This is a genomic window from Kitasatospora sp. NPDC127067, assembly GCF_042724755.1.
Lineage (GTDB): Bacteria > Actinomycetota > Actinomycetes > Streptomycetales > Streptomycetaceae > Kitasatospora > Kitasatospora lactacystinica.
On record NZ_JBHXEM010000053.1, the window covers coordinates 1 to 53898 of the forward strand.

The 53898-nt window shown below is 71.2% G+C and carries 62 protein-coding genes and 3 pseudogenes (1 of these 65 only partly in view); 17 read left to right on the forward strand and 48 right to left on the reverse strand.

The genetic code is table 11. The annotated features are described in order from the left end of the window. Positions 1–315 precede the first annotated feature (315 nt). The 19 genes from ACFWJ4_RS21560 to ACFWJ4_RS21650 all read right to left on the reverse strand — a co-directional run bounded on the left by ACFWJ4_RS21560 (position 316) and on the right by ACFWJ4_RS21650 (position 16051). Positions 316–468, reverse strand: coding sequence for a hypothetical protein (locus ACFWJ4_RS21560; protein ID WP_380546099.1), 153 nt, complete (start codon positions 466–468; stop codon positions 316–318). A gap of 102 nt (positions 469–570) precedes the next feature. Continuing rightward, positions 571–2637 (reverse strand): NB-ARC domain-containing protein, encoded by a 2067-nt coding sequence (locus tag ACFWJ4_RS21565; RefSeq protein ID WP_380546101.1) that lies wholly within the window; start codon positions 2635–2637, stop codon positions 571–573. A 115-nt stretch (positions 2638–2752) separates the two neighbouring features. Further along, entirely contained in the window at positions 2753–3463 is a 711-nt protein-coding gene (locus ACFWJ4_RS21570) for a glycosyltransferase (RefSeq protein WP_380546103.1), read from the reverse strand. Positions 3464–3509: 46 nt separating this feature from the next. Beyond that, entirely contained in the window at positions 3510–5384 is a 1875-nt protein-coding gene (locus ACFWJ4_RS21575; protein ID WP_380546105.1) for a glycoside hydrolase family 15 protein, read from the reverse strand. Further along, positions 5381–5902: a hypothetical protein gene (locus ACFWJ4_RS21580; RefSeq protein ID WP_380546107.1), complete on the reverse strand. Its 522-nt coding sequence runs from the start codon at positions 5900–5902 to the stop codon at positions 5381–5383. Before ACFWJ4_RS21580 ends, ACFWJ4_RS21575 begins: the two co-directional genes overlap by 4 nt. A 185-nt stretch (positions 5903–6087) precedes the next feature. Then, positions 6088–6684, reverse strand: coding sequence for a GTP cyclohydrolase I (gene folE, locus ACFWJ4_RS21585; RefSeq protein WP_380546109.1), 597 nt, complete (start codon positions 6682–6684; stop codon positions 6088–6090). 53 nt (positions 6685–6737) lie between these two features. Further along, the gene (locus tag ACFWJ4_RS21590; RefSeq protein WP_380546110.1) at positions 6738–7358 is read right to left on the reverse strand and encodes a PIG-L deacetylase family protein; all 621 of its coding nucleotides are present in this window, start codon (positions 7356–7358) and stop codon (positions 6738–6740) included. Further along, positions 7352–8185, reverse strand: a complete 834-nt coding sequence (locus ACFWJ4_RS21595) for a 5'-3' exonuclease H3TH domain-containing protein (protein ID WP_380546112.1) — start codon at positions 8183–8185, stop codon at positions 7352–7354. Before ACFWJ4_RS21595 ends, ACFWJ4_RS21590 begins: the two co-directional genes overlap by 7 nt. A 29-nt stretch (positions 8186–8214) precedes the next feature. Continuing rightward, positions 8215–9348, reverse strand: a complete 1134-nt coding sequence (locus tag ACFWJ4_RS21600) for a glycosyltransferase family 4 protein (RefSeq protein WP_380546113.1) — start codon at positions 9346–9348, stop codon at positions 8215–8217. Then, positions 9345–9902: a phosphoribosyltransferase gene (locus ACFWJ4_RS21605; RefSeq protein ID WP_380546115.1), complete on the reverse strand. Its 558-nt coding sequence runs from the start codon at positions 9900–9902 to the stop codon at positions 9345–9347. The genes ACFWJ4_RS21600 and ACFWJ4_RS21605 overlap by 4 nt, the downstream gene beginning before the upstream one ends. Further along, positions 9899–10846, reverse strand: a complete 948-nt coding sequence (locus ACFWJ4_RS21610; protein WP_380546117.1) for a radical SAM protein — start codon at positions 10844–10846, stop codon at positions 9899–9901. Before ACFWJ4_RS21610 ends, ACFWJ4_RS21605 begins: the two co-directional genes overlap by 4 nt. Further along, positions 10843–11880, reverse strand: coding sequence for a glycosyltransferase family 2 protein (locus ACFWJ4_RS21615; protein WP_380546212.1), 1038 nt, complete (start codon positions 11878–11880; stop codon positions 10843–10845). The genes ACFWJ4_RS21610 and ACFWJ4_RS21615 overlap by 4 nt, the downstream gene beginning before the upstream one ends. Continuing rightward, positions 11880–12323: a hypothetical protein gene (locus ACFWJ4_RS21620; protein ID WP_380546119.1), complete on the reverse strand. Its 444-nt coding sequence runs from the start codon at positions 12321–12323 to the stop codon at positions 11880–11882. The genes ACFWJ4_RS21615 and ACFWJ4_RS21620 overlap by 1 nt, the downstream gene beginning before the upstream one ends. Next, positions 12320–12883, reverse strand: coding sequence for a formylglycine-generating enzyme family protein (locus tag ACFWJ4_RS21625; protein WP_380546121.1), 564 nt, complete (start codon positions 12881–12883; stop codon positions 12320–12322). Before ACFWJ4_RS21625 ends, ACFWJ4_RS21620 begins: the two co-directional genes overlap by 4 nt. 11 nt (positions 12884–12894) lie before the next feature. Further along, positions 12895–13848, reverse strand: coding sequence for a reverse transcriptase domain-containing protein (locus ACFWJ4_RS21630; RefSeq protein WP_380546123.1), 954 nt, complete (start codon positions 13846–13848; stop codon positions 12895–12897). Next, entirely contained in the window at positions 13838–14545 is a 708-nt protein-coding gene (locus tag ACFWJ4_RS21635; protein WP_380546125.1) for a 7-carboxy-7-deazaguanine synthase QueE, read from the reverse strand. Before ACFWJ4_RS21635 ends, ACFWJ4_RS21630 begins: the two co-directional genes overlap by 11 nt. Positions 14546–14547: 2 nt before the next feature. Further along, positions 14548–14949 carry a 6-pyruvoyl tetrahydropterin synthase family protein gene (locus tag ACFWJ4_RS21640; RefSeq protein ID WP_380546127.1) on the reverse strand — a complete coding sequence of 134 codons (402 nt, stop codon included), beginning with the start codon at positions 14947–14949 and terminating at the stop codon, positions 14548–14550. Beyond that, positions 14946–15662 carry a 7-cyano-7-deazaguanine synthase QueC gene (gene queC, locus ACFWJ4_RS21645; protein ID WP_380546128.1) on the reverse strand — a complete coding sequence of 239 codons (717 nt, stop codon included), beginning with the start codon at positions 15660–15662 and terminating at the stop codon, positions 14946–14948. The genes ACFWJ4_RS21640 and queC overlap by 4 nt, the downstream gene beginning before the upstream one ends. Positions 15663–15913: 251 nt before the next feature. Beyond that, on the reverse strand, positions 15914–16051 hold the full coding sequence (locus ACFWJ4_RS21650) for a hypothetical protein (protein WP_380546130.1): 138 nt from the start codon (positions 16049–16051) through the stop codon (positions 15914–15916). Between the two features lie 531 nt (positions 16052–16582). Here ACFWJ4_RS21650 and ACFWJ4_RS21655 point away from each other — a divergent pair. Next, complete coding sequence (locus ACFWJ4_RS21655) at positions 16583–17893, forward strand: helix-turn-helix transcriptional regulator (protein ID WP_380546132.1); 1311 nt, start codon at positions 16583–16585, stop codon at positions 17891–17893. On the opposite strand, the gene ACFWJ4_RS21660 is transcribed toward ACFWJ4_RS21655, so the two are convergent. From ACFWJ4_RS21660 to ACFWJ4_RS21670, 3 genes are all read right to left on the reverse strand, one after another. Then, positions 17871–19661 (reverse strand): prolyl oligopeptidase family serine peptidase, encoded by a 1791-nt coding sequence (locus tag ACFWJ4_RS21660; protein ID WP_380546134.1) that lies wholly within the window; start codon positions 19659–19661, stop codon positions 17871–17873. The genes ACFWJ4_RS21655 and ACFWJ4_RS21660 overlap by 23 nt on opposite strands. A 177-nt stretch (positions 19662–19838) precedes the next feature. Beyond that, complete coding sequence (locus ACFWJ4_RS21665; protein WP_380546136.1) at positions 19839–20693, reverse strand: IclR family transcriptional regulator; 855 nt, start codon at positions 20691–20693, stop codon at positions 19839–19841. A gap of 109 nt (positions 20694–20802) precedes the next feature. Further along, positions 20803–21750 (reverse strand): zinc-binding alcohol dehydrogenase family protein, encoded by a 948-nt coding sequence (locus tag ACFWJ4_RS21670; RefSeq protein WP_380546138.1) that lies wholly within the window; start codon positions 21748–21750, stop codon positions 20803–20805. Between the two features lie 902 nt (positions 21751–22652). Here ACFWJ4_RS21670 and ACFWJ4_RS21675 point away from each other — a divergent pair. The 9 genes from ACFWJ4_RS21675 (at position 22653) to ACFWJ4_RS21715 (ending at position 29559) form a co-directional block, all read left to right on the forward strand. Continuing rightward, on the forward strand, positions 22653–22976 hold the full coding sequence (locus ACFWJ4_RS21675; protein WP_380546140.1) for a transcriptional regulator: 324 nt from the start codon (positions 22653–22655) through the stop codon (positions 22974–22976). A 1-nt stretch (position 22977) separates the two neighbouring features. Further along, positions 22978–24027: a hypothetical protein gene (locus ACFWJ4_RS21680; protein WP_380546142.1), complete on the forward strand. Its 1050-nt coding sequence runs from the start codon at positions 22978–22980 to the stop codon at positions 24025–24027. Continuing rightward, positions 24027–24734: an ATP-binding protein gene (locus ACFWJ4_RS21685; protein WP_380546144.1), complete on the forward strand. Its 708-nt coding sequence runs from the start codon at positions 24027–24029 to the stop codon at positions 24732–24734. Before ACFWJ4_RS21680 ends, ACFWJ4_RS21685 begins: the two co-directional genes overlap by 1 nt. A 116-nt stretch (positions 24735–24850) precedes the next feature. Continuing rightward, entirely contained in the window at positions 24851–25402 is a 552-nt protein-coding gene (locus ACFWJ4_RS21690; protein WP_380546146.1) for a WhiB family transcriptional regulator, read from the forward strand. After that, positions 25399–26394 (forward strand): DUF2637 domain-containing protein, encoded by a 996-nt coding sequence (locus ACFWJ4_RS21695; RefSeq protein WP_380546148.1) that lies wholly within the window; start codon positions 25399–25401, stop codon positions 26392–26394. The genes ACFWJ4_RS21690 and ACFWJ4_RS21695 overlap by 4 nt, the downstream gene beginning before the upstream one ends. A gap of 82 nt (positions 26395–26476) precedes the next feature. Next, complete coding sequence (locus ACFWJ4_RS21700) at positions 26477–26701, forward strand: hypothetical protein (RefSeq protein WP_380546150.1); 225 nt, start codon at positions 26477–26479, stop codon at positions 26699–26701. 254 nt (positions 26702–26955) lie between these two features. Continuing rightward, on the forward strand, positions 26956–27306 hold the full coding sequence (locus ACFWJ4_RS21705; RefSeq protein WP_380546152.1) for a MobC family plasmid mobilization relaxosome protein: 351 nt from the start codon (positions 26956–26958) through the stop codon (positions 27304–27306). Then, positions 27303–29051 (forward strand): relaxase/mobilization nuclease domain-containing protein, encoded by a 1749-nt coding sequence (locus tag ACFWJ4_RS21710; protein ID WP_380546154.1) that lies wholly within the window; start codon positions 27303–27305, stop codon positions 29049–29051. The genes ACFWJ4_RS21705 and ACFWJ4_RS21710 overlap by 4 nt, the downstream gene beginning before the upstream one ends. A gap of 118 nt (positions 29052–29169) precedes the next feature. After that, positions 29170–29559, forward strand: a complete 390-nt coding sequence (locus ACFWJ4_RS21715; protein WP_380546156.1) for a hypothetical protein — start codon at positions 29170–29172, stop codon at positions 29557–29559. Between the two features lie 103 nt (positions 29560–29662). Here ACFWJ4_RS21715 and ACFWJ4_RS21720 read toward each other — a convergent pair whose 3' ends face one another. Beyond that, positions 29663–30136, reverse strand: coding sequence for a transposase (locus ACFWJ4_RS21720; protein ID WP_380546158.1), 474 nt, complete (start codon positions 30134–30136; stop codon positions 29663–29665). Here ACFWJ4_RS21720 and ACFWJ4_RS21725 point away from each other — a divergent pair. Together ACFWJ4_RS21725 and ACFWJ4_RS21730 are read left to right on the forward strand one after the other, a co-directional pair. Beyond that, on the forward strand, positions 30088–31437 hold the full coding sequence (locus tag ACFWJ4_RS21725) for an IS30 family transposase (protein WP_380546160.1): 1350 nt from the start codon (positions 30088–30090) through the stop codon (positions 31435–31437). The genes ACFWJ4_RS21720 and ACFWJ4_RS21725 overlap by 49 nt on opposite strands. Then, a complete protein-coding gene (locus ACFWJ4_RS21730; RefSeq protein WP_380546162.1) occupies positions 31418–31774 on the forward strand; it encodes a transposase in 357 nt (118 codons plus the stop codon). The genes ACFWJ4_RS21725 and ACFWJ4_RS21730 overlap by 20 nt, the downstream gene beginning before the upstream one ends. Positions 31775–31804: 30 nt before the next feature. Here ACFWJ4_RS21730 and ACFWJ4_RS21735 read toward each other — a convergent pair. Together ACFWJ4_RS21735 and ACFWJ4_RS21740 are read right to left on the reverse strand one after the other, a co-directional pair. Further along, positions 31805–32659, reverse strand: a pseudogene (locus tag ACFWJ4_RS21735) (IS481 family transposase); the annotation flags it as partial. Between the two features lie 155 nt (positions 32660–32814). Next, a complete protein-coding gene (locus ACFWJ4_RS21740) occupies positions 32815–33264 on the reverse strand; it encodes a hypothetical protein (protein ID WP_380546164.1) in 450 nt (149 codons plus the stop codon). A gap of 261 nt (positions 33265–33525) precedes the next feature. Between ACFWJ4_RS21740 and ACFWJ4_RS21745 the strand changes: the two genes are divergently transcribed. Both ACFWJ4_RS21745 and ACFWJ4_RS21750 read left to right on the forward strand, forming a co-directional pair. Next, on the forward strand, positions 33526–35235 hold the full coding sequence (locus ACFWJ4_RS21745) for an endonuclease/exonuclease/phosphatase family protein (RefSeq protein WP_380546165.1): 1710 nt from the start codon (positions 33526–33528) through the stop codon (positions 35233–35235). 299 nt (positions 35236–35534) lie between these two features. Further along, entirely contained in the window at positions 35535–35873 is a 339-nt protein-coding gene (locus ACFWJ4_RS21750) for a hypothetical protein (protein ID WP_380546167.1), read from the forward strand. Between the two features lie 10 nt (positions 35874–35883). On the opposite strand, the gene ACFWJ4_RS21755 is transcribed toward ACFWJ4_RS21750, so the two are convergent. Next, a complete protein-coding gene (locus tag ACFWJ4_RS21755; RefSeq protein ID WP_380546214.1) occupies positions 35884–36615 on the reverse strand; it encodes a transposase in 732 nt (243 codons plus the stop codon). An 88-nt stretch (positions 36616–36703) separates the two neighbouring features. Between ACFWJ4_RS21755 and ACFWJ4_RS21760 the strand changes: the two genes are divergently transcribed. Further along, the gene (locus ACFWJ4_RS21760) at positions 36704–37903 is read left to right on the forward strand and encodes an IS110 family transposase (protein WP_380546169.1); all 1200 of its coding nucleotides are present in this window, start codon (positions 36704–36706) and stop codon (positions 37901–37903) included. A gap of 5 nt (positions 37904–37908) precedes the next feature. Here the strand turns inward: ACFWJ4_RS21760 and ACFWJ4_RS21765 are convergent, their stop codons facing one another. Further along, positions 37909–38328, reverse strand: a complete 420-nt coding sequence (locus ACFWJ4_RS21765; protein ID WP_380546171.1) for a transposase — start codon at positions 38326–38328, stop codon at positions 37909–37911. 149 nt (positions 38329–38477) lie between these two features. Here ACFWJ4_RS21765 and ACFWJ4_RS21770 point away from each other — a divergent pair. Further along, positions 38478–39987, forward strand: a pseudogene (locus ACFWJ4_RS21770) (ISL3 family transposase). A 153-nt stretch (positions 39988–40140) separates the two neighbouring features. Here the strand turns inward: ACFWJ4_RS21770 and ACFWJ4_RS21775 are convergent. The 6 genes from ACFWJ4_RS21775 to ACFWJ4_RS21800 form a co-directional block, all read right to left on the reverse strand. Beyond that, positions 40141–40470 carry an esterase gene (locus tag ACFWJ4_RS21775; protein ID WP_380546173.1) on the reverse strand — a complete coding sequence of 110 codons (330 nt, stop codon included), beginning with the start codon at positions 40468–40470 and terminating at the stop codon, positions 40141–40143. A gap of 88 nt (positions 40471–40558) precedes the next feature. Beyond that, the gene (locus tag ACFWJ4_RS21780) at positions 40559–40771 is read right to left on the reverse strand and encodes a hypothetical protein (RefSeq protein WP_380546175.1); all 213 of its coding nucleotides are present in this window, start codon (positions 40769–40771) and stop codon (positions 40559–40561) included. Between the two features lie 56 nt (positions 40772–40827). Beyond that, the gene (locus ACFWJ4_RS21785; RefSeq protein WP_380546177.1) at positions 40828–41259 is read right to left on the reverse strand and encodes a hypothetical protein; all 432 of its coding nucleotides are present in this window, start codon (positions 41257–41259) and stop codon (positions 40828–40830) included. Positions 41260–41265: 6 nt separating this feature from the next. Beyond that, positions 41266–41580 carry a hypothetical protein gene (locus ACFWJ4_RS21790; protein ID WP_380546178.1) on the reverse strand — a complete coding sequence of 105 codons (315 nt, stop codon included), beginning with the start codon at positions 41578–41580 and terminating at the stop codon, positions 41266–41268. A gap of 80 nt (positions 41581–41660) precedes the next feature. Then, positions 41661–42005 (reverse strand): hypothetical protein, encoded by a 345-nt coding sequence (locus ACFWJ4_RS21795; protein ID WP_380546180.1) that lies wholly within the window; start codon positions 42003–42005, stop codon positions 41661–41663. A 26-nt stretch (positions 42006–42031) separates the two neighbouring features. Continuing rightward, positions 42032–42379 (reverse strand): DUF317 domain-containing protein, encoded by a 348-nt coding sequence (locus tag ACFWJ4_RS21800; RefSeq protein WP_380546182.1) that lies wholly within the window; start codon positions 42377–42379, stop codon positions 42032–42034. A 221-nt stretch (positions 42380–42600) separates the two neighbouring features. On the opposite strand from ACFWJ4_RS21800, the gene ACFWJ4_RS21805 reads away from it, so the two are divergent. After that, positions 42601–42840, forward strand: a complete 240-nt coding sequence (locus ACFWJ4_RS21805) for a hypothetical protein (protein WP_380546184.1) — start codon at positions 42601–42603, stop codon at positions 42838–42840. Positions 42841–42847: 7 nt separating this feature from the next. Here the strand turns inward: ACFWJ4_RS21805 and ACFWJ4_RS21810 are convergent, their stop codons facing one another. The 15 genes and pseudogenes from ACFWJ4_RS21810 to ACFWJ4_RS21880 form a co-directional block, all read right to left on the reverse strand. Beyond that, positions 42848–43360, reverse strand: a complete 513-nt coding sequence (locus tag ACFWJ4_RS21810) for a hypothetical protein (RefSeq protein ID WP_380546186.1) — start codon at positions 43358–43360, stop codon at positions 42848–42850. Beyond that, a complete protein-coding gene (locus tag ACFWJ4_RS21815; RefSeq protein ID WP_380546188.1) occupies positions 43357–44208 on the reverse strand; it encodes a DUF317 domain-containing protein in 852 nt (283 codons plus the stop codon). The genes ACFWJ4_RS21810 and ACFWJ4_RS21815 overlap by 4 nt, the downstream gene beginning before the upstream one ends. Before the next feature lie 14 nt (positions 44209–44222). Continuing rightward, positions 44223–44993 carry a DUF317 domain-containing protein gene (locus ACFWJ4_RS21820; protein ID WP_380546190.1) on the reverse strand — a complete coding sequence of 257 codons (771 nt, stop codon included), beginning with the start codon at positions 44991–44993 and terminating at the stop codon, positions 44223–44225. Positions 44994–45120: 127 nt separating this feature from the next. Then, positions 45121–45933, reverse strand: coding sequence for a winged helix-turn-helix transcriptional regulator (locus tag ACFWJ4_RS21825; RefSeq protein WP_380546192.1), 813 nt, complete (start codon positions 45931–45933; stop codon positions 45121–45123). Between the two features lie 17 nt (positions 45934–45950). Beyond that, complete coding sequence (locus ACFWJ4_RS21830) at positions 45951–46769, reverse strand: hypothetical protein (protein ID WP_380546193.1); 819 nt, start codon at positions 46767–46769, stop codon at positions 45951–45953. Beyond that, the gene (locus tag ACFWJ4_RS21835; RefSeq protein ID WP_380546195.1) at positions 46766–47419 is read right to left on the reverse strand and encodes a hypothetical protein; all 654 of its coding nucleotides are present in this window, start codon (positions 47417–47419) and stop codon (positions 46766–46768) included. The genes ACFWJ4_RS21830 and ACFWJ4_RS21835 overlap by 4 nt, the downstream gene beginning before the upstream one ends. Beyond that, positions 47416–47907, reverse strand: coding sequence for a hypothetical protein (locus ACFWJ4_RS21840; protein WP_380546197.1), 492 nt, complete (start codon positions 47905–47907; stop codon positions 47416–47418). The genes ACFWJ4_RS21835 and ACFWJ4_RS21840 overlap by 4 nt, the downstream gene beginning before the upstream one ends. After that, entirely contained in the window at positions 47904–48656 is a 753-nt protein-coding gene (locus tag ACFWJ4_RS21845; RefSeq protein ID WP_380546198.1) for a glycosyl hydrolase, read from the reverse strand. The genes ACFWJ4_RS21840 and ACFWJ4_RS21845 overlap by 4 nt, the downstream gene beginning before the upstream one ends. Then, positions 48653–49237 carry a DUF4913 domain-containing protein gene (locus tag ACFWJ4_RS21850; protein WP_380546200.1) on the reverse strand — a complete coding sequence of 195 codons (585 nt, stop codon included), beginning with the start codon at positions 49235–49237 and terminating at the stop codon, positions 48653–48655. Before ACFWJ4_RS21850 ends, ACFWJ4_RS21845 begins: the two co-directional genes overlap by 4 nt. A gap of 137 nt (positions 49238–49374) precedes the next feature. Continuing rightward, entirely contained in the window at positions 49375–50088 is a 714-nt protein-coding gene (locus tag ACFWJ4_RS21855) for an HAD family hydrolase (protein WP_380546202.1), read from the reverse strand. 24 nt (positions 50089–50112) lie between these two features. Continuing rightward, entirely contained in the window at positions 50113–51321 is a 1209-nt protein-coding gene (locus ACFWJ4_RS21860) for an MFS transporter (RefSeq protein WP_380546204.1), read from the reverse strand. 157 nt (positions 51322–51478) lie between these two features. Next, on the reverse strand, positions 51479–52558 hold the full coding sequence (locus ACFWJ4_RS21865; RefSeq protein WP_380546216.1) for a DNA cytosine methyltransferase: 1080 nt from the start codon (positions 52556–52558) through the stop codon (positions 51479–51481). Continuing rightward, positions 52494–52682 (reverse strand): annotated as a pseudogene (locus tag ACFWJ4_RS21870) (DNA methyltransferase); the annotation flags it as partial. The gene ACFWJ4_RS21865 and the pseudogene ACFWJ4_RS21870, both read right to left, overlap by 65 nt. Further along, entirely contained in the window at positions 52682–53272 is a 591-nt protein-coding gene (locus tag ACFWJ4_RS21875; RefSeq protein ID WP_380546206.1) for a hypothetical protein, read from the reverse strand. The gene ACFWJ4_RS21875 and the pseudogene ACFWJ4_RS21870, both read right to left, overlap by 1 nt. 609 nt (positions 53273–53881) lie before the next feature. Then, a protein-coding gene (locus tag ACFWJ4_RS21880) for a DnaB-like helicase N-terminal domain-containing protein (RefSeq protein ID WP_380546208.1) crosses the window boundary here: on the reverse strand, positions 53882–53898 show its end. It continues 1147 nt past the right edge of the window; the window shows 17 of its 1164 coding nt (coding positions 1148–1164); its start codon lies off the right edge, out of view — the gene reads right to left on this strand; its stop codon occupies positions 53882–53884.

The following is a 53898-nucleotide window of genomic DNA, read 5'->3' on the forward strand; positions in this document are numbered from 1 at the left end:
CGCGTGCCGCGCCCCCTCGCGGCGGGCGTGTCGTTCCGGGTGGGGGGGGTCTTGGGGGGGGGGGGCGGCGCCTCCGCCCCCCCCCCCCCCCCCCACCACCAGATGGATCAGTGGACGCCGATGGTGCGGGACTGCAGGTGAAGCCGGAGCTGTCGTCGGTGAGCACCTCCAGGCTGGCCGAGTCGGCGGTTTCGACGGTGCGGATGTCGAGGTCGAACTCGTTGCCGACGGCGGGCACCTGTACCGCAGAGAGCCGCGGTTCGTCGCGAGATCTACGAGGCGGGCTTCCAGGTGCGGTACGGCGTCCCGCATTGATCACCGGGTGGAAGCGGTCCAGATCGGGAGGCTCTCGGCGGCAGGGGCGGTCCAGATCGGCATGTCCGGATCAGCTGCCAGAGCGGATGCAGAGGAGCCGATCGCTACGTAGAGCGCGAGGATCGCGGCGGTTGCCATGGTGCGGAAGGTCATTCGTCATCCTGGGAAGTGTGTGGAGGCCGGAGCTGTGCTCGGCACGGTGGGCTATCGGGGCAGGGACGGGCGGCGGGCCGCGCGGCCGGTGGTGGGCACAGGTCACCGGTTCATCAACGCGAGGAGCCGGTTGTGAAGGCGTTCCACGTCGCGGGTGGCGCCCAGGTTCTGGTACTGGTCCTGGCTGGAGCTGTACCAGTCGACGGCGGATTCGATCAGTCCGGTGCGTTCGGCGGCCTGTCCGAGGTACTCGGTGGCGTGGGCCGTCCAGTGGCGGTGGCCGAGCTGCGCAAACTCCTGCAGGGCGTTGTTGATCGTGCCGGCCGCGAGGTCGTGCTGGCCGGCGAGCGACTGGGCTTCTCCCAGGAAGACCTTCGCCCTGGCCACGTTCAGCGGGTCGGGCGGGGTAAGCGATTCGAGGTCGGCGAGGGCCTGCTGGAGCAGCGGGATGCCGAGGTCGGTGTTGCCCTGGCGGGCGGCGGCGGAGCCGAGGAGGATCTCGGCGAGGCCGGCGCCGCGCCGCTCACCGAGGTCCGTGTAGAGCTCGATCGCACGGGTGAGCTCGGGTTCGGCGGCGGCATACTGCCCAGTCTCGTAGAGGGTGGCGCCGATGCCGGCCGTGCACTGGGCGATGCGGCTGGGGTCCTGGTCCTCGGCGGCGAGGATGCGGCCCTCTTCGTAGAGCCGAAGGGCATGCAGGTGCTCTCCGGCGCGTTTGTGCGAGATGGCCAGGGCGGCGGTCATCTCGTAGATGGCCGGGCGGTGGCCCCAGAGCCGGGCGAAGCCCAGTCCCAACTTGTGGCAGGTGACGCTCAGGTCGGTACGCCGCAGGCGATGGAAGAGCGGCCACAGGTCGTGGACCAGGACCGTGGCCGCCTGGTGTTCGTCGAGTTCGCGGGCTGCGGCGAGGGCCGTTAGCACTGCGGGGGCGATGGCGTCCAGCCAGTCGAGGGCGGCGTCGTCGCCGTTGATGGGGACCGGTTCGGCGGGATGGTGGCGGTGCTGGCGCGGCAGGACACGGTGGTGCGGGGTGAGACGCCGGACGGTGTCGTGGGCGGTGGCGATCAGGAAGTCGAGGTAGCGCTGCAGCACGTGCCGACGGGTGTCGGCCGGGTTGCGGATCAGCTCCCGCACCTCGGGGCGGATGCGGTAGACATCGCCGCGTACGGGGTGGCGACCGGTGTGCTCCAGCAGGTGCCGGGCCGCGAGCTCGTGCAGCAACTGCAGGGTCTGGGCGGCGGGGGTGGCGGTGGCGGCGGCCACGGCGAAGCGGTCGAGGTCAGGCGCCGGGATCAGCACGGCGAGCCGGAGCAGGCGTCCTTCGGGTTCGGGTAGTGACGTGTAGGTGACGGCGATCATCGGGACGGTCTCCAAGTCGTTTGTGGCGAGGGCGGGGTGGGAGGCGAGCGGGCGCCCGGGGGCGAGGACGGCCTCGCCGGCGGCCAGGCTCAGCGCCAGCGGGTTGCCCTCGCAGACACGGGCGAGGGCTTCGACGGCGTCCGGCTCCGTGCGTGCCCGGTCGTCGCCGAGGATGCGAGCGAGTAGCCGGGCGGAGTGGGTGGGCGTGAGCGGGGCCAGATGGTGGTGGTGCGCGCCGTGGGCGGCGAGTGCGGGCATCGGCGAGCGGCTGGTGACGACGACCAGGCAGTCGGCGTTGGCGGGGACCAGCGGAATCACCTGCTCGGCGGTAGCGGCGTCTTCCAGCACCACCAGTAGTCGTCGGGTGGCCGCGGCGGAGCGCCAGAGTGCCTGTAAATCGGCTGCTTGCCAGGGAAGTTGTCCTCTTTCTGTGCCGAGACCTATCAGCAGGGACCGGGCGGTCTCGGTGGCCGGGGCCGGGTCGCAGTCGCTGTCGGCGCGCAGATGGACGAGGAGCTGTCCGTCCGGGTAGCGCTCGGCATGTCGGTGGCCCCAGCGAGCGGCGAGGGCGCTCTTGCCGATCCCACCGGGCCCGGTGATCACGATCACCGGCGCGGTGCCCACCAACTGCTGGTCGAGTAGCCCGTCCAAGGCGACCACGTCGTGCTCGCGGTCGGTGAACGTCCTGGTGACCGAGGCGAGTTGTCGGGGAGCGGGAAGGGCCGGCGCGGCGGGATGAAAGTGGATGTCGCCGGTCTGGCCGGCCTGGACGACGGGGCCGGTCCGGGCGTCGGTGACGCGGTTGGACACGGAGACCGTGGATCGCTTGTCAGAGCCGGGTAACGGCGGTGGCATGGTCCATCTGTGGCACCGGTCATCTGGTGAGGGCATGTCGTGTCCTGGATGTTGGGCTGCTTGGACGGGGTCAGGAACCGGCTTCGTGGGCGCGCATCCTTGCCGCGGCTGCGGTTCCCCGCCGGAGCCGCTCGGCAGGATGGCGGCAGACCTGGACGAGGGCGGCCGCCAGGTCGTCGGCGTTCGGATCGGTGATCCATCCGTTGGCGTCGTAGCCGCCGTGAACGATCACCTGCTCCGCGTCGGCGTCGGTGAGGACGACCGGCGGGGTCGCACACGCCATGGCCTCCCAGACGGGAGTCACGGTCCGCCGGGCGGTGCTGAGGTAGGCGTCCGACGCTGCGAAGAGTGAGGGCATCTCACGGAGGGGGACTTGGCCCGCAAGGAACACGGAGTCGTGAATGCCGGACGCCGTGGCGAGCGACAGGAGGCGGTTGGCATCGTTGGTCCTGATTCCCGGACTGTCGCAGACGACCAGGAGGGGCTGGGCGCCTGGCTCCAGAGTGCGGCGGGCCGTGCTGACGGCATCGACCAAGAGAGACAGGCGTTCGTGCCGTCGGTCGCCGATGACGGTGACGATGACCGGTCGGAGGCAGAGTGCTTCCGTCCGCAGGCGGGCGAGATCCGCCTCCTCGTACGTGATGATCCGTCCGCCGAGCGCGTGGTCGAACGGCTGCGTGACGAGGAGGTGCCGCAGGACGGCGGCCCGCTCGGTCGAGCGCATCGCGGTGGGCCTGAACGTGGCAGTGTCCACGCCGGGCACGGGTCTGACGAGGTCCACTCCTGCGTCCTTGGTCTCGGGTGTCGGGTGAGGGCGGGTGACCTACCTAGGCGGAGGCGCGGATCGGGAAGGCGGCTCCACGCTGACCGGGCACGTGGGTCACCGGTTGCGGCGCGAGATCGACGGCAGCCTCGATCACTCCGATGTGGCTGAGGGCCTGCGGGTAGTTCCCCAGCTGCAGGCGGTGGGTGGGGTCGTACTCTTCGGCCAGCAGCCCGAGGTCGTTGCGCAGTTCGAGGATCCGACCGAAGAGCCCGCAGGCCTCCTCGGTGCGGCCGAGGGCGTGAAGGGCGCGGACGAGCCAGAACGAGCAGAGGAGGAAGGCACCTTCGTGCCCTTCGAGGCCGTCCACATTGGCGTCGCGGGCGGTGTGGGTCGGGTAGCGCCGGACCAGGCCTTCGGCCGTGGAGAGTTCGCGCTGGACGGCTTCGACGGTGCCGATCACCCGCTTGTCGTCGGAGGGGAGGAAACCGACCAGCGGGATGACCAGCAGGGCGGCGTCCAGGTCCTCACCGCCGTAGTACTGGGTGAAGGTGTTACGTCGCGGGTCGTACCCGTTGGCGCAGACATCGTCGTGGATCTCGGCCCGCGCCTTGCGCAGCCGGGCCAGAACGTGTTCGTGCGAGCGGCCCCGCCTGCTGAGCAAGGTGATCGTGCGGTCCATGAACACCCAGGCCATGACCTTGGAGTGGACGAAGTGCCGGCGGGGGCCGCGGATCTCCCAGATGCCTTCGTCCGGCTGCCTCCACAGCCTGATGACCTCGGCGGCCAGGGCGACCAGCAGTGCGTCGGCGTTCGGGTCGGGCTCCAGCCCCGCGTCCTCGGCGACCAGGAACGCCTCGGCGATGTGGCCGTAGACGTCGAGCTGCAGCTGATCGGCGGCACCGTTGCCGATCCGGACCGGGAGGGAGCCGGCGTAGCCGGGCAGATGGCTCAGGACCCTCTCGGTGAGGTCGGTACCGCCCCTGAGCTGGTAGATGGCGCGGAGGTGGCCGGAGAGCTCGACGCTGCGCAGCAGCCAGCTGCGCCAGGCCCTGGCTTCGGCCCGGTGGCTGCCCGAGCGCAGGAGCGCGACCACGGTCATGGCGCTGTCGCGGGGCCAGGCGGCCCGGTAGTCCCAGTTCCGCTCGCCGCCGATCTCCTCGGGCAACGAGGTGGTGGGCGCGGCGATGATGCCGCCGGTCGGGGTGTGGGTGAGGGACTTGAGCACCGCTGCCGAGGAGAGAACCGCCTCCCGGTAGGGGCCGGCGTGGGTGCAGCGGCTGCTCCAGGCGGACCATCCTCCGAGGGAGTCGGTGAACGTGGCGAGTCCGTCCGGCACCGCCGGTTCCGCCTCGGTGCCGGCACGCCAGGTGATGGTGAAGGCGATCTGGTCGCCGGCCCGGACCGAGACGTCCGCGTAGGCGGTGTGCTGGTCACCGAGGCTGTGGGCCGGGCCGTCCAGCCACAGCTCGTCCGTCTTGTGCGTGAAGACGGTCCGGCGGGCGGCGCCTTGGCTCAGGAAGCGGGGGAGCGGCGTGGTGAGGCCGAAGCCGAAGCCGGCCCGCAGGCGCGAGCGCATCTGTACCCGGCCGCGCAGGCCGGTGACTATCCGGGTGAGCTGTGCGGTCGGCACGGTGCCGTCGATCGGGACCGGCATGAAGTCGGTCACCCGCACCACTCCGCCGGGGGTCTTCCAGTCCTGGTCGAGGACGAGGGATCCCTCCCGATAGGCACGCCGGGTGAGAGTGGCGCGGGTGGGGTCTGCGGGGGCCAGACGCCAGAAGCCGTGGTCGTCGGTGCCGAGCAGGCGGGCGAAGACGGCGGGGGAGTCGGGCTCGGGCAGGCACAGCCACGTGATCGTGCCGCTGCGGTCGACGAGAGCGGTGGAACGGCTGTTGCCCAGAAGGGCGTGGTCCTCGATCAGCGGGCTCGTGGTCACAAAACGTCCTGACGATGAGTGGGATGGAAGTGGCGCTCCGGCGGCCGGCGGCTCTGGAGGGTCCGGGCGGCAAGCCGGGTGGCGGCGGCGTTCACGGTGGCGTCGAGCGTGCGGTGCACCACGAGGCCCGACTCGCGCTGCTCGATTGCCCGGCGTGTCCTGACCTGCCAGCCGAGGGCGGGGGCGCAGCCGACCACGACGGGCGGTCGGAGTGGGTCGGCGTGGTACGAGCGGTGGGCGCGCAGGATCGGCCAGGGGCCGAGCGGGAGCCACGCCAGGATCAGGTCGGCGTAGGTCTCCGCCCGGTCCAGCCAGCCGTTGCGCCATGCGGCGTACGGGTCGTCGAGGACGAGCGGGTCGAGCGCCGTCCTGCGGAAGCCGCACTCGGCGAGCAGACGGGCGGCCTGGTGCTGCCAGCAGGGTCGGCCGGTCGTGAGTCCGGCCAGCAGGATGACCGTCCCCGCGCCGGGGGCGGGCAGGTCGGGGGCCTTGACGTGCTGAAGTGTCGGTATGCCCATGGCCTGGTGATCAGGTGGCGCGAGGCCTGCCGAGAACCAGGTCCGCGTAGCGGCAGCTGGCCGGAGGAGCAGCAGTCGGCTGTTGCCAGAGCTCGTCCGTCGCCGTGTCGGTGCCCGGTGAGGCCGTGAGCGCGAAGGTGTGGACAGACAAGGTTGGTTCCTGGTGCGTCGAGGGTGGGAGGCGGCTACAGGCGGACGGGCAGCGCGAGGCGTTCGATGCGGGCGGCCAGGTCGGGGTCGCTCTCGGTGCGGCCGAGCCGGCACATGGTGGTGGTGCGGACCGCGGCGGCCTTGACGCCGCGCATGCTCATGCACAGGTGCTCGCCGGTGGTGAAGACAGCGATGTCGTCGGTGCCTGCGGCCTTGGCGAGGTCGTGGGCGACGTCGTGGGTGATGCGTTCCTGGAGCTGGAGGGCGTGGGTGTGGGCCTCCAAGTGCCGTACCAACTTGGACAGGCCGAGGACGGCGGTGTCCGGCACGTAGGCGATGGAGACGTCGAGGCGGAAGGGGAGCAGGTGGTGCTCGCAGACGCTCCACGCCTCGATGCCCGCCAGCAGGACGAAGTCGCCGTACCGGCCCTCTTGGGCGAAGCTGGTGTCGAGCCTGCCGGGGTCGTGGTCGAGGAACTCGCCCCACCAGTCGGCGAACCGGCGGGGTGTTTCCTGGAGGCCGTCGCGGTCGGGGTCTTCACCGAGGGCCAGCAGCAGCTCGCGGGTCAGCTCCTGGACGCGCAGGCGGTCGACGGGGCGGCGGTGCTGGGCTTGCACGGGTATGGGCGTCATGGTCATCCCTTGGGGGTGAGTTGACGGAGGGTGGGCCGCTGGAGTGCGGCAGCTCAGAGGTGGGTGGCGCCGGGCAGGCAGCCGAGGACCGGCACGGCGGTGAATGCCTCCGCGTACCGGACGCCGATGCGGGCGCCCCAGAGCCGGCCGAGGGTCTTGGCCATGGGCCCGAAGTGCTGCTCGATCGGCTGGCTCGCGTGCTCGCGCAGCGCGGCCATCTTGGTGTCGAAGGCTGCGGTGGCGTCCACGATCACGTCGGCGCGCATCGGGCCGTCGAGGGTGAGCGAGTTGTAGGTGTCGCAGGTGTAGACGCGGCTCGGCCGGCCCGTGGCGATCCGGGGCTCGGGGACAGCCGCGAGCACGGTGGTGGCGACGGCCCGGTGCTCAGGGTGAACGTCGCCCAGCGGATGGGTGATGACGATGTCCGGCTGTGCCTCCAGCAGCAGTTGCTGCACGGTGGCGTGGTCGAGCCGGGGGACCTGGCGCAGCTCGGCCCCGAGGGCGGCGGCGCCCTTGCGGGCTTCGGCGTCGCGGACTTCGTCGCAGTGCGGGACGACGACGGTGACGACGGCGCACCTGGCGTGCAGGGCGAGGGTCGCGCCGGCCCACAACTCGGCGTCGTCGGGGTGCGCGAAGGCGGCCAGGACCGAGCCGGGCACAGCACTGATCACCACAGCCCCAGCTTCTCGACGACGTCGGCGGGCTTGGGCAGCTGGGGGCTGGCCTCGCCGCGGAGGGCGACGGGCACGTTCAGGCCGCGGCGCACCGTGATCATTGCCTCCCAGCGCAGCACATCGGCCCAGGCGGTGGTGATCGCAGTGCCCTTGGCGCCGGTCAGCCGGCCGGAGCCGGGGAGGTCGCGCAGTTGCATGCCGTCGCGCAGCAGGGTGGCGGCGACCTTCGGGCCGACGCCGCGTACGCCGGGGATGTTGTCGGACTTGTCTCCGGTTAGGGCACGGAAGGCCGGCCACTGGGTGGGGGTGACGCCGAAGCGGGTGACGACCTCGTCGGCGGTGATGATCCGCTGGGAGGACATTCGGGAGCGGTTGAGGATGCGCACGCGGTTGTCGAGGAGCTGGTAGAAGTCCATGTCGCGCGACATGATCACCACCGGCCGGGTCGCGGAGGCCTGGCTGGCGAGGGTGGCGATGACGTCGTCGGCTTCGGCGTTCTCAACCTCCGTCCACCGGATCCCGTGTGTGTCCAGGCCGTCCTTCACCGGGGCGAGGAACTGCAGCGGCTTGAGCGCCTCCGGTGTCGCCTCCCGGTTCGCCTTGTACTCCTGGTCGGCGGCCACTCGCTCGGCTGTGCCGTGCTCGCCGTCGAAGACGACCAGGACCTCGGGCTGTGCGACGTCGAGGTCGTCGCGGATCGCGGCGCGCAGCAGAGCGAAGAAGGCGAATAGGCCGGTCAGCTCGCGGGTCTTGTCGCGGGAGAAGATCGGCGCGGGGAAGCCGAAGGTGCCGGCCCACAGAAGGTTGAATCCGTCGACGAGCAGCAACGGGGCAGGGTTTGCTGGGGTTTCGGGCATCACGACACCGCCTCTAGGAAGAAGTCAGCGATTCGGCGGGGCTCGAACTGGGCCGCCCGCCGATACACGGTCTGTGTAGTCGCGCCGTACAGTATGTCATCTTCCAGAAGGGTTTGTGCCACCTTGTGGAGAGCAGTGGGGCCTTCGTCGTGGTCGACGAGCAGGTGGCCGCCGTCTCCGGTCGGGTTGATCAGGGCGGGCAGGTTGCCGATCCGGTAGGCGACGACCGGGGTGCCGACGCTCATGGCCTCCAGCGCCACCAGGCCGAAGGTCTCCTTGTGGCTGGGGACGAGTACCACGGCGGCCCCTGCGAGCCAGGGCAGCACCTCGTCCCAGGCCAGAGCCCCGCGCAGACGGACACCCGGAGCGCGGGCCGCCGCCGTGCGGCAGGCGTCGAGGAGTTCGGACTGCGACCCAGCGCTGTCCTCGAACCCGGCTTCGGCGAGCGCGACCTCGACCGGCCGGTCCCAGCCGGAGGCGGCCTCCAGTAGGTCGAGTACGCCCTTCTCCGGCCCGAGCCGCGCGAGCACGCGCACCGGGCCGCTGCGGCGCAGTTCCTCGCGCACCTCCGGCGCGGGCGGGGCCACGGCGGGGTCGGGCATGAGCGCGTTGGGCACGACACGGAGGTTGCGCGGGCCCCAGCCGGCCAGCTCGTCGCGCACGATCGCGGAGGGGACGAGGACACGGGTGGCGCGGGCGAGGGCGGGTCCTGCGTCGAGGGTGTGCGGCTTGACGTGGGCGGCGAGCGCCCGGCGGACGTGGCCGGGGATGTCGCCGCGCAGGCGGCCGAGGCCCCACAGCGCGTCGGTGAACAGGACGGTGTCGATGCGGTGCTCGGTGATCAGGTCCCGGATCTGCCGGGTCAGCCTGGTGTCCTGGTAGGTGACGGCGCGCCGCAGCACGTCGTCGTCGCACGGGAACTGGACATCGTCGAGGCGCAGTCGGACGATGGCGACCCCGGGGAGGCCGGGGCCTACGGGCTGGGGTGCGGCGGTGGCGATGACGGGCCGGTGGCCGTTCTGGGCGAGGCCGAGGGCCAGGGCGGCCGTCGCGCGTTCGATGCCGGCGGGGGAGTCCAGGGCCCAGGAGACGAGGACCAGCAGGACACCTCGGGAGGAGACACGGGTGATCACCGGGCGCTCACCTGCCGCAAGGGAGGAACCGGCTGGGTCTGTCCCTGGTGCGCGTCCTCCCAGGGGAAGACGACCCAGTCGTTGATGGTCCAGGCCCACCGGTCGGGGGTCTGCGCGCAGCCGCGGTTGCGGAACAGCGCCGCCGTCATGATCTCGGCGCTGTCGTCGAGTCGGTCGTTCAGCGCGTCGGTGACGCCGGCGAAGGTTGCTCCGGTGCCGGCGATGTCGTCGACGAGGAGCACCGTCCCGGAGAGGCGCTCGGGCAGGCAGTTGCTGAGCCGGACCGCGACATCGCCGGTGGCGTGCTGGAACGGGGCGTCGCTCTTGTTGTGCCTGGCGGTGACGGTGTGGAAGGGCACCTTGAGGTAGTCGGCCATGAGGCGGGCCGGTTTGGTCCCGCCGGAGGCGATGCCGATCACGCAGGTCACGTCCGGGTCGATCCCGACGACGGACTCGGCGATCAGGCGGGCCGCGTCGAAGCACTGGTAGTGCGTCGGCGCGAACGGGACGCGCTGGGCGAAGACCCGCCTTCCGGTGCGCGAGGAACTGGTCACGAGGAACTCCCGGAAGTGGGCAGGCGCAGGTCGGACGGGCCGGTGACGGGGACGAACGCGGAGATGCCGGTGGCACCCCGGGTGTTGCGCCAGGCGTAGCCGTCGGCGCGCAGGACGGTGAAGCCGCCCGCGCTGGTGCGGGTGCGCAGCCGGACCCGGACGCCGTCGGGGACGGCGAGCGGGCCGACGATCTCCTGGGCCTGCTCGTCGGTGAGCATCTGCTCGGCGGCGAGCGCGGCGCCGTCGCCGATGGGGAGCATCTGGAGGAAGGTCACCCCGCCGGCACCGAGTTGGGCGGCGCGGTCCAGCAGTTCCTGGGCCTCGTGCCGGTTGGACCGCATGAGGACCATCTGGAGCTGCACGAACAGGCCTTCGTCGACGGCGGCGCGGATGCCCGCGACGGCGCGCCGGTAACTGTCCTGGCCGCGCCAGTAGTCGTGGGTGGCCTCGGTGGCACCGTCGAGGGAGACCCGGATCGCGTCGAGGGCGTCGGCGATTTCCTCGGCCCGGCGGGCGAGATGCCAGCCGTTGGTAGTGCAGCTGACCACGCTGGTGCCCTGGCGCCGGATCGCGCGGACGAGGTCGGGCAGGTCGCGCAGCAGCAGCGGCTCGCCGCCGGAGATGTCCACGCCCAGGACCCCCGAGGCGGCGATGTGGCCGGCGAGGATGCGCCGCTCGGCCGTGGTGGACTCGCGCACGCTCTTGTCGTCGAGGCACTGCGGGCAGGCGAGGTTGCAGCGCACGATCGGGGACCAACACATGCTCAGCGGGAAGTCGAGCGAGAGGACGGAGGGGTCGGCCTCGGGCCAGGCGGCCACCTGCCGGTCGTCCAGGGGGAAGCAGCCGGCGGGCAGCGGCTGGGGCGGCAGGTGGTTGGTGCCGACCGCGGGGTCGTGCACGACGGTGGTGCCGCCGAACGTGGCGGCGGCGAAGGCGCGGATCATCGGGTGATCACCTCGGCGTCGGTCAGGTGCTTGTCGGCGGCGGCAACAAAGGCGTCGCCGCGGTCGGCGGGGGCGGGGAGGGACAGCAGGTGGCGGTAGTGGGCGAGCGTCGCGGGCCAGGAGGCGAGCTTGGCCTGCCACTGGGCGGCGGCGTCCGGCGGGTCGAGGTGGAAGCCCACGGCCTGACGCAGCGGGACCACGAGGCAGCCGGAGGCGATCAGGGCCGCGCCGAGGTGGGTGTCCTCCATGCCCCAGCCCAGCGCCCCGAACTCCTCGTCGAAGCCGCCGACGCCGACCAACTGCTCGCGCGGAACGGCCAGCAGCGCGGTGACGACCATCCGCGGCAGGTCCCAGTCGTAGTAGGACCGGCCGTACCCGAGGGTCTGGAAGTCGTTGGTGGCATCCAGCGGGCGCCCGTCCAGCGCGTCGGTGAGCGTGAGGCCGGAGTACGGCAGGACCTTGCCAACCGGGGGTTTCCAGGTGACGCGGTGGTCGGCACCGAGGAGCGGGGGTGCCTTGGGCAGCAGCGGCTCGCCGCAGGGCGACTCCCGGTAGGCGACGTTGTGCCGGAACCCGGTCAGCACGGTGTCGGCCGCGGCGCGTACGGCAATATCGGCGAACACGTGCGGCGGCAGCACCATGTCCGCGTCGACGAACAGGACGGTCGGCGCCTGGGCGAGGCGGGCACCGGCGTTGCGCGCCGCCGCCGAGCCGCGTCGCGCGGCCAGGCGCACCGCAGTGGTGACCACCGGGTGCCGGCGGGCGATCTCGAACGTCGAGTCCGTGGAGGCATCGTCCACGAGAATCACCTCAACGTCGGCCGCGTGCTGCTGCGCGCCGAGCGCGTTCAGCACCGTCGGCAGGGCATAGGCGGTGTTGTGGGCCGGGATCACGACCGACATCGTCCGGCCGGCGGCGGCCTGCGCGGGGGTGGGCAGGTGCCAGTTCAGGCCGGTGCGCTCGGTGAACCCGGTGGTGAAGTACCGGTGGGCGTTGGCCTGGGTCTTGAGCGCGTCCGTGAGGCTGATGTGCATCACGGCCACCTCCATTCGTCGAGCACAGCGGCGGCCTGAGGCCAGCCGCGAGGGTCGGAGATCCAATGCAGAACCGGGCGCTCAGGCAGGGCCAGGAGGTCGGAGAGCAGGACCAGGTAGTCGGGTTCGAGGACCAGCAGCACCCGCTGCGGGACGCCGTTGGCGGAGAAGTCGCGCCGCAGCTGCCCGTTCACGATCAGGCGCAGCCCCTCGACACGGTCGGAGCTGAGCCGCTGGTCGTACGAGGCGATCAGGTCGTTCGCACGCACCAGGCCGAAGGCCGCGGACAGGAAGCGGATCCGACTGCGGGCGTGCGGGTGATCGGCGAAGCGCGCGTGCAGCTCAGGGGCGATGCCCCCGGTGTACCGCTCCAGGGCGGGCATGAGGCCGACGTCCGGCGCCTTGCGGCGCGAGCAGCCCGCGATCACCAGGTCGCCGATCACGCCGCCCTCACCACCCGGAAGCCGATGCCCGGCGAGCTGAGTTCGGCCGGAGCGGCGTTCAGGAACGTGCACCGGGCGTACAGCGGCAAGGAGTTGTAGGAACCGCCCCGGATCACGAATCCGCTGCCGATCGTCTTCGAGGCGGTCCACTCCCAGCAGTTGCCCGCCATGTCCCACAGGCCGGCCGGGGTCCGTCCGCGAGGGTGGGAGCTGACCGGGGTCAGCCGTCCGCAGAAGTCGCGCAGATTCGCCCGTCCTTCGTCCGGCACCTCGTCGCCCCACGGGTACCGGCGGCGCTCGGCGCCGGAGGCCGCCCACTCCCACTCCTTCGACAGCGGCAGCCGGCCGCCCAGGTCGGCCGCGATCCGGGCCGCTTGCGCGTGGGCGCCCCCGACCAGCGGCCGGTGGTCCGGGGCGAGTCCGAGCTGGGCCGGCGTGACCGGCGTCGCCGTCCACTCCAGGTCGACCACCCGCAACGGCTTCTGCCGGTCGCCGAACAGGCACACACCGCCCGGCACCGGCACCCAGGCGAGCGCGTGGCCGACAAGGTCCGTCGTCATCGCTGCCCCCTTCATCCGGCGATCAGGAACAGGTCTTCGGCGTTCACGCCGGCCCAGACCTTGGACTTGGCGAGGTTGGGACGCAGCCCGCAGCGCGCCAACGCCCCGGTGACGGCTTCGAGGGCCTCGCCGGCCTGCTCGGCGCCGTCGCAGAACACGCAGTAGTTGTCTGCGAACCGCACCGTGCGCAGCCTCGCGAGCCGCGTGTCCGCGCGGGACAAGCGCAGGTTGATCAGCAGGGGCGCGAGCGCCGTACCCGGGACGAGCGGACACGGCAACGGCTCCAGCATCCGCTCGAACAGCCGCAGGAACGAGCCGTCCGCGACGTGCTCGGCCAGCCAGTCAGTGACCTCGGCCGCGCTCGAACCCTCCGACACCCGCCTCACGTCCACGTCCGCCACCCACCGGAATCCCTCCTGCAGGTGCCGGTCGGAGTCGCGCAGAGCGGTGATTCGGTTCCGCCCGGCCCGGTAGCCCGAGACCCAGTCGGCGAACGCCCGCTGCTCCAGCACCGGCTCGATCGCTCCCCGCATCGCCCGCTGGACGACCCGGTCGGCCACCGTCGGGATCACCGAGGGGATCGTCTTGCCGGTGTACGCGGTGATCGCCACCTCGCGCAGGGGACCCGGCGTCCAGGAGCCCGTCCGCAGCTGCTCGGCCAAGGCCTCCAGTCGGCCGTCCAGTCCCTGACGGAACTGTGCCCAGCTCATTCCGTCGGCGCCCGGCGATCCGGCACGGCGCATGCAGGCCCGTGCCGCGGCCTTGAGGTGACGGGGATCGACGAGGAACGGCATCAGCGAATGTGCGCGCGGAGGAGGGGAGTTGGCTATAGTGGACTGTGCCTGGACGGCATGCAGGATCCCGCTCTCCTCCGCACCGAATGCTTGGCCGCTACCCAACACGCGCGGCCTCGGGGAGCAGGAACGACCGCGCTGTCCAGGCGCCTTGTTGTCCTCACCGGCCACGTTCGTCCTCCCAGAGCAGCGTGTGCAGTCGCGGGGTGAGGTTCCAACCGCGCTCCAGGACTTCGTCCGCCAACGCGCGCATCCCTCCGAGGACCGTCTCGCTGTTCGTTCCCTCCGGCATGATCCAGACGTCGGGAAGCGAGAACGTCTCCACCAGGGAGGCGACTTCGTCAAGCTGAGCGGCCTCGTGGATGACAAACTTGAACCGAGCCCTGCTGCAGGCCGCCAACGCCTCCAGGGCTGCCGGGACGATCCGCTGGTCCCCGGGCGCGGCGAAGGCCTCCAGCTTCGGCGAAACGTTGAACGCCGCGACCAACTTGACCAGCTCCGGCCGCGGGACGACGGTGCCGTTCGTCTCCACCTCCACCCGCCGTCCCGACAGCAGCTGCACCAAGTCGACGAGCTGGGGCTGCTGGAGGAGCGGCTCACCGCCGGTGACCACCACCAGCCGCGGCGAGCGGGCCATCACCCACGCCGCCAGGTCTTCGACGTCGTGCCGCGTGGACACCTCGCGCGGGTCGAACCGCGACCAGTCCCACGTCTCCGGGGTGTCGCACCCCGGACAGTGGAGATTGCACCGCGACAGCCGGACGAACAGGGACTGCTGCCCGACGCTCGGGCCCTCGCCCTGGAACGTCGGCCCGAAGCACTCCGCCACCAGCAGGCCCTTGCCGCTGGCGACCTCACCGCCCAGCACGCTCACCGCTCCTCCAGCGCGAACTCGGCCCAGCTGCTTGCCGTTTCCGACACCCGCACCGACGCCAGCCGGCCCGGCAACGACGGCTCCACGTGCTCCACGAACCAGGCGGCGAGCCAGGCGGCGAGGTTCTCCGACGTCGGCGCGACCGGCAGGACGTCGTTCAGCACTCGGTGGTCGAGCGTGCTGTCGATGAGCTTCTTCACCGGGGCGAGGTCGCCGAAGTCCGTGACGAAGCCCGGCTCCACCAGTCGGTTGCCGATGAGGACGAACTCCACCGCGTAGGAGTGACCGTGCATCCGGGCGCACTGGTGCCCCTCCGGCAGGTCGGGCAGGAAGTGGGCCGCCTCGAACCGGAACACCTTCCCGATCCGGTGCCGGCCGGACACGATGACGCCGTTCATCGGGCCACCCCCGAGGGCGCGGTGGCGTACTCGGTCGGGTCCTCGACCCCGGCGAGCACGAACGCCTCGATCCGCTCGGTGCACGTCCCGCACGTCCCGCAGTGCAGCTCGCCGCCGCGGTAGCACGACCAGGTGTCCACGAACGGCACACCGACCTGACCGGCGACCTTCACGATGTCAGCCTTCGTCTGGTCGATGAACGGCGCCAGCAGCTGGAAATCCTTCGGGAGGAATCCCTCGTTGCCGACCCGGGCCGTCTCAGCGAACAGCTCGAAGAACTCGTCGCGGCAGTCCGGGTAGACGGCGTGGTCGCCGGCATGGGCGCCGAACGCCACCGCGTCCGCCCCCGCAGCGACCGCCGCACCCACGGCGATCGAGAGCATGATCGCGTTCCGATTGGGCACCACGGTGCTGCGCATGCTCTCGGCGGTGTAGTGGCCGTTGGGCACCTCGACCGACGAGTCCGTCAGCGCCGAGCCCGCCAGCAGGCGGCCGAGCCCGCTCAGGTCCACCACCTCGTGGCGGGCGTTCAGACGGTCGGCGGCCCGCTGGGCGAAGCCGAGCTCCTTCCGCTGCCGCTGCCCGTAGTCGAAGGAGAGCAGCGTGAGTCGACTCCCGCTGTCGGCAAGCCAGTAGGCGACGGTGGTGCTGTCCAGCCCACCGGAGGCGATCACCACCGCGTGCTGCGGGGGAGCGTGTTCAGTCATCTCCATACGTCTTCCTCGTAGTCCTCCGCTGGCGGAGGTCGGAGTGAGTCCGGCTGTCGTGCGCCCGTGATGGGCCAGCCGATGGGCTGGCGATGCACGGACGGGCCGTTAGCCGGTGTGGACGCGAGGACCTCGCCGCTGACGATCCGGGGCGAAGTCGTTGTTGGACGGGTTGGGGCAGGGCAGGCGCGCGGCTGCGAACGCGAAGCAGCCCGCCCAGCACGTGAATTCCGCGGCGCTGCCCCGTAGCCGCTGGGCTAGGTCTCTCCGACGTCGGGCGCGGACCGAGTGGTGGCCGGCCCATGTGCGGCGCCCTGGCGGTCCAGCTCGTGGTTGACGAGCACCCCCACGAGGGCGATCACGAGGACGTTGCCCAACAGCCACAGCGTCCACATGAACGTCTCCACGGGGTCGCCGGCCTCTGTGCCCCGCGTCGTGGTGGCCGTACCGGGCGGCCGCCGACGCGGGTTCGTGGTCGGCTCGTCCGTGGCGAGGCTCGAGATGGGCCTGCCGCTGAGGTCGGGAACGAACCCGACGTCGGAGACGTCGACGGACGGAGCCGCTGGGGCCCGTGGCGGTGCGGCCTGCTGGGGAGCGGGCACGGGATCGGTCGGGGGAGAGAGGATCGTGGTCATCGGCTTCCTTCTCTGGAGACCTGCTGAGCCTGGAGGTGGCGCTGCCCCGGGCACGGCCGGGGTGCGCGCGACGCCGAGGTGCGTCCGGCTCTGAGGCAGTGCGGAGGGTGAGCCCCGATCCAAGGTGGGAAATCCTTGGGGGCTCATACGGAAGCACCTGCCAAGCCCGCTGCAACAGTGCAGACTTGTGGCAATGTGCGGCAGTGATGTTGAAAAGATGTCGATGACCTGGGCAGTTGGCGGACCGGGAACTCTTGGGGGAATGCGATGACACGATGGGGACGGCTCGCCGTGCAGCGCAGGGCGGCCGGCTACACCCAGGAGCAGCTGGCGAAACTGATGGACGTCGACCGCACAACAGTCCATCGCTGGGAGAAGGGCACGGCGACGCCGCAACCGTGGCAGATGCCGAAGCTCGCGAGACTGCTGAAGGTCTCCGCGACCCAGTTGCGCTCCCTGCTCCCCGGAAGCTCAGATGCTGTCGACGAGCCGGCAGGCACCCCGAGGGAGGACGACGGCCGAACGGAAGTGGTGCACCAGCGCAGTCAGGGCGAGCAGACGACGGCGCCCCTAGCGTCTCCCTTGGCACAGGCGGACGGTCTGGTCGCTGACTGGCTGTCCGTCAGCTCCCTGATCGAGGCAACTGCAACGTCGCTGCCGGTGACCGAAGCCGACATCGGTGCCGCCGAGGGGATGCTCGATCTGTTCCGTCAGCTCGACCACACGCACGGGGCTCGGCAGTTCCAGCGACAGGTCAGCTCCTACATCGACAACGAACTCGAAGCGCTTCTTCGTCGCCCGGTCTCGGACGAGTCGGTCGCTCGTCGGCGGGCGAGGATCACAGCAGGATTCTGCGAGCTCGCCGGGTACCAGGCGGTCGACACCGGAAACCCCGATCAGGCCCAGGCGTACTACCGGCGCGCGCTGACCCTGACGGCCGCGACCAACGACCAGGCGTACAGCGCATACCTCGTGGCGGTGAACCTCGGGCACCTCGCGCTGCACTGCGGCGAGCCTGAGACCACCCTGCGCTGGGCGACCTCGGCCCTGGCCGCCGCCGGGACCGCCGCGAGCCCGGCAACCCGGGCCGCCATCACCGCCGTCGTGGCTCGCGCGAACGCGAGGATGCGCCGGGAGGCCGAGGCGACCAAGCTGATCATCCAGGCCGAGAAGCTGCTCGACACCGCTGACCACCAGGACGAGCCCACCTGGATCCGCTACTTCAATCACGCCTACCTCGCGGACGAGGTCGCCCACTGTCTCCACGACCTCGGTCGGGCCCCGGCCGCGAGGAGCCAGCTCGCCGAGGCCCTCAGCGGAGTGGGCGAGGACAGGGTCCGTCGGCGCGCGATCGATGTGGCCCTGCTCGCCGCCACCTGGCTGCGTACTGGGGACCTCGACCGCGCGTGCGCGGCCGGTCGGGACGCCGTCGCCTACGCGGCCAGGACGGGGTCAGGCCGGTGCATCGAGCGGGTGGCCGGCGTCCTGGCCGACCTGCGGGCCCACGCGGACTATGCCGCAGCCCGGGAGCTTCGCGAGTTCGCCCGGGTCGTGCTGCCCGAAGCCGACGGCATGGCCGTCACGCTCTCGGGCGGCTCATGAGGCGGCGGTAGAAGTCGAGTTCGGCGCGAAGAGCCTGTTCCCGGGCGGAGGGTGCCGATAGGTAGTGGTCGCCGCCCTCCAGCAGCAGGCTGTCGTGGTCATCGCTGAGGGCGGCCAGGTCCTGGGCGAACTGCATGGCCTCCTCGGCGGACGTGATCGTGTCGGCGGTTCCGTGGATCACCAGCACGGGACAACGGATCCGTTCCGGCGCCACCGCGCCGGCGGGCCCCCGCAGCACGGCTGCGTGGGGACGCTGGAACTCCGGGACGGACAGCTCCCACTGTGCAGGGTTGACGACCGCCGAGGTGGCCGTCGCCCCGGCAAACGGCCCGGGACGACTGGCTGCCTGGAGCGATGTGTACCCGCCGGCGCTTGCGCCGCTGATGAACATCGCCCCGGGCAGTGCCGTGCCGGCCGACAGCAGGTGCTCGGCCACCGCGGCGCAGTCCTCGACGTCGTACTCGCCCCAGTGGCCGTGCAGCACCTGCCGGAACGCACGGCCCCGGCCGGTGCTGCCCCGGTAGAGGACTTCGGCGACGGCGAAGCCGTGGCTGACGAAGAACTGGGTCGTCCAGTCCAGCCGGAGGGGCACATCATCCGTCGGACCGGGGTGTGCTCGTACCAGGAGGGGCATCGGTGCCGTTGCCTCGGCCGACCGGTACAGCAGGAAGCTCACACGACCGCCCCCACCCAGCGTGATGCCGACCGACGGCGGGACGGGCGTCCAGGGTGGGGCGGACTCGGACTCAACGCCCAACGGGACAGCCAGAGCGTCAGCCTGGCCCGTGAGGTCGAGCGACCACAAGCTCGGAGCGGACGACGGGGTGGACCCGATCACGGCGAGTCGGCCCTCGTCGACCGCGATGTACGGTTTCACCGACGTGAGGTTCGAGCCGAGCCGACGCCGCCCGCCTGCGGGATCGACCGCTACGAGTTCGGTGAAGAACCCATCCAGTACGGTCAGGACAACGCTGCCGTCAGGGGCGAATCCGTACGATTGGTAGCCCGCTTCCCACGGTGCCGGCGCGCAGTCCGCGTCGGTGGGCAGAACCGCCGTCACCAGGTCGCCGCGAAGCCGGTAGAGGTTCCACCAACCCGTTCGGTCGGACATGAAGTACAGCAACCCGTCTGGTCCCCAAGACGGTTGGACCACGGACTCCGAGGGACGGCCCGCCACGACCCGGCCCGATCCGGGGCGGCCGGAGCGGATGTCAGCCAGCAGGAGACGGCAGCTGTCCCAAGGCATCTGGTCCCGGCTCCACTCCAGGTATGCCAAGGTGTCTTCTGCGAGCCGAGGGCAGGCGAGGAACTCGGCGGAGCGCACCAGGACCTGGACGTCTCCGGCCGGAGACACTGCGACGATCTCGTCCGCGGCGCTGTCGCCACGAACCGCGAACACACTGCCGCCCGGGCCCGGAGCGAGGTCCCCGTAGTGTTCAGAGCCATGGGCGGGCATGATCCTGTCCGGTGTGCGGCCGATCGGTTGGTGGAAGAGGGAACCGTCGTCGCCGACGAACCACACCCCGTCCTGCACCACTGCGAAGCTGCCGCCACCGTAGGCGTGGAGCTCACTCCCGACCGAGAAGTCGGATGGCGTCACCGCGAAGGCTTGGCCAGTGCGTTCCGAACGCATCACGCGCCGGACCCCGCCGTGGTCGGGGTCGGACTGCAGCCACCACAGCGAGCCTGCCACGGCCTGGAGTTCGTCGTACGCGACGACCTTTCGCGCAACCCACGCGGGTGACAGCCCTGTGTCCTGAGACCTCATGGAAGGGATCCTGCCGAATCACGCCGGTAAGTGCCACCACCGCAAAGTGACCGGTACACGACGTTGGGACGCTCGGTCCGAATTCGGAGAGAGGTCGGGAGGCTTCCCGGAATCCTCAGCGCTGCCGCCCGGTTCCGTTCACGGACGGCAGCGCTGGGCCGGTTCGGCGGCCGTGGGCTATATGGCGGCCGCGATTGGGCTCGTGGTCAGCTCGCTGATGCTCTCGGCTGCCTTGCGGGTGTGGTAGATCAACGGCCGCAGGTCGGCGGGCATTTCGGCGGAGCGCCGGAGCAAGAGGACGGAACCCATGATGGAGTCATGCCACAGGACCGGGGCGGAGACGGAGTCCCAGCCGGGCATGCACTCCTGGCGGCCGACTCCGAAGCCGATGTGGCGGATCTCGTCGAGGGACGCGTTGAGGGCGTCGTTGTCTCGGATCACGCCGGGGCCGGCGGTGGGCGGTACTTCCTCGGCGAGCACCAGTTGCTGGATGGTCTGGGGCAGGTAGGCGAGGATGACTCGTCCGGAGGCGCCGGTGCGTAGGGAGCGGGAGACGGAGACGACGTCTTCGGCGGACATGCCGACTTCGGCGGGGTCGATGTCGCCGATGACGTAGTCGGTGCACAGGCGCTTCGCGCCGCCGAAGGGGGAGAGCACGTAGAGCAGGGCGAGGCCGCCGGTGGCGGCGTGGAGCCGTTCGAGGATCGTGTGGGTGGAGGCGGCGCTGGGGGAGTGGGCCATGGCCTGGACGCCGGCTCGGGCGGTGCCGGTCCCGAGGCGGTAGCGGCCGCGGCCGACCTGTTCGAAGACGCCGTCGGTGACACCGGTTTTGAGGATCCGGTGGGTGGTGGCGTCGTCCAGCCCGGCGGTGGCGGCGATGGCGCGCAGCGAGTGCACCTCGCCGGGGAGCTGGGTGAAGGCCCGCTGGACGGCGAAGGCGCGGGCCGCAAGCGAGGACGGCGGCTTGCTCGGTGCGTCGTCCTGGTGGTGTGTGCGCACCGTGTCGGGCGCGGGTGTGGTGGTGCTCGTCATGTTCGGCTTCCGGGGGATCGTCGTGTCGTCCGGCGACGACGCGAGGGGGACGTTCCGCGGTAACCCGCCGGAGGCGGGCGTACGGGAGGACGGCCAGGCGGGCGGCCGGTCAGCGGGCGATGTCAAGGACGATCTTGCCGGTGGTGAGGCGGGCGCTGAGGTCGTGGTGGGCCTGACGGGCCTGGCCGAGCTTGTACACGGGGCCGTTGAGCGGCTTGAGCCAGCCTTCGGTGACCGCAGTGAACAGCGCGGACATCGAGTCGTTGAGGTGGGTGCGGGAGGGGTAGAGGTTCGGCAGCCAGAAGCCGCTGACCGCCTTCGACCCGGCGAGCAGGCTGGTGATGGGCACGAGGCCGTTCGCGCCGGTCACCGAGCCGAAGACGGCGAGGCGTCCGCGCGGGGTGAGGGCTGCGAGGGTGGCGTGGACGACGTCGCCGCCGGTCATCTCCATCGCGGCGGTGACGTGGCCGCCGGTGGCGTCGAGGATCCGCTCGGTGAGGTCCTCGGTGGTGGAGGAGTCGACGACGGCGTCTGCTCCCAGCTCCGTGGCGATCCGGCGCTTCTCCTCGCTGGAGGCCATGGCGACGACCTTGGCGCCGGCGTGCTTGGCGAGCTGGACGGCGAGCGAGCCGACGCCGCCCGCGGCGGCCGGGACGAGGACGGTGTCCCCGGCGGTGACCCGCAGGTCGGTGAAGAGCAGGTGCCAGGCGGTGTTGCCCTGGAGCGTGAGGGCGACGGCGTCGTGGTCGGCGATGCTGTCCGGTACCTCGAAGGCGAGCTTCCGGTGAACGACGGTGGTCTCGGCGTAGCCGCCACCGCGGCTGAGCGCGATGTAGCGGCGCCCGTCCTCGGCGATGCCGAGCACCTCGTTGCCCGGGACGAACGGGGCGGGCATGGGCGCGGGGTACGAGCCTTCGCGCAGGTGGACGTCGGCGTAGTTGACGCCGGCCAACCGGGTGCGCAGTCGAAGGTGGCCGGGGCGGCTCTCCGGCTCGGGCAGTTCGGTCGGCTCCAGGACCTCCGGGCCGCCGAACTCCCGGACGGCTATTGCGCGCATTTTTATCTCAGCCCCAAGTATTGTATGTCGGATTGTCGGTGAGTTCCCATCGGCGGGTCGCTCGGACAGCGAATATACCCGCCGCGGAACGCCGGATTCTGTTTGCGCATATAGGGGTCAGGTCCACTGCTGGGATGAATGTTCTCGGCGAGTGGTATTCGTCACGTGACGCTGAGTATCGATGCTCGGGTGCTTGCTCACTGTGAGGAGGCGGGGGAATTTTGCTACGTGTGACTGGATACGCTCCTTGCGGAGCGTTGCTTCGCGTCTCGCGAGAAGATCATTTCTCAGTCTCCGAAAAAGCCTTCGTTCTTCCCGCGTAGATACCCTTGATTTGTTGACCTGTATCCGGGTCGCTACTTAATGTCTCCCTGTCGCCGCAATCGCGGGCCGCCTGCTTGATGGAGAATTAGGTAATGGAGCTTCAGCTTCGTCCGGCTGTGATTCGGAGCCGGGCCAGTCGATGCTTCCGGGTGTCACGGCGAAGGCCAGAGTCACCGCGAGTGAGATCGGGCGCCCGCCCATTCCCTACGTACGGTGACCCCGGTTGTCGAAGGCCTGGGAACGGCGACCGGCTTCGGGTACTGACCGTCACGGCCGGAGGCCGCGTGCCTGCGGGCTCTGCCGGAGCCTCGACTGCGCACCGAAGAACGGGATGGATCTGTCAGCCGCGTTGCCCCTATGGTGCTGCTCCCGCCGCACGGTCGGCCGGCGGCCAGGGGAGGGCGGGCGGCTGAGCACCGGCCCTGCGGCCCCTCCACATGAGACCGGCGTCCGGGAGCTACCAACTCCTGGACGCCGGACCCGACGCCCCGAGGGGTGTCGATTCACTACCACGCGCGCAGCGGGACTTCTTCGCACGAGGACCGCCGCGCGCGCTCCTACGAAGCAGGGAGTATTGCATGCCCGCCGCACCCAGCGGAACCCTGGCCTGCCCGAACACGGACGCACGGCCACGCCTCGCCGCCAAGCTCGCGGACATGATCCCGGGCGCCGCCGCGGTCACCGTCGGCTTCACCGACCCGGTGACCCAGTGGCCCCACGCCTACGCCCGGGCGACCGACGCCGCGGGCCGCCCGATCCGGCTGAGCCCGGTCGCCAGAAGGGTCGTCGCGCGGTGGGTCGTGCGGGCCTACCCGGACGCCGACTGGACGCGCCCGCACATCCTCGACCTCGCGGACGGGCAACTCGCCGTCCGCACGGACAGCCTGGCCCGGGGGCGCTGACATGGCGCGAATACGGTCCGTCAAGCCGGAGACCTGGGTCTCCGAAACGCTGGCCGAGGTCTCCATCCCGGCGATGGTCACCTTCCTCGGCATGACCAACCACGCCGACGACCACGGCCGACACCGCGACAACGCGGCGATCGTCTACGGCCTGATCTGGCCGATGCGCGACGAGATCATCCGCGCGGACGTCGAGGACCACCTCCAGCAGCTCGCCGCCGTCGGTGCGGTGTGCCGGTACACCGGCTGCGACGGCCGCCGGTACTTCCACTACCCGACCTGGCGCAAGCACCAGAAGATCGACAAGCCGAGCCTGTCCCGGCTTCCCGCGTGCCCGCACTGCGAGCCCGAGCGGTGCGGCGTCTGCAAGGGTCCCTGCATTCAGCGGGCCACGCTCGCCAACACCCCGGGAGCCGCAGCTGAGAACGTCGCGAGCGCTCCCCGAGTGTTCGCCGAAGCGTCGGCGAACGCTCCAGTAGCCCTCGACCAGCCGCACGAGCCCTTCCCGGCGCCTTCCCCTCAGACGGCTCCCGCAGCTGCCGAAGCGGCAGCGCCGGCGAGCGGCGCCGAGCGCAAGCCAGTACCGGCTCCCCGGAAAGCCGCAGGTCAGGCGGCATTCGGCGAATCCTCCCCGAAGTCTCGCCGAGACCTCCCGGAACCCTCGGCGCCTGGATCTAGGATCTTGGATCCTGGATCTTCTTTCCCTAGGGGGCGCGAGGCGCCCGACGCGGACGCCGTCTCGGCGAACCACCTGATCGGCGAGTACATCGCCGCCTGCGCCGAGCGCCCGCCGGGCAGCGTGCTCGGCCACCTCGGCAAGACCGTCAAGACCCTGCTGGACGAGGGCATCGCCGCCGAGCACGTCCGCGCTGGACTGCGGCGGTACACCGAGATCCAGGGCCACCCGTCCCGGCTGCCGAGCCTGGTCAACGACGCCATGAACGCACGGGGCACCGGTTTGGCCCGGCCGGGAATCCGGCCTAACGTGCCCGCCCACCAGGCATGGACCAACCCGGTCGACGCCGTCGCCGCTTACGCCGAGGAGCTGTGATGCGCACCCACCGCGACCCGCAGACCCTCGCCGACGCCCCCTCGGTGCTCGACCGGATGGCCCGCATCCTCGCCGCCCGGGGAATCGACCAGCACGCGGTCGACGCCCACCCGGACGAGCCGGAGCCGTACTCGGCGGAGGAAGCGCTGGCCGCCGGGCTGCCGCCGCGCTACCGCGACGCACTCGCCCAGCACCCGCAGGTCCTCGCCTGGGTGCGGCAGGTAGCCACCCAGGCCGCCGCCCCCAGCCTCGGCGCCCGCCGCCAGGTCACCACCGGCCCCAGCCTCCTGATGGCCGGAGTCGTCGGCGCCGGCAAGACCCACGAGGCCTACGGCGCCGTCCGCGCCCTCGTCCAGGCCGGCATCGGAGTGCGCTGGCGCGCCACCACCGCCGCCGACCTCTACGCCGAACTGCGCCCCAGCGCGGACACCGACGCCGAGCGGGTCCTCGCGACCTACAGCCGGGTGCCGCTGCTGCTCCTCGACGACCTCGGCGCCGCCAAGTCGAGCGAGTTCGTCGAAGAGCAGACCTACCGGCTGATCAACCGCCGCTACAACCACATGCTCCCGACCCTGATCACCACCAACCTGCCGATCAAGGACCTCCGAACCTGCCTCGGTGACCGCGTCACCTCCCGGCTCGCCCAGATGACCACCCGGGTCAGCTTCGAGCCGGTCGACCGCAGACGCCTCCCGCGCGCCGCCTGAGCCGCCGCCGCGCCCGGCCGCCCGCAACCACGGCGAGCCGCCCACCCTTCACCGACCCAGCGCACCTCTCCGCCGACGCCACCCGTGCGCGCGAAGAGCGATCGGAGTACACCCGCATGACCACCACGACCAGCCCTGCCCGCCACCGCACCCTCGGCGACCACACCTGGCAGGACCAGGCCGTCTGCACCCCGACCGAGTACAACCCCGTCGACCCGGAGACCTTCTTCCCCGGGCCGGAGGAGGCCGACAAGATCGCCACCGCGAAGGGCCTGTGCGCCCAGTGCCCGGTCGCCCGAGCCTGCCTGGACGCCGCCCTCGAAACCGGCGACACCCACGGCATACGAGGCGGCCTCACCGAGGAGGAACGCGAACCCCTGCACACCAGGATCAACGACCGCCTCGACTACAGCCGCGTCAACGACACCCTCGCCGGACGCGACATCCACCTCACCCGCGCCGAACGCCGCGCCGTCGTCCTCGCGGGCTACCGCCAGGACGTCCCCGTCGAACGCCTCGCCTGGCTCCTCAAGATCACCGAAGAGCATGCCCTCAAGCTCTATCGCGAAACCCGCCGAGCCATCCGCCACCGGCAGATCGCCGAGGACGCCGCCCGCACCGCCGCCGGCGACCAGCTGAACCGCGACGCCTACGGGACGGCCGCATGAGCACCACCACCGCGACCACCGCCCACGTCACCGGTTGGGACCGGACCGTCGTCATCGCCCTCGGTACCGCCGGCTGCGCGCTCTCCTACGACGCTCTCCAGCAGATGGCCGTCGCTGTCCACGTCCGAGGCCTCCTCACCTACCTCTTCCCCCTCGTCATCGACGGCTTCATCGCCTACGGCGTCCGCGCCCTGCTGGTCCTGCGCGACGCTCCGCTGCGCGCCCGCGCCTACGTCTGGCTGCTCTTCGGCGCGGCTACCGGGGCGAGCCTGTGGGCCAACGCCCTGCACGCGATCCGGCTGAACCAACTGCACGCCGGAGACGGAGGCCTGCGGCTGGGTGACACGGTGGTCGCGGTGCTCTCCACCATCGCCCCGCTCGCTCTGGCCGGCGCCGTCCACCTCTACATCCTCATCGCCCGCGGGCCGGTCAGTCCGGCTGACCCGGACAGCCGCAGTGACCGAACGGCCGACCTCGGGCAGCGCACCGCAGAAGCTGACCCGACCGAGCGACCGGCGGGGTTGACCGGCGGTCAGGACAGCGGTGGTCACTCCGCTGCCGGTCAGCCGGTCAGCCGTCCGGTCACCATGCCGAGGCCGCAGCCACGGTTGACCCCGGTCAGCCTGACCAAGCCCTCTGACGTGGGCGGTCACCCGGTCACCCCCCGGCCGGTCACTGACCGACCGGCAGCTGAGCCGCCGGCCACCGCACCGCAGGTCAGCCCCACCGAGACCATCGGTCAGCCGGTCAAGCCCCTGGTCCCCGCACCGCAGGTCGCTGACCGGGATGGTGACCGCCGCCCTGACCTGGAAACCGAGGACCTGCTGAAGATTGCACGGCAGGCGGTCAGGGAGGAGGACAAGCTGACCCGCAAGGTGGTCGCCCAGGCGATCCGAGGTCAGCAGATCCCGCTGTCCAGCGACACCTTGACCCACCTGATGGCCCAGCTTCGCGCCCAGCACGGTCAGCCGGTCACTGCCAGCCGGGACTGACCGACACGCACCGCCGGGGTGACCGCCCAGGTCACCCCAGCGGTGCCCCCACCCGAACCACCGCCGAACGGAAGCACCCACCATGCGCACCACCCCCGCCACTTGGGCCGAGGCGGACGCCTGGCTCGCCGTCCTGCACCAGCGCGGCCACCTCCATCACGTCGAAACCGGCCCCGACGGCAACCGCAGCGTCCAGCGCGACCGGCACTCCATTCCCTGGGCCCTCCACCACCCCGTCCTCGCCCTCGACTTCATCGAGGACCTCCTCCTCGACATTCGCCAGCGCGACGCCGAGGCCAGCCGGTGACCAGCTCTGACCAGGACAGCACCACGCAGGGACCGAAGAGCGACCACGATCAGGCTCCTGGCGGAGCAAGTTGTGGGGTAAGGAGTCCTTACCCCGCCTGCGCCCCGAACGGAGCGCAGGTACCCCGGTCGGTGGCAGACCCAGGGGGGCCTGCCGCCGACCGGGGAGTCGGCCCAGGGGAGCCGACCACAGGGGAGGACGAGCAGCGGCCGACCATCGCCCGCACCCCAGCGCGCCGACGCTTTCGCCAGAGCGTGCCGCGCACCAACCGCATCTGCCCCCGCTTCAGCGACCCCGAGTGGGCCCTCCTCCAGCGCGCCGCCGCCCGAGCCGACCTTACTCCCGGCGGCTACACCGCTGCAGCCGCGGTGGCCGCCGCCACCAGCACCGACCCCAGCGCCGCCGTCGCCGACTACCGGCGCGGCATCCAGGAACTCATGGAGTCCAACCGCCAGCTCGGCGCCGTCGGCAACAACCTCAACCAGCTGGCCCACTACGCGAACGCCGGCGGCCAGCCGGGCGCCGAGCTCCGCCAGCTCCTGGCCCGCGTCGAAGCGTCCATCGACGCGGTCGACGACGCCGTCGACTGGCTCATCCGCCGGTGATCCCCAAGATCCGCACCGGCACCGACCGCGCCTTCCCCCTCATTGACTACCTCTTCGGCCCTGGCAAACACGAAGAGCACACCGACCAGCACCTCATTGCCTCCTGGAACGGCTTCGCCCCCGACCCGGGCCCCAACCCGGAGCGCCACCAAGTCGCCAAGCTCGCCAACCAGCTCGACCAGCCCGTCAAGGCCCTCGGAAAGCAGGCACCGGCCACCAGGATCTGGCACTGCTCACTGCGCACCGCCCCCGGCGACCGGCACCTCGACGACGCCGAGTGGGCCACCATCGCCCGGCGCATCGTCCACGCCACCGGCATCGCCCCCGAAGGCGACACCGCAGCCTGTCGCTGGATCGCCGTCCGCCACGCCAGCGACCACATCCACATCGCCGCCACCCTGGTGCGCCAGGACGGCCGCCTTGCCGGCCTCAGCTTCGACAAGCGCAAGGCCCAAGCCGAAGCCCGCCTCATCGAGAAGGAGTACGGCCTGCGCCGACTCAAGCCCGGCGACGGCACTGCCGCCAAGAACCCCACCAGCCAGGAACACTTCAAGGCCGAACGCACCGGCCGCACCGAACCCCCACGCGAAACCCTGCGCGAAGCCGTCCGCCAAGCCCTCGCCGGAGCCGACACCGAGCAGGAGTTCTTCACCCGCCTACGCGAAGCCGGCTTGCGCGTAAAGCTCCGCCATCTGCCATCCGGTGATCTCCTCGGCTACAACGTCGCCCTGCCCGGCGACCGCAGCCGTACCGGTGAGCCCATCTGGTTCTCCGGGTCCAAGCTCGCCCCCGACCTCTCGCTGCCCCGAATCCGCCGCCGCCTCGACGCCGTACCCGCCACCGGAACCCCGGAGCCGGACGACCGCCCGGCCCGCGCCGACCGTTCCGCTCCCGCCCGCCGCCGCCGGGACGCCGCCGGCATCGCCGAGCGCACCGTCGCCGTCCTCGACCAGGACAACGACGAAGCCGCCGCCCACCTCACCGGTGCCGGCGAACTCCTCGACGCCCTCGCCCAGACCTCCCCGGCCGCCACCCGCGCCGAACTCCGAGAAGCCGCCCGCGCCTTCGAGCGCGCCACCCGCAGCCACGTCCGCGCCGAGAACACCGACATCCGCGCCCTGCGCTCCGCCGCCCGCGGCATCGTCCAGGCTGGAGGAGCGCTTGGCCGGGGCGAGGACGGCGGCGCCACCGCCATGGTCCTGTCCACCCTCGTTCTGGTCACCCTGGCCGCCGCCCGCTGGCACTCCGCCCGCGGCCATGCCCAGCAGGCCGCCGCCTCCCGTCAGGCCGCCCACCACTTGCGTACGGCCTACCAGCAGGCCGCCGCCACCCCGATGCGCACGATGCGCGAAGCAGGCCGAGCCCTGCCGGAGGCCGACCGCCGCCGCCACGACACCACCATCCACACCGTCCTCGACAGCGACCGGCGGCCGTCGGCACGGGGCAGCGACCACGATGCCCTGGCCGCGGTCCTCGCCGAAGCCGAGAAGGCCGGCCACGACCCGAAGGCCCTGCTGGAGGAAGCCTCCTCCTGGCGCGAACTCGACACCGCCCACAGCCGCGACGACGTCCTGGTCTGGCGCATCCGCCGCATCGCCGACCTTCCCGCGAGCCCCGAGCCCCCGCACCAGGCCCCGGCAACCACCAGGAACGGCGCGAAGCCGGGCCGTCCCGCACAGCGCCCCGCCCCGCCGACACCGGCCCAGCCCGCGACCGACCCGCACCCTCCGGCCCCGCGCCGCTGACCCCGCCGGGTCCCGGCGAACACCGGGCCCAGCCCGCCGGGCCCGGCGGGCACAAACCCCCTCGACACCCGGTCCCACCAGGTGTTACGCAAGAACCTGAGCACCGAACGGAGAGCCCATGACCAGAACCGACGAGCGCACCACCACCCCGAACCCGACCACCACCCCGGCCGCCTCCGACCCCCTCCTGCAGCTGGAGTACGACAGCCGACCCCCGAGCGGCCCGGACGCGGTGCGCCTCGTGAAGTGCCCCACCGAACTGACGCTCCGCGGAATGCCCGTCATCTGCCCCACCTGCCGAGCGGGCCGGGACTGGCTGCTGATCAACTACCGTCGCCACGTCTGGATCGGCTGCCGCTGCGGCACGGAGTGGCTGGAGCCGGACATCACCCGCCGAGACTTCGATGCGATGATCGCCGACCCCACGTGGACGCATTACCGCACCCTCGACGAGGCCTGCGCCGTCCTGGGATTCGACGGGCTCTTCGCTGGGCTCTACCTGGAGTAACGAGCAGTACTGCATCGGATTGCAGCATGCGGCATCGCGCAAGAACCGCCGTGACCAGGGACTCTATCGGCGTGAGCTTCCCCCGCTGCGCGGGAGGTGCTGATTACCTGGTCAGGACAGGTGTGGGTGGTTCGATGGCCACCGGTTCGGCCGTCGCCTGGTCGGCGTAGTACTTCGCCTCGTACTCGTCCGGGCTGAGCCAGCCCAGGCGCTTCTGGATGCGGCGGGTGTTGTACCAGCCGTCGATGTAGGCGAACAGCACGAGGTCGGGGTCGGTCCGGGTGGTGAAGGTCGTGCGGCGCACGCACTCGGTCTTCAGGACGCTCCAGAAGTTCTCCGCCAGGGCGTTGTCGAACGAGTCGCCCACGCTTCCCATGCTCGGCTCGATTCCCGCCTTCAGCAGGCGAGTTGTGAGCTTGATGGACGTGTACTGGGTGGATTCAACCGGTCGTCGCAACACCTCGATTGTGGAGGTGTCGGGTGGGACGACCTGTGGGGTGGGCGACGAAGGTGACGGGGCGTCCGGCGATGCGTTCGCCGGGTCGGCCGCCGGTGCGTCGGGACGTGGAACGCGCATTCTGGTTGAAGATCGCGCAGGGGCTCACGAGCGAGGATGCCGCGCTGGCATGCGGGGTGTCCGGACCGGTCGGTTCGCGGTGGTTCCGCGATCGTGGCGGGATGCCTTCGATCCAGCTCAGCCCGTTGTCAGGTCGGTATCTGTCGTTCGCCGAGCGCGAGGAGATCGCCCTGCTGAGGGCCCAGGACACCGGTGTGAGGGAGATCGCCCGCAGGCTGGGGCGCTCACCGTCGACGATATCTCGCGAGCTGCGACGCAACGCTGGCACGAGGTGCGGGCGGCTCCACTACCGGGCCTCGATCGCGCAATGGAAGGCCGAGCTGGCGGCAGGCCGGCCGAAGACGGCGAAGCTCGCGGCCGACGAGCGGCTGCGTGCGTACGTGCAGGATCGGCTGGCCGGTGTGATCCAAGCTCCGGACGGCAGGCCGTCGCCGGGCCCGGCGACGCAGGAGTGGAAGGGGCGGAACAAGCCCCGCCGCCAGGACCGGTGTTGGGCGACCGCATGGAGTCCGGAGCAGATAGCCAAGCGGTTGCCGGTCGACTATCCGGACGATGAGTCCATGCGGATCTCGCACGAGGCGATCTACCAGGCCCTCTACGTCCAGGGCCGCGGCGCGCTCGACCGCGAACTGGTCGCGTGCCTGCGGACAGGCCGTGCCCTGCGGATTCCGCGCTCGCGCGCCCGCCGGAAGGCGTCCGGTCACGTCACGCCCGACGTGATGATCGGCGAGCGTCCCTCCGAGGTCGAGACCCGGGCCGTCGCGGGCCACTGGGAAGGCGATCTGATCATCGGGACGAACCGGTCCGCCATCGGCACGCTCGTGGAGCGCGCGACAAGGTTCACCATCCTGGTCCACCTGCCGCGAATGGAAGGCTACGGCGTCGAGCCACGGGTGAAGAACGGCCCCGCGCTGGCCGGCTACGGCGCCGAGGCGATGCGCGAGGCCCTGACGGCCCAAATGACCAAAATCCCACAGCAGTTGCGTCGATCACTGACCTGGGACCGAGGGAAGGAGCTCGCCCAGCACGCCCAGTTGAAGGCCGACACCGGTATCGCCGTCTACTTCGCCGACCCGCACAGCCCCTGGCAGCGCGGCACGAACGAGAACACGAACGGGCTGCTGCGGCAGTACTTCCCGAAGGGCACGGATCTGGCCCGCTGGACCGCCCACGACCTCGCAGCCGTCGCTGGGGCACTCAACACCCGGCCGCGGAAGACACTCGGCTGGAGAACGCCTGCGGAGGCACTCGACGATCAGCTACTCTCGCTCCAAGTCAGCGGTGTTGCAACGACCCCTTGAGCCCGGTCAGTACACGTCCATCAAGCTCACAACTCGCCTGCTGAAGGCGGGAATCGAGCCGAGCATGGGAAGCGTGGGCGACTCGTTCGACAACGCCCTGGCGGAGAACTTCTGGAGCGTCCTGAAGACCGAGTGCGTGCGCCGCACGACCTTCACCACCCGGACCGACGCCGACCTCGTGCTGTTCGCCTACATCGACGGCTGGTACAACACCCGCCGCATCCAGAAGCGCCTGGGCTGGCTCAGCCCGGACGAGTACGAGGCGAAGTACTACGCCGACCAGGCGACGGCCGAACCGGTGGCCATCGAACCACCCACACCCGTCCTGACCAGGTAATCAGCACCTCCCGCGCAGCGGGGGAAGCTCAGGGTAAGCATCGCGGCGTTCCCGCTCGGTTCGGTAGGGCCTGGCGTAGGCCCACTCGTCGAGCAGGGTGCGGTTGAAGCGTTCGACCTTGCCGTTGGTCTGCGGCCTGTAGGGACGGGTTCGCTTGTGCGCGATGCCCTCGGCTCCGAGGGCATCGCGCCAGGCATGTGACTTGTAGCAGGAGCCGTTGTCGGTCAGCACGCGTTGGACGGTGATTCTGGCCCGGGCGAAGAACTCGTTCGCCCGGGCCCAGAACGCCGTGGCGGTCTCCTTGCGCTCGTCGGGCAGGATCTCGCTGTAGGCCGGGCGGGAGTGGTCGTCGACGGCGTTGTGCAGGTAGCTGTAGCCGGCCCCGGAGCGGTTCTTGCGGCCGGCCTGGCGTCCGAGGGCCTGGTGGCCGCCGCCGTCCGGGATGTTGCCGAGCTTCTTGATGTCAACGTGGACCAACTCGCCTGGTGCGCAACGCTCGTAGCGGCGCACGGATCGGCCGGTCGCGCGGTCCAGGTGTGCCAGGCGGGCCATCCGGTAGCGGGTCAGGACGCGGTGGACGGTGGCCGGGTTCAGCCACAGGAGGTAGGCGATGCGGGCGGGTCCCCAGCGGCGCAGGACGCGGACCTTGATGATCCGGCGCTCGGTTCGGGTCGGCGTCCGGTGGGGGCTGCGGTGCGGTCGGCTGGAGAGGTCGCTCATGCCGGCCTCGCCGAGCGTGCGGTAGCGGTCCGCCCAGCGCTTGGCCGTGGTGGGCGAGACCTGGAAGCGTTCGGCGGCCCGGCGGAGGGGCCAGCCGTCCTCGACCACGCAGTGGGCCAGGCGCAGGCGTCCGGTCTCGGTCAGCGGTGCGTTACGGTGTGGCATGAGGGCCTTTCTGGCGCTGGGGTAGATGTCGCAATCCACACCTGGCCAGAAGGCCCTCACTCATTTCAAGATCACCTGGCCGTGAGCCCTGTCCCAACCTCCGTGGTCAGGACAGCTAGCCCACGGTGGGGTGGATGGATCACCGCAGGCGTCGGCTACTGGGTTCGGCAGTCGATGCTCTGCAGGCGCTCGGCGGAGACAAGGTCGTACTTCTGGGTGTCGTCGTTCCACGTCCAATAGGCCGTGGTGTACTTGCCGTACTGGATTCCGGTCAGGTAGTTGGCGCCGTTCTTCGCCCACTGCCACTGCTGGTCGACGAGGCCGTCACGCCAGTTGTCGGGGTTGGGCGTCTTGGTGTAGAGGCCGTACCAGTCTTTCTCGGTGAAGCGCTCGCCGGCGTAGCCGATCTGGATGTAGTAGTTGCGGCAGGTCAGCGGGTCGACCCGGGGGTCGGAGGACCATCCGTTGGGGTCGCCCGGGTCCGCCTGCGCGGTGGCGGCCGGGGCGGCCTTGAGGGCGGGGGTGTGAGCGGACGCGGTGGCCGCACCACCCGTCAGACCGAGCAGCGCGCACGCTGCCACGGTCAGGGCCAAGCTCTTGCGCATTTCTCCTCCTGGAGGTTGGTGTACGGACTTTAGAATGTATCCAACAGGGATGATGCGGTCTATCCTCTGAAAGGGTGAGAGAAAGATTGTGTGCCATCATTTGAGAGGAATTATCCAGCCACTCGAAGTTGATCATACTGTCCGTATGTAAATAATCTGGTTGGCACCTTCTGTGCTGGCGGGCTCCTGACTCGGTGCAGCTCGCCGACAATTCGCGCGTCCGAGTGATGTGATCGTCAGGCCGAACTCCGGGTGTGGCGAATGGTTTTGCACAAGGAGGTGGGCGCCCCTTGTGTCGCCCTTACTGTTCGTTCACCTCCCACCTGGGCTTCCTTCTGGCGGGGCGCGGGATGGCATCGCAGGTCCCGGCGCGCCTCCTGTAGCGCAGATTGGAAGCGGGCACAATTCCATCAGTCGCCACACGAGCGGAACGCCACCTACCCGGAGTGCACCATGGCAGAAGATGCACGCCTGTCTCTGTTTTCCCGAGACCCCTACCCGCCAGGCCAGACCATCCTGGCCTTCTACGAGGTCGCCAAGCCCGGCGACAACCGCGTCGGACTGTACCGCGAAGGGGAGGAAAATCCCGTCCGCTTCACCACCTTCCGATACGCACCCGGACGGGCCGGCGTGGTGCGCTTCCCGGGCACCTCGACCGGGAAGAAGGCCCTGCCGCCGGGGCAGTACACCTTGCGCCTGATCCGCTACGAGGCTGCGGAGAACCCGGCCGACGACAAGGCGGAGGTGCTGTGCGACCCGGTCGCCTTCAGGATCGCGGACCGCCCCTACTTCCTGGCCGATTCCGTCACGGAGGCTCCCGTTGTGGCCGGGCAGGACGTCGCCTTCTCCCTCGCGGGGATCGTGGAGTGCGACGAAGCCCGCGAGGTCGAGTTCGTCAAACTCTCCGGCGACGATTGGCTGCAGGTGTCAGCCGAGGGGGACGTCACCGGTGCTGCGCCGGGCGGGGCCGGCGCGGCCGACGGACTCGTCGTGGTCGCCGCCCGGTACAAGGGAAGCGGCGGCCAGGGATCCGGCGCGTCCGCGGCGGTGCGCGTGCCCGTCTACGCGCCCGGTACTGCGCCGACCGACCACCTGCGCGTGGCCACCATGAACCTGTGGGTGGACCTCGCCTGGTCCCACAACGGCATCAGCAAGGTCCTGCGGACACTGCTGGAGCACGATGTCGACATCGCCGGCTTCCAGGAGGTCAAGGCGGACAGGGCGCCGACGGTGAAGACCCTTGCGGCCCGGTTGGGCTGGGAGTACCGCCAGCTGGGCGATGTCGGCCTTGTCAGCCGCTACCCCATCCAACCCGCTGTCACCGACCCCGAACTCACCGGGCCCCTGCGCGTGAAGGTCGCGGTCGGGGACCTTACCGTCCAGTTCGTCGCCCTCCACCTCGACTACACGTTCTACGGTCCCGACAAGGCGCCGCCCGGGCGCCGGGTGTTCACCGACGACGTTCGCAAGGAGGAGACGGCCTCGCGGCGAACAGCAGAGATCAAGGACGTCCTCAAGGCCCTGTCCGACGACCTGAAGGGCACGGACACCAGTCCCATCGTGGCACTCGGCGACTTCAACTGCCCCTCCCACCGCGACTGGACCTCCAACACCGCCCCGGACCCCCGGAACTGGCCGGTCACACAGCTCCTAGAGGACGCGCGGTTCACCGACTCCTACCGCGCACTCCACCCCGACCCTGTCTCCCACCCCGGAATCACCTGGTCGCCGAACACCTTCTGGCGCCCCGAACTGGCAAGCACCGAACCCCAGGACCGCATCGACTTCATTTTCCACCGGGGCCGCCGGCTGCGACCGATCGACTCCCGCCCGGTCGCGCCTGGCACCCAGGACCCGGGCGCCAAGCACCCGGCCTGGGAGAGAAGCCCCGGCGAGGACCAGTACATGTACAACGAATGGCCCTCCGATCACGCCGCCGTGATCACCACCTATCAGATCCTCCCGTCCTGACCCCTTTCTGCGGCCCGGTCCTGCCACCGGCCACCGCGACCGGCTGAACGCCGGCGGCCTGCGGATCCCGCAGGCCGCTGTGGGTCGGCCGAGTACCCGCCCAGCCTCCGAGCCACCCGCGCCGGCCATCGGCCGCAGGCGATCCCGTCCTGATGCGGAGAGTTTCATCCGCACACTAACTGTTGAAGGAATGAACGATGCGGACAATTCTGGCCCTGGCAGCGGCGCCATGCGCGCTGGTCGGTCTGCTCGGCGGCGCGGCCACCGCGTTGGCCCAGCCACCCGCCCCGAAGGCCCTCATGGCGTCCGAAACTCCGAACGGCCCCGACGCCATGAGGAGCGATCCGCGCCTCGACCCGCTAGCCTGCCGCAACTACAACATCCAGATCAGCTACACCGGCGAGCCCATCGGCCAGAAGGACTGGTACGGCCTGTACTCCAAAGCCCCCGACCCCCGTGACTGGAAGGACGGTCTGGTCCCGCACCAGTGGCAGTGGGCCGAAACCAGCAGCACCTACCAGTCCGAGGCCCAGCATGGCACCTACGCCGCGGCCTACTGGACCTGGAACGAGAGCACGCAACGCTACGACCTGGTCGCCGCCAAGCCGCTGATCGGAATCGACTGCCGGAGCTACTGACTTCGGCTGGTCAGGGTGGGCTGGACTGTCGAGGGTGAGGCCGGTTCCGGCTATGAAGCTGTTGAGGGTTTCGGGTCGGTATTGGAGGCCGTTTGTTGCGGTTGCGGACGAGGGTCTCCAGTCGATCCAGGGCGACGACGGCGAGGTTGGCAAGGCTGCGCATGACGTGGGCCCACACACCTTCGACCGGATTGAGGCCGGATAAGTAGGCGGGCAGCAGGAACACCGTCAGCCAGTCCCGATCGTCGATTATCTGGAGCATTTTGCGGGAGACGTGGGTGTTCAGGAGGTCCCAGACCAGCACGAGTGGCGCCCTGGCGAGCTGGCGAACGCCGTCGAGCAGAGCGATGAAGTCGTTCTCGCCCATGCTGCGGCGTTCACTGCGGCCTGCCGGATGGGCGAGGAGGCGGTAGGACAGGATGGTGCGGGAGTTGGGCCGTATCGCGATCAGGCCGGCCACTGACAGTCGCTCCGAGCGGCGTCCGCTGACCGTCACGACCGGGGTGCGGCCTCGCCGGCCCCAGGTTCGTCCCTTCGGCGGTCTGCGGGTGAAGCCTGCCTCGTCCTCGAAGCAGATGTAGCCCCCGCAGGCCGCCCTCGCTCTCTTACCTCGTCCCAGGTCGCCTCCGTAAGGTGTTGTCCGGCCCGGGAGGGCCGGGTGTGGCTCAGGTCGCCTTGTCCTCAGTGGCTCGGAAGGAGTGGCCGCCCGGCTCTTCGGGGCGCCCTGGCTGCTGATTGAGATGTGCGCGCTTCGTGCGGTCGCTGATTACGGAGACGACAGCGGGGTGTTCCTCGGGCCAACGCGATGCCGGTACGTTCGAGGAGGGTGTGTGAGCGAGCGAAGGGCCCATGTCTGGGCCGGTGTTGACGCAGGCAAGGGCCACCACTGGGCAGCCGTGGTCGACGAGGACGGCGCCACGCTGTGGTCGAAGAAGATCGACAACGACGAGACCGCGATCCTGACCGCGCTCGGCGAGATCCTCCCCCTGGCCGATCAGGTCCACTGGGCGGTGGACATCTCCGGAACATCCTCCGCGCTGCTGCTGGCGCTGCTCGCGGCCCACGGCCAGCGAGCCGTCTACGTACCGGGACGAACCGTCAACCGCATGGCCGGCGCTTACCGGGGCGAGGCGAAGACCGACGCCCGCGACGCCTACGTCATCGCCGAAACCGCCCGCCACCGCCGGGACTTCACCACCACCGAGGTGTCCGCCCAGCTGGCCGCCGACCTCGCCTTGCTGACTGCCCACCGCTCAGATCTGGTCGCCGACCGGGTGCGGATGATCAACCGGCTCCGAGATGTGCTGACCGGCGTCTTCCCCGCTCTGGAGCGGGCATTCGACTACTCCGCGTACAAGGGCGCCCTGGTCCTGCTGACCGGCTACCAGGCCCCCGCCGCGCTCCGTCGCCGCGGCCGGGCACGCCTCACGGCCTGGCTGGCCAACCGCGGCGTCCGCGGCGCCGACGCCGTGGCGGCCACCGCGCTGGAGGCCGCCGCCGCCCAGCACACCGTGCTGCCCGGCGAGGACGTCGCCGCCGCAATCGTCGCAGACCTGGCCACGCAGATCCTGGCCCTGGACGACCGGCTCAAGCGGATCGACAAACAGGTCCGCGACACCTTCCACGCCCACCCGCAGGCCGAGATCATCGAGTCCCTGCCCGGAATCGGGCCGATACTCGGTGCCGAGCTCATCGTCGCCGCCGGCGACCTGACGGCCTACGCGGACGCCGGCCATCTGGCCTCGGCGGCCGGGCTCGTGCCCGTCCCCCGCGACTCCGGACGCCGCACCGGCAACTTACACCGACCCAAACGCTACAGCCGCCGGCTGCGACGGGTCTTCTACCTGTCCGCGCAGACCAGCATCATCAAGGACGGCCCCAACCGGGACTTCTACCTCAAGAAGCGGGGCGAGGGCTGCAAGCACGTCCAGGCAGTCATCGCCCTGGCCCGACGACGGGTGAGCGTCCTGTGGGCCCTCCTGCGCGACAACCGGACCTTCACCCCCGATCCCGTTGCGCAGACGGCTTGACTCGGTCATTGAGACTCCTTCCGCGCGGTGACGGCCTGCTCGTCGGGCTCGGCGACCCGCCGCGCGGGGACCTGTGGGCTGAAGCCGACCCGGTGCATCAGCCTCCTGGCGCCCGAGACGCTGTAGGAGACGTGGAACTTCCGGCCGATCAGCGTGGCCACCCGCGCACCGGTCCACACCTGGTCCTCCACCCAGCCGTGCGCGGCCGGACCCTGCTCCAGAAACATCGCGAGCTTCTCCAGGCAATGTGGCGACAGGCGGCACCGCGACCCGATTGGGCCGCGAGAGGCCATCGCCTGTATCCCGCCCTCCCGCCACAACTGGTGCCACTGGTAGGCCGACTTCGGGCTCACCTGCAGCCGTCGCGCGACCTCCGACGGCTTGACGCTCTGCTCGAACAGCTCGGCCGCCTGGATCTGTACCACTTCCCGACGTTCACGTCCCACGGCGGTCAGCCCGCCCCCATCCGCATATCTCACACACCAGGACGGGCTCTGTCCCGTAATCGGTGGTAACCAGGGGTGACCGGCATCGTTGGCCTGGTGTGCGAGATGTCAACGAGCTTGTGAGTGTGGTGTTTTCAGGGTTGTCGGCGCTGGTGGTCGAGAGCGTGGCGGGCGAGTGTGGCGTGATCCGGGTGACCGCGCGGACCCGGGAGGATCCAGTGCCGTGTCCCGTGTGCGGAACGCCGACGGGGCGGGTGCATGGCTTCCACCGTCGGACGGTGACGGACGTGCCGGTGGACGGCCGGCGGGTCGTCGTCTCGGCGAGGCTGCGGCGGCTGGTGTGCCCGGTGCTCGGCTGCTCGCGGCAGACGTTCCGCGAGCAGGTTCCCGGCGTCGTGGAGCGCTACCAGCGCCGCACTACCCGCTTGGCCGAGCAGCTCGGATCCGTGGTGAAGGAGTTATCGGGCCGGGCGGGCGCCCGTCTCTCCCGCGTCCTGGCCTGTTGTGTCTCTCGCTCGACTGCCCTGCGCGTGCTCATGCGCCAGGCGTTGCCGCCGCCGCGTGTGCCGCGCGTGCTCGGAGTCGACGACTTCGCCCTCAAGCGTCGGCACCGCTACGCGACCGTGCTCATCGACGCCGAGACCGGCGAGCGGATCGACGTCCTGCCGGACCGCAGTACCCAGACCCTGGTCGCGTGTCTGCGCGAGCACCCGGGGATCGAGTACGTCTGCCGCGACGGCTCCGGCTCCTACGGCGAGGCGATTCGCCAGGCCCTTCCCGAAGCGGTGCAGGTCAGCGACAGGTGGCACCTGTGGAGCAACCTGTGCGGGAAGGTCCTGGCCGAGGTGCGCTCCCATGCCGCCTGCTGGGCCACCGCGGTGAACCCCGCCCGGCCCGGGGGGCGTTCGCGAGCAGACCACCAGCGAGCGCTGGCAGCAGGTCCACGGCCTGCTCGGCCAGGGCGTCGGGCTGCTCGAATGCGCCCGCCGCCTCAACGTCGCCCTGAACACCGTCAAGCGGTACGCCCGCATGAAGGAGCCCACCGGCGGCCGCCGGGCACCCCGCTACAAGCCCACGCTCGTCGATCCCAACCGCGACCACCTGCGCCGGCGCCGGGCCGAGGACCCCGCGGTGCCCGTCACGCACCTCCTGCGCGAGATCAAGGAGCAGGGCTACACCGGAAGCGCCAACCTCCTGGTCCGCTACCTCACCCAGGGCCGCGCCGAGGGCGACAAACCCGTCACTACTCCGCAGCGCTTCGCCCGCCTCCTCCTCACCCGCCCCGAGAATCTGCGAGGCAAGGACACCGACCTACTACAGGCACTCACCAAGACCTGTCGCGAAATGACCGAACTCTCCTGCCTCACACGAGAGTTCGCGCAACTGCTGACGCCGGCAGAGGGCAACGATGCCAAGCTCACCGAGTGGATCACCACGGCTCGCTCCGTCGACCTGCCCCATCTGCACTCCTTCGCGAACGGCCTGGAACTCGACCGGGCCGCCGTCGACGCCGGCCTCACCCTCCCGTTCCACAACGGCCGCACCGAGGGAGTCAACACGCGAACCAAACGGATCATGAGACAGATGCACGGCCGAGCCGGGTTCGACCTGCTCCGCCACCGCATCCTCCTCCAGTGATCACCACAGAGCGCTACCACCGATTACGGGACAGAGCCGGAATCCTGATAGACCCCGCTGTTCCGGTGATGAGCGTACGTGGCGGTGGTCGGGTGGGCGTACAGCGAGGCCGCCCCGGCCGGATCGGCACGGGGCGGCCTTCGTCGGTGGCGGTCAGGAGTCGGCGAGCCGGTTGGCAAGTTCGAGTGCGGCGGTCGCCACGGTAAGGACGGAACACAGGCCGGTGACCTCGCGCAGGGTGGGGCGGACGAGGCGGGGCCAGTCGTCTCCCGCGGCGGGCCAGGTGGCGAGGGGAACCACGGTGGTGGCGAGGCCGAGGCGGGCGGTGACGTCCCAGCCGGCCGCGGGGGCGGGCTCCCAGCGCAGGAGGATGCGGCCGAAGGGGAGCCGGGGCGCGGTGTTCGGGACCCAGAGGACATTGATCGGGCGGCTGGTGTGGATGGGGACGCTGTGGACGAGCGCTCCGCTCGCCCACGGTGGCATGAGCTGGAGGGCGAAGCGGTCGAGCGGGCGGGGGAGGCGGGGGCGGTAGCCGGTGGGGATAGGGCTCTCCTTCGGTCGGCGGAGTGGGTCAGGCCCAGGCGAGCTGGTCACGGACGTCGGACGGGAGGTAGTCCTCTTGGCCGTCCTCACTGATGTAGGCGATGCCGTTCTCGACGACGACGTCCGTGCCGACGTAGTGGGCGAAGGGCCAGTCCGGGTTCACGGCCAGGCGTACCCGCAGGTTCGGGTCGAGGGCCTGGAGTTGGGCGAGCAGGTGGCCGATGGTGAGGTGCTGGGGCATGGCGGTTCTCCAGGAGGGGGCGGTGTGGTGAGCGGGCGGAGCGACGGCGGTGGTGGTCACGGAAGGTCGGGTCGGGGCATCGGTGAGGGGGCGCGCAGGCGGCGGCGAGGCCGGATGAGGACGGGGTCGTCGGTGGGCCATTGGTCGCAGGTATCCCATGGGTAGCAGGTGCTGAGGACGACGGTGCCGTTCCGGCCTTGGACTTCCGGCAGGCCGCAGACCCCGCAGCCGCAGTCCGGGTAGTAGAGCCCGGGGCTGGCCGGGTAGGGGCCGGAGGCGAAGTAGTCGGCCGGGGGAAGGCGGCCGGGCGCGGCGGTTTGAAAGGCGGAGACGATCAGGTCTCCGGACCGGACCTGGTCGGCGCGGACAATCCGCAGATGGGGGCTCGCGAGGATGCGGCGGCTCGCGCCGTGCTCGGTGACGGCGGTGACGACCACCGGGTGGAAGTCGACGTGGTGGGTACTCGTGGTGCCTCCTTCGGGGGACACGGGTGATCAGTCGGCGAGGCGGTAGGACCGTAGGGCCAGCGGTTCGCCCTCGGCTTCGAGCACCACCAGGCCGTCGGTGGCCAGGCGGTCGAGCGATCTGGCGACCGCGCGGTTGCGCAGGCCGAGGGCGGTGCCGATCTGGCCGACGCGGGTGCCGTCGGGCCTCTTGGCGAGGTGGGCGACGACCAGCATGTCCCGGCGCAGGCCGTCCTCGTGGACGTCGTCGAAGGTCAGCAGCAGGCCACTCGAACTGAGGGCGAGGCCGAGCACGAACGCGGCCGACCCGGCCGGGGCGGAGAAGGCGTTGGCCAGGCCGAGCACGGCGATGGCCGGGCCGGGGATGCGGGTGAGATCGATGGTGATCGTCAGGTGCCGTCCTTCGTCGGAGTGGGGGCCGGTGGTCAGGAGCGCTGGCGGGGAAGGAGCCGGGCTTCGCCGCCGTGGGCTTCGATCAGGTCCCGGACCAGGGCGACGGGGACGTACCGGTACACGGACTCGGTGGGGTCGTCCTCGTCGGCGGCCGGTTCGAGGTAGGACCGCCAGCGGCTCCAAGGCTCGGGCCGCCCAGTGGGGAAGCCGACTTCGAGCGTCCGGGCAGGCAGCAGGTACGTCTCGGCGGGGTCGGGGGCGAGCACCGAGAGGCAGAAGCCGTCGGCACAGACGATGTACCGGTCGTGGAGGTTGAGGCCCAGCCCGGTGCGGGGTGTGCCGTGGGCGACGACATGGTCCAGTCGGGGTGTGGCCAAGTAGTGCTCCGATCAGGGGTGTTGGTTCATCGGGAGGGGTTGGCGACGAGGGCGGCGAGGAACCCGGCGACGGCTTCGGAAAGGGTGTGGGTGCCGAACTCCTGGCTCCAGGCGGCAGCATCGGCGGGCTGGACGTGGACGCGCCAGACGATGCCGCGCTGCCACTCGCCGGGGTCCTCGGGCAGCCAGCCGACGTAGACCCGCCCGTCCGGGCTGGTGCAGTGAAGGTTGGCCTCGGGCGTGTCCACGATGGCCCAGCCGAGGCCGTCGAGCAGGGTGAGGACTGGGTCCGCGCCGTGGCCGGAGGAGAGCCAGTCGCGCTCCTGGACGGCGGGGCGGACGGTGGCGGGCAGGAGGCTGCCGGACATGCTCATGGGGCCGGATCCCTTCGTTGACCTGCGGTTTCGGCGACATGAGTACGTTGACATGCGATGTACCGAAGCTCGTAGTCGTTTCCGGCGGCTACCGGTCTGCCGTGGGCGAACCGGAGCGGGAATGGATCGGCGGGGCCCGGTGCTGAAGAGGGGTTACGGCGCGCGGCCGTACACGGGGCCCGAAGGGGGAGACGGCGTTGGAGCCGAGCAGAGGCCGAGACATGGCGGCACTGGAGCGCAAGAACCGCAACACGGGCCGGGCATGGACGAGAGGCGACATCGCCATGATCGCCGACGGTCAGTGGGCCGTGCACACGACGAGCCGTGCCGAGCGGGCACAGGACGAGGCGGCGCAGGCCCGGCTGGCGGACGGCCGGAGCGTGGAGCTGACGCTGGAGGAACTGGTGCGCCTGGTGGGCGCCGCCGACCCGGGCGCCTACCACGACCGGGCCGTGGACTGACCGGCCGCTACCGCCGCTTCGCTGTCGAGGCAGTCGGAACGGCCGTCGCCGGCGGGGCGGGCTGCTCGGCAGGAAGGCCCAGAGGGCGCGGCGAGTTCGTGGTGCGCGCAGCGGCGGCCTTCACGCGCTCGGCGCCGAGACCGTCCTGGGCTTGCAGGGCGAGCTCGCGGGCGTCGACGACGTGGCGGATCGCCTGCAGGGCGGTGTCGCTCTCGGCGTGGGCGGTCCGCAGGGCGCTCGCGGATGCCGTGATCCGGTCGAGGTCGTAGAAGGCGGGGACGTGGCCGGGCCGGGTGAGGGCGTGCAGCCGATCCCGGTGTACAGCAACGGAGTTGGAGACCACAGTGAGGTGGCTCCTGGTATGCATGGCCGCGCGCAGCAGGGGGGCTTCGGTGGGGTGACGGATCGCGGCCTTCTCCAGTTCGGCGATTGGCCGGCCCCAGGCCTTCTCGATCATCGCGTCGGCGTGCTCCAGGGCGGTGGCGTCGGACAGGGGTTCCTCTGGGGTGTGGGTTGTCAACGGGAGCGTCCGGCGACGGCGGCCTGGGAGAGTGCCGGCGGGCGGGTGGTGGTGCTGTAGGCGAGCGCGGACGGCGCGGTGCGGGGAACGGAGAGCGAGCGGGAGGTGGCCGCCCGGACGCGCGCCACCTCCAGGGGGCTGGGCGCCGTCGGCGTCGCGGTGGCGACGGAGGGCAGGTGCTCCAAGTCGACGCGCCGCAGGTACTGGTTGACCGGGACGGGGTCGGTGACGGCGGTGGTGAGGGTCTGGAGCAGGTGCTCGGGTAGGCGCGAGGAGGCGGTGGCGTACCAGATGCCGCGGGGCGGGCCGACCTCGAACAGCCAGCGCTCGGTGTCGCCGGCCATCTCGGCTTCGTGCCGCAGCGGGTTGTCCCGTCGGTGGAGCTGGATGAGGCGGTCGGGCGACTGGTAGCTCAGGAACGGGGTGGTGGGGTTCAGGCGCCAGCCGTCGGTCAGGAGCCGGAGGGTGGTGTCGGCTCCGGAGGTCAGGCCGCCGTCGCCAAGGTAGGTCTCGGGGCCCTGTGCGTAGGCGTCGGTGAGCGCGGCGGTGAAGTCCTCGATGACCTCGGGCGGTGTGCGGTCGTCGAAGGTGACCAGCCATTGTGGCGGGGCGAAGGCGTCCGGCCCTGCGCTGATCTTCCACAGCGTGGAGTCCTCGCCCTCGGGCAGGAAGGCCAGGCGGGCCCGCAGGTCCGGCGCGGTGACGAAGGTGTTCGCCAGCTCGTCCTTGCTGAGGGCCCAGCCGGCGTTCAGGAGGCGCTGGATGGCCGGGGAGCCGTTGGCGTCCCCGTTGGCGAGGTAGCGGGGGGTGATCCGGTACTCGTGGGGCTTCTCGGGGGTGTACGGCATCGGATCGTCCAGGGTCAGCGGCGGCGTGCGGCGGCGGGCGCGGGCCGGGCGGCGGCCGGAGTGGCAGGTGCGGCTGGCCGACTGCGGGGTGCCGGGCGGGCGGTGAGGTGGGGGAGGTGGTGGGCGGGGATGTCGCAGCGTCGCCGTTCCACGGGTGCGGGTGAGCTGAAGAGGAGGGTGGCGCGAACGAGGGGGTAGAAGGGCACCGCAGTGGTGAAGTCCGCACGCCAGGAGGGGTTTCGCAGGTTGCCTGCGAGCATGCTCCAGGTTGGTGGGGTCCGGCCGGCTACTTCGGCGTCGGGTGGCTGGTGGCCGATGCGGTGCCGGTAGACGGCGGTCTGATCGGGTGCGACCTGGTCGTGGAAGCCCGGGGTGCTCTGGTCGGGCCGCCAGCCGCGGTCGGCGAGGACGGAGGCGGGGGTGCGCGGGAGGTGGTGGGGGCCGCCGTGCAGGAAGTCGCGGTGGCCGCTGCGCAGGCCGTGGACGAGGGTGGTCGTGAAGGCGGCGGTGATCTCGGCGGGAGTGCCGGGCGCGAACGATGCACGCCACAGTGGGGCGGAGCCGGGCGAGCGGTAGCCGTGGACGGTCCAGGCGTCAGGGCGGCCGGTCGCAGGTCCGCCGGTGATGATGGCGGTTCGGCAGGGGCTGGTGAAGCGGAGCGTTCCGTCGGACGAGCGGTCTCGGCCCCAGCCGGGGGAGGTGTTGAGCGCGTCGGTGATGAGCCGTTGGTCGCCGGGGCCGGCGAGACGGAGCGGGTGGACGAGCAAGAGGGAGGTGGAGAGCACCGGGAGGGTCCTGAACGTGGTGGGAGCGGGCCCGCACGCCGCCGGCGGTGAGGACAGGTGCGGCGGTGTGCGGACGCGAGGGAGCCGGAGATGGGGGGAGAGATTCTGGGCCGGGTGTTCACGGCGGTCACCGCCCGCGGGAGGGGTGGGAAGCCGCTGTCACTGCCGCGGGGACGTGCGGCTGCGGGGCGGGGGCGTGGCTGAAGAGTGTGGCGGGGGCGGGGCTTCGCCGCAGTGCCGCCGCGGTCCGCACGGTGTCCGCTCCGGTGACTAGGGTTCGGGTGGCGGCCGGCACCCGAACGGCCGGGGCGGCCGAGTGCCGGTTGTCCCACTGCTGCACGGCGGCGTACACGGGGGCGAGGGCGCGCCCGGCGTCGGTCAGGATGTAGGGGGCGCCGTGCCGGGAGCCGGTGCGGGCGACCAGGCCGTCGGCCTGCATGCGGTTGAGCCGGGTGGTGATGAGCTGCTCGGAGACACCGACGCGCTCCCCGAGTTGGACCACCCGCATGCTCCCGTGTTCCGAGAGCAGCCGGACCACCTCGGTGGTGTCCATCAGGTGCAGACGGCGCAGGGCGTCCTCGATCGGGTCGGCCCGGCCCTGCGTCGCGTGGTCGAGGTGTTCGGAGGACCATTGGGCGACCGCGCGGTAGAGCGGGCCGAGCGTCCGCGCGCCGGCGCTCAGCCGGTACGGCGCCCAGCGGTCGAAGGTGGCGTCGCGGTTCAGCAGACCGGCGTCCGCCATGGCGGCGAGGCGCTTGCTGACGTACGGCTGGCTGACCGCCGGATGGCAGTGGGCGACATCGCGCACGCGCATCTCCGGGCCGTACTTGGCGATCGTGTGGACGAAGTGCGTGGTCCACTTCGGGGCCAGTTGCCGCAGGACGCTCTCTACGCGTGCCGCGTCGGCGGTGGTCATGGTGGTGGTCGGCTGGGCGGGCACGGTCGGGGGACTCCTGGTCAGCGCGTGCGGGCGGAGGACGAGGTCCGCGCCAGGGAAGCGGCAAGCGGTGCGGGAGTGGCGGGAGTGGCAGCGGTGGGGGCCACGCCGCGGTAGAGGGCGGCGGCCTCGCGCCGGCGGGCGGCGTGGGCGGCTTCCAGCGCCTTCCGGCCCGCCGGGGTGTGCGAGAGCATGTGCCCCACCCGGGTGGCGTCCGTTGCGGTGTCGGCTGCGATCAGGCCGGCGGCGACCAGTGGCTCGACGGTCTCGGCCTCGACCGGCGCCCCGAGGCCGTTGCCGTGGATGACCTCCTTGCCGCCGAGCATGTTCTCGCGCATCCACAGATCCCCGACCTGCACCTCGCGCAACGCCCTGTATGAGGTGCCCTGTTCGTTGTCCCAGACGGCCGGACCGGCGTGGGACTGCCGGGGGCTGGGCTGCTGCCGGGACTGCGCGTCGGTCGTCGCCGTCCGGTCGGCACCGGTACATTGGGCGTAGGAGGCCAGCGAGGCGGCGAACTGGGTGAAGGCCGCTTCCCGGCGGGCGGCGAGCAGGTCGATCCGCAGCCCGGACTCCCGGAGGATGCCGTCGTGCGTGAACTGCCCGGCGTACTCGCCGCGCGCGACGGGCGACAGCGTTTCGACGGCCGTCTTCGCGGCGGCGGTCAGCTCGCGGTGGACGCCGTCGACGGCGGTGGCGGACGCGGCGAGGTACCAGGCGAGGCTGGCCTCGGGGCTCTCCTCGGGGTGGCGCCGCAGCAGGGCCCAGACGTCGTCCACACCGAGCCGCTCGTAGACGCGGTGCGCGGCGGGCTTCGCCAGCTGGTCGTGCGGGTTCACTCGTCCGTCCCCATCCGGGCGATGAGGGAGCGGACCAGGGTGGGCAGGCTGTCGGGGCCGTTGCCGCCCAGGCGCACGAAGCTGACCGACTCCTTGAGGAGGTCGTGGGCGTCCTCGGTCAGGGCGCCGACGATCTCCACGCACGCGTCGGTGAAGTCCAAGGCGGCGCCCTCGGCCAGGCCCAGGACCTGGAGGTAGAGGCCGGGCGGGAGCGCGGCTTCGGCCGCCAGGGTGGTGACCGTCTCCTGGTCGCGCGGGGTGTAGCCGGAGAGGTCGAAGCCCTCCAGCTCCGCGGGGACGGTGGGCGCGGCACCGGGGCGCGGAGGAAGGCCGGCCATGGTGGCCAGGACGTCGACGGTCTGCGTCAGTTCGGAGAGCGACTCGGTGAGCCAGCCCAGGGCGGACGCGTAGGAGGCCAGGGTGAACAGGGTGGCCGGGGCGGTCGGCAGTTCCTCGTCGAGCAGGTCCTCCATGCGGTTCGCCAGGGTCGTGAGCACCTCGGGCCCGACGGCGAGCGGGCCGAGGACCGGGTGGAGGTAGGAGCGGGAGAGCGGCGTGGAGTGCTGGGTGGTGACGATGCCGGAGACGGCTTCGGCGACCTCGACGAGCCAGGTGGCGAGTTCGGCGTGAGTGGGGGCGGTGGTCATCATCGGGCCTTTCGGGCAGCGGGGGTGGGGGAGTAGCCGGGCGATGCGGTGGTGTACGCGGCGCCGGGGGCAGCCGCCGGTGCCGGGCGCGTGGAGCGGGCGCGGGCGGCGCGCACCCGGGCCTCCTTGGCGGGGCTGAGGCCGGCGGGGAGGTTGAGCCCGGTGCGGCCCAGGCGGCTCTGGGCGGAGCGGTAGACCGCGTAGTCCAGCCGCGGGCCGGCGGCGATGAGGTGGACCTCGCGCGGGTGCTTCGAGGCAGGTGGGGCGTCGCGGAACTGCACGACCAGGCGGTGGCTGGCCCACTGGTCGCCGACGCCGAGGTAGATCTTGTGGCAGCCCTCCAGTCGGCCGTCGAGGCGCTTGGCGACGCGCTCGCCGTGCACGAGGTCCTGCAGGTGCAGCAGTGCCTGGTCGCGGACGGCGTCGGGGAGTTGGCGCAGATCGGCGATGGCGTCGGGGTGGGCGGAGAAGGCGAACTTCGCGTGGCTCACAGCGACCGCCCCCGATCGGGCCGTGCGACGACTGCGGCTGCGGGCGCGGCGGCCAGAATGTTGGCGGCGGTGACGGCGGCCGGGGCGGTGGTGCTGCGGGCGCGGGCGGCGCGGGTACGCAGGGCCGCCGCATCGAGGCGGTACTCCGGTGCGTCGGGCAGCGGAGTGGAGCGTTGCTCCAGCCAGTTCTCGGCGGCGGCGTGGTTGGCGAACGCCCCCTCGCGCACCGTGTAGGTGTACTGGTCGGGCTGGAGCGTTTCCAGGAACAGCCGGACGGTCAGCTCCTTGTCCTGGCGGTCGACGGCGATGCTCCAGCCCTCGACGTCGGACCCGTCGATGACCTGGTAGTCGACGACCGCAAGGCCCTCGTCCGAGCGCCGGATGCGGTCCTCGACCTGGACGGTCAGCTCGTCGGCTGGCTTGGGGACGTCGATGGTCGGCGCGAGCGCGTCCGGAGGGCAGCCGCGGTTGATGAGCCAGTTCTGCGCGAACGCGAAGGTGGCGTGCTCGGACCTGTGCATGCTGAAGGTCGCCTGGCTGTTGTCGCGCACGAGATCGAAGGAGGCGATGTTGGGCATGTTGGGGTAGCCCCAGGTGGCCGAGGCATCGAAGGCGATGATGAAACTGCGGTCGCCCACATCGTGCTGGGAGATCGTCTTGAAGTCGCTGACCCAAGTGGAGTCGTACAGTTCGGCGGTGCGCTCGTCGGAGGGTTCGAGGTCGTCGAGCCGGAAGTCGGTGTCCTTCATGTGGCGAGTCCCAGCTGGTCGGGGGTCGACAGGACGCGGTGGGCCGGCCGGGAGGGGCTCGTGGTGCACGCGGCGAACGGACCGTCCGGAGAGCGGAGTTGGGCGATGGCGTGGTCGAGGTGGTCGCGATGCCACGTCGAAGGGCCGCCCTGGCCGGCCTCGGCGGCGGTCAGCTGCTGCCAGGCCAGCCACAGCGCGTGGAGGCGGGCGACGGCTTCGGGGTGCTCGGGCCACTTCGCGCACCACGGGCGGGTGGAGCCGATCTCCCGGCCGTAGACGGGCAGCAGGATGTGGGTGACCCAGAACGAGAGCTCGGCCAACTCGGCGGCGTACTGCGCGCCGCCCATGGCGAGGATGAACAGCGGTGGGGCGGCTTCGGTTTCGTCCGCTGACTCGGGGTCCGGCTCCGCGGAGCCGGACCCCATCTCGTCGTCGGCTTCGGAACCGAGGCGGTCGAGGATGACGCCGTGCTGGCGGACCTCGGCCATGGTGCGGTTCAGGGCGCTGACGAGGTCGTCCAGGTCTTCGTCGGGTATGCGGATCGGCTCGGGCTCGGGGGTGCCCGGCATCGGGTCGGACATGGCACATCCAGGGGGTTTGGGCGGACGGGGCGAGCGAGGCTGAAGGTCTTCTTCGGGTCACGGCAGGGCTCCGGTGCAGCGGTCGTCGAGGGAGATGGTCCGCGGGATCGGCGGTTTGGCTCGGCCGTCAACTCCTGCTAGATGCAGGCCGGATGGCGGTGATCAACGCCCAGGCGAAGGCCGAGGGCGACGGCGCTGGCGAGGGTGTCGGTGAGCGGGTGTCCGGCGGCGGCGAGCTTGGCGGGATGGTGCAGCCCGCCCGTGTGCAGCACCGCGAGCGCACCGTTGGCGTGCGCGGCGTCGGCGTCGTCGATGGCGTCGCCGACCAGCAGCACCCGGTGCGCCTGCTCGGTGAGGCGGAGGGTGCGTAGGTGGGCGGCGAGCGGAGCGGCCTTGGTGCCTCCGGAGGGGCCGGTGCGGCCCTCGTAGCGGTCGAAGAAGTGCCCGATGCCGGCCTGCTCCACTTCGCGCACCAGGGTGTCGTGCGGGCACAGGGAGAGCAGCGACTGGGTGTGGCCGGCCTCGTGCAGGGCGGTCATTAGCTCGATCACGCCATCGCGTACGCGCACCGGTTGGGCGCGCAGGTGGGTGAGGAAGGCGTTGTCGCTGGAGATCCACTCCTGCTCGGTGATCTCGCGTCCGAGCAGGCGGGCATAGAACTTCGGGATCGGCACGGTGTGCTTGGCCCGGTAGGTCTCCTGGTCGACCGGCTGGCCGCCGAGAGCGGGCAGCGTGGCGTTCAACGCGGAGACGTGGTCGGCCAGGTCGTCCTTGACCGTCCCGTTCCAGTCCCACACAACGTGCATACGGGTGGCGGGAGTTACGGCGTCGAAGCGCAGGGTGTCGTTCATCGTGGATCTTTCGGGCGGGGGTGGTCAGGCGGAGAGGTGGTGGTCGAAGCGGCGGAGCAGCCACAGCGCGGCGGCGGCCCCGGCGAGCGGGACGAGCGCGACGAGCTCCGGGCCGCCGGAGGCGGCGAGGGAGGCGAGGCCGGTGCCGACGGCCTGGCCGACTCCGATGCAGGCGACCAGCCAGGCGAACGCCTCGGTCGCTTCGCCGTCGGGGGCGAGGCGGTCGACGGTGAGGAAGCTCGCGGTCAGCAGCGGGGCGAGGAAGGTGCCGGGTAGCACGGCGCCGAGGACGGCGACGGCGGGTGCCGGGTCCGGGAGGAGGGCCAGCCATCCGGCCGCGAAGCCGATCGACGCGGCGACCAGGTGCTTGGCCGGCGCGCCGGGCCAGGCGTGACGGCCGTAGGCGAGGCCACCGAGCATGCTGCCCAGGGAAAGTGCGGCCGGCATCACCCCGGCCAGCCAGCCCGCGCGGTGGTGCTCGGCGGCAGACAGGGCCAGTACGTTGACGGCGCCGAGCGCGATGCCGGTGCCGATCAGCGCGGCGAACAGCACCCTCAGGCCCGGCACGCGCAGCGGACCTGACCAGTGCACCGGGGCGGTAGTCGCGGTCGGCGTCCAGGTGCGGGAGGGATCGGCGGTGACGACGAGACCCGCGCCGAGCAGGCCAAGTGCCGCGGTCGCGACCAGGGCGGCGGTCGCCCCGGCGCTGGCCGCGAAGCCGGTGGCCAGCAGCGGACCGGCGACGAACACCAGGCCCTGGGTGCTGCTGTCCAGGGCGAGGGCGGCGCGCCGGCGGTCGGTGTCGGGCAGCAGCACCGGCCACAGTGCCCGAAGGCTCGCTTCGAGCGGCGGCGCCGCCAGCCCCGCCACCAGGACGGCCGGTACGGCGAGCACCGGGTGGCGCACCGGGCCGGTGCACGGCAGCAGCAGGAACGCCGTGCTGGCCGCGATCGTGGCGGGGACAAGGACCTGGGTGTGGCCGTGGCGGTCGACCAGGCGCCCGAGCAGCGGCTGCCCGAGCGCGGAGGCGAGGCCGTACAGGGCGCCGAGCGCCCCGGCGAGGGCGAGCGGGCCGTGCTCGGCGCGCACCAGCAGCAGGATCGCGATCGGCGCCATGCCGGTGGGCAGGCGGCCGATCAGGGTGCCGCCCAGCAGGCGGGCGACGTGCGGCGAGCCCAGGACGGCGCGGTAGCCGCTGCCCTGGGCTGGGCCGCAGGCGGTGGTGGTGCTCAAGGGAGAAGGTCCTTCGGTCGTACGGCCGGCGGTGCGCGGGCGCGCCGGACCGGGGCATGCGCAGGCATGACAGCCCCCTCGGCTCGGTGCGGCTGCGGAGAGAAGAGTCTGCGGAATCCGGGATTTGGTACGGCCGGGAAGAAGAGGTAGAAGCCCCTCACCCGGTACGGCAGCGCGGACATGGAGGGAAGGGCGGTGCCAGCAACTCCATTGCCCGGCGAGCCTGTTGGGGTACGACTCCGTTTCCGAGCGCGGTGAGCTGGGCCGGTCGGCCCAGGCCCGGGGTGGCGGTCACCCAGCCCGGCGCGAGCCCTTGCATCCACTCGACGAACTCGGCCCGGAGCTTGCCGCCCTCGTCGGTGGCCTGCGGTGCCGGGCGGGTGAGCATCTCCCATCGGGCGACGGCTGAGGCGTACGGTCCCCACCGTTCGGGGTCGAGCCGGACTGAGGCGTCACTTCCGGCCACAACGCCAACGCCTCCGCTGATGGCGGGGGCGGAGTGGACCGCCGGGGGGAGCACAATGCCGGATGCCGGGGCGAGGAGGACCGGGGAGAGGCTGCTGCCGAGGGCAGGGTCAGGTCCCCGCCGCCGTGCTGCTGGTTCGGCGAGCCCTTGATCCCGTCCGACGCCTTCGGAGCGGGCAGCAGCCACTCCACCTCGTCCGCCAAATTCGGACCAAGGCCCCCGCGCTTCCTCTTCTCCGGATGCTGACTGCCTCCGTTCGTCGCGATGTTGCTGGTCGGGGTTTTCAGCAGTGCTGTGGTCGGCGGGCCAGGCGGCGAGGAAGACCCTGGCCCGGTGGTGGGGCGCGCCGACGTCGGAGGCGCGAAGCACGAGCCACCGTGCGTCGTACCGGAGCTCGGCCAGGGTGCCGAGTACGGCGCCAAGTGCCCGCAGATCAGGCTGGGTTGGGTCGTCTCCCAGACACCACGGACAGGGTTCCACGTCGCCATCGGAGGCGACGACGGCGGGGGAGGTGAGGAGTCCTCGTACATTCTCGACTACCAGGAGATGCGGGCGGAGGGCTTCGACCGCGCGTGCCACGTGCAGCCAAAGGCCTGATCGGGTGTCGGAGTTGAGACCGGCGCGGCGGCCGGCAACCGAGACGTCTTTGACAGGGGAATCCGGCCGTGAGGACGCACACCCGCGGAACGTTGGACCAGTCGATCTTGGTGACGTCGCCCAGGTTCGGCAGGTGCGGCCAGTGGCGGGCCAGGATCCGGGAGGCGCCCGGATCGACTTCGGCGTGCCAGGCGACCCGGCCGCCGAACGCGGCCAGGACCCCGAGGTCGAGACCGCCGTACCCGGAGCACAGGCTCCCGACCAGCGGGCCGCGGTCGGCGACGGGGAGCGTCGGCATCACCGCCGGTTCCGGACGGCGAGAGCAGCAGGTGCAGTCGGCGCTGGTGCCGGGCCGCCCAGGTCCGCCGGAGCAGGCGGGGCGGTGGTGGCCGATCGTCCCAGCGCGGCTTGCCGGCGAAGGCCGTCGGACGGGGCCGATAGGTGCCGGGCGGTCTGGGCCAGGGTCTGGGCGCCGTGGCGCAGTTCGTCGCGGGCGGTTTCGACGGCGTACTCGATCACCCGGACCGCGTCCTTACGAGCCTCCCGGGCCCAGGGAAGATGACGGGCTTCGGTGGTTTCGCCGAGGAAGCCGAGCTGCCGGGCAACCTGGCCGAGAGCGGCGGAGGCCTCGCCGAGACTGCCGACGGCTTCGGCGTACGCCGAAGCGGCGCGGATCGTATCGCCGTGCGCGGGTTGCTTGGCGGCCCGAGCGGAGAACTCGTCCCCCAGATCCCGGATGAGCGTGCCGAGCGCGGCTATTCGCTGGCCGACCTGCACGGCGTCCGGCACGTCGGCGGGTCCGGTGATGGAAGGCAGCAGTGTTTCCTGCTGCAGCAGGGCGCTTGCCCGGGTGCGAAGGGCGAGCGGTTCGTCGATGGGTGCGTTCACGGGTGGTTCCTGGAGGCGGTGTCGGGGCGGTTCAGCGCGAGCGCACAAGGGACAGGGATACAGGCGCGGCCACGGCGGCAGCCCGCGTGAACGGCGCGGACCCGGGGAGGGCGCCGGTCGAGCGGGCCCGGGCGGCTTCGACCCGAGCCTGCTGTGCATCGATGATCGAGACCGTCGTCCGGATGGACCGCCGGGCCTCCGCCAACTCGCTGTGAGCGGTCGAGACCGCTTCCTCGATGACCTGGCCGGCGGTCGCCAGGGCCTGGTCGACGTCGCGCCGGCCGCGCAGAGGACCGAGATGGGCGACCGTCGCGAGCTGGTCGGTCGCCGCACCCAGGGCGGAGACGGTCTGGCCCATCCGGTCGGCGACCTCGCCGTAGGTCCAGGCTGTGCGCAGAACGTGCTCGGGGACGGGCTCTACGGCCACCCGCGCTTCGATGGCCTGACCGATCTCGGCGATCAGGTGGCCGAGTTCGGTGATCTGCCGGCCGACGGAGGAGGCTTCGGCGAGCCGGGTCGGCGGGCTGGTCACGGCGGGCAGCTTCGCCTCCTGCGCTTCGAGGCGGAGGGCCAGGGACTGCAGGGCGAGGGATTCACTGACAGGGGTGTTCACGAGGGGCTCCGGT

What these genes read in the sequence shown, in the direction of transcription:
- ACFWJ4_RS21560 (WP_380546099.1), bottom strand. Translation starts at nt 468, where the DNA reads ATGACCTTCCGCACCATGGCAACCGCCGCGATCCTCGCGCTCTACGTA.
- ACFWJ4_RS21580 (WP_380546107.1), bottom strand. Translation starts at nt 5,902, where the DNA reads ATGGGCATACCGACACTTCAGCACGTCAAGGCCCCCGACCTGCCCGCC.
- folE (WP_380546109.1), bottom strand. Translation starts at nt 6,684, where the DNA reads ATGACGCCCATACCCGTGCAAGCCCAGCACCGCCGCCCCGTCGACCGC.
- ACFWJ4_RS21610 (WP_380546117.1), bottom strand. Translation starts at nt 10,846, where the DNA reads ATGATCCGCGCCTTCGCCGCCGCCACGTTCGGCGGCACCACCGTCGTG.
- ACFWJ4_RS21615 (WP_380546212.1), bottom strand. Translation starts at nt 11,880, where the DNA reads ATGCACATCAGCCTCACGGACGCGCTCAAGACCCAGGCCAACGCCCAC.
- ACFWJ4_RS21625 (WP_380546121.1), bottom strand. Translation starts at nt 12,883, where the DNA reads ATGACGACGGACCTTGTCGGCCACGCGCTCGCCTGGGTGCCGGTGCCG.
- ACFWJ4_RS21640 (WP_380546127.1), bottom strand. Translation starts at nt 14,949, where the DNA reads ATGAACGGCGTCATCGTGTCCGGCCGGCACCGGATCGGGAAGGTGTTC.
- queC (WP_380546128.1), bottom strand. Translation starts at nt 15,662, where the DNA reads ATGGAGATGACTGAACACGCTCCCCCGCAGCACGCGGTGGTGATCGCC.
- ACFWJ4_RS21650 (WP_380546130.1), bottom strand. Translation starts at nt 16,051, where the DNA reads ATGTGGACGCTGTGGCTGTTGGGCAACGTCCTCGTGATCGCCCTCGTG.
- ACFWJ4_RS21660 (WP_380546134.1), bottom strand. Translation starts at nt 19,661, where the DNA reads ATGAGGTCTCAGGACACAGGGCTGTCACCCGCGTGGGTTGCGCGAAAG.
- ACFWJ4_RS21665 (WP_380546136.1), bottom strand. Translation starts at nt 20,693, where the DNA reads ATGACGAGCACCACCACACCCGCGCCCGACACGGTGCGCACACACCAC.
- ACFWJ4_RS21670 (WP_380546138.1), bottom strand. Translation starts at nt 21,750, where the DNA reads ATGCGCGCAATAGCCGTCCGGGAGTTCGGCGGCCCGGAGGTCCTGGAG.
- ACFWJ4_RS21675 (WP_380546140.1), top strand. Translation starts at nt 22,653, where the DNA reads ATGCCCGCCGCACCCAGCGGAACCCTGGCCTGCCCGAACACGGACGCA.
- ACFWJ4_RS21680 (WP_380546142.1), top strand. Translation starts at nt 22,978, where the DNA reads ATGGCGCGAATACGGTCCGTCAAGCCGGAGACCTGGGTCTCCGAAACG.
- ACFWJ4_RS21685 (WP_380546144.1), top strand. Translation starts at nt 24,027, where the DNA reads ATGCGCACCCACCGCGACCCGCAGACCCTCGCCGACGCCCCCTCGGTG.
- ACFWJ4_RS21690 (WP_380546146.1), top strand. Translation starts at nt 24,851, where the DNA reads ATGACCACCACGACCAGCCCTGCCCGCCACCGCACCCTCGGCGACCAC.
- ACFWJ4_RS21695 (WP_380546148.1), top strand. Translation starts at nt 25,399, where the DNA reads ATGAGCACCACCACCGCGACCACCGCCCACGTCACCGGTTGGGACCGG.
- ACFWJ4_RS21700 (WP_380546150.1), top strand. Translation starts at nt 26,477, where the DNA reads ATGCGCACCACCCCCGCCACTTGGGCCGAGGCGGACGCCTGGCTCGCC.
- ACFWJ4_RS21715 (WP_380546156.1), top strand. Translation starts at nt 29,170, where the DNA reads ATGACCAGAACCGACGAGCGCACCACCACCCCGAACCCGACCACCACC.
- ACFWJ4_RS21725 (WP_380546160.1), top strand. Translation starts at nt 30,088, where the DNA reads ATGCGTTCGCCGGGTCGGCCGCCGGTGCGTCGGGACGTGGAACGCGCA.
- ACFWJ4_RS21720 (WP_380546158.1), bottom strand. Translation starts at nt 30,136, where the DNA reads ATGCGCGTTCCACGTCCCGACGCACCGGCGGCCGACCCGGCGAACGCA.
- ACFWJ4_RS21740 (WP_380546164.1), bottom strand. Translation starts at nt 33,264, where the DNA reads ATGCGCAAGAGCTTGGCCCTGACCGTGGCAGCGTGCGCGCTGCTCGGT.
- ACFWJ4_RS21745 (WP_380546165.1), top strand. Translation starts at nt 33,526, where the DNA reads ATGGTTTTGCACAAGGAGGTGGGCGCCCCTTGTGTCGCCCTTACTGTT.
- ACFWJ4_RS21750 (WP_380546167.1), top strand. Translation starts at nt 35,535, where the DNA reads ATGGCGTCCGAAACTCCGAACGGCCCCGACGCCATGAGGAGCGATCCG.
- ACFWJ4_RS21775 (WP_380546173.1), bottom strand. Translation starts at nt 40,470, where the DNA reads ATGCCACCGTGGGCGAGCGGAGCGCTCGTCCACAGCGTCCCCATCCAC.
- ACFWJ4_RS21780 (WP_380546175.1), bottom strand. Translation starts at nt 40,771, where the DNA reads ATGCCCCAGCACCTCACCATCGGCCACCTGCTCGCCCAACTCCAGGCC.
- ACFWJ4_RS21800 (WP_380546182.1), bottom strand. Translation starts at nt 42,379, where the DNA reads ATGAGCATGTCCGGCAGCCTCCTGCCCGCCACCGTCCGCCCCGCCGTC.
- ACFWJ4_RS21805 (WP_380546184.1), top strand. Translation starts at nt 42,601, where the DNA reads ATGGCGGCACTGGAGCGCAAGAACCGCAACACGGGCCGGGCATGGACG.
- ACFWJ4_RS21815 (WP_380546188.1), bottom strand. Translation starts at nt 44,208, where the DNA reads ATGCCGTACACCCCCGAGAAGCCCCACGAGTACCGGATCACCCCCCGC.
- ACFWJ4_RS21835 (WP_380546195.1), bottom strand. Translation starts at nt 47,419, where the DNA reads ATGATGACCACCGCCCCCACTCACGCCGAACTCGCCACCTGGCTCGTC.
- ACFWJ4_RS21845 (WP_380546198.1), bottom strand. Translation starts at nt 48,656, where the DNA reads ATGAAGGACACCGACTTCCGGCTCGACGACCTCGAACCCTCCGACGAG.
- ACFWJ4_RS21850 (WP_380546200.1), bottom strand. Translation starts at nt 49,237, where the DNA reads ATGTCCGACCCGATGCCGGGCACCCCCGAGCCCGAGCCGATCCGCATA.
- ACFWJ4_RS21855 (WP_380546202.1), bottom strand. Translation starts at nt 50,088, where the DNA reads ATGAACGACACCCTGCGCTTCGACGCCGTAACTCCCGCCACCCGTATG.